The 41685-nt window shown below is 69.2% G+C and carries 35 protein-coding genes; 20 read left to right on the plus strand and 15 right to left on the minus strand.

Annotation, left to right across the window (positions count from 1 at the left end; all coding sequences use genetic code 11):
* Window positions 1–1613, minus strand: a 1613-nt coding sequence (locus R6V09_RS03775) for a glycosyl hydrolase family 95 catalytic domain-containing protein (RefSeq protein ID WP_317879888.1), incomplete at its 3' end; no start/stop codon positions are given.
* Between the two features lie 236 nt (window positions 1614–1849).
* On the opposite strand from R6V09_RS03775, the gene R6V09_RS03780 reads away from it, so the two are divergent.
* The 5 genes from R6V09_RS03780 (at window position 1850) to R6V09_RS03800 (ending at window position 8739) form a co-directional block, all read left to right on the plus strand.
* Window positions 1850–2884, plus strand: a complete 1035-nt coding sequence (locus R6V09_RS03780) for a LacI family DNA-binding transcriptional regulator (protein WP_317879889.1) — start codon at window positions 1850–1852, stop codon at window positions 2882–2884.
* Window positions 2885–3152: 268 nt separating this feature from the next.
* A complete protein-coding gene (locus R6V09_RS03785) occupies window positions 3153–4436 on the plus strand; it encodes an ABC transporter substrate-binding protein (protein ID WP_317879890.1) in 1284 nt (427 codons plus the stop codon).
* Window positions 4437–4450: 14 nt separating this feature from the next.
* Window positions 4451–5383, plus strand: a complete 933-nt coding sequence (locus R6V09_RS03790) for a carbohydrate ABC transporter permease (protein ID WP_442809964.1) — start codon at window positions 4451–4453, stop codon at window positions 5381–5383.
* Window positions 5380–6198, plus strand: a complete 819-nt coding sequence (locus R6V09_RS03795) for a carbohydrate ABC transporter permease (RefSeq protein ID WP_317879891.1) — start codon at window positions 5380–5382, stop codon at window positions 6196–6198. The genes R6V09_RS03790 and R6V09_RS03795 overlap by 4 nt, the downstream gene beginning before the upstream one ends.
* Before the next feature lie 225 nt (window positions 6199–6423).
* Window positions 6424–8739, plus strand: coding sequence for a beta-glucosidase family protein (locus R6V09_RS03800; RefSeq protein ID WP_317879892.1), 2316 nt, complete (start codon window positions 6424–6426; stop codon window positions 8737–8739).
* Window positions 8740–8815: 76 nt separating this feature from the next.
* On the opposite strand, the gene R6V09_RS03805 is transcribed toward R6V09_RS03800, so the two are convergent.
* Window positions 8816–9517: a transposase gene (locus R6V09_RS03805; protein ID WP_317879893.1), complete on the minus strand. Its 702-nt coding sequence runs from the start codon at window positions 9515–9517 to the stop codon at window positions 8816–8818.
* Between the two features lie 258 nt (window positions 9518–9775).
* Here R6V09_RS03805 and R6V09_RS03810 point away from each other — a divergent pair, with 258 nt between their 5' ends.
* A complete protein-coding gene (locus R6V09_RS03810; RefSeq protein WP_317879894.1) occupies window positions 9776–11056 on the plus strand; it encodes an ABC transporter substrate-binding protein in 1281 nt (426 codons plus the stop codon).
* A gap of 362 nt (window positions 11057–11418) precedes the next feature.
* Entirely contained in the window at window positions 11419–12363 is a 945-nt protein-coding gene (locus tag R6V09_RS03815; RefSeq protein WP_317879895.1) for a C45 family peptidase, read from the plus strand.
* Window positions 12364–12936: 573 nt separating this feature from the next.
* On the opposite strand, the gene R6V09_RS03820 is transcribed toward R6V09_RS03815, so the two are convergent.
* The 3 genes from R6V09_RS03820 to R6V09_RS03830 all read right to left on the minus strand — a co-directional run bounded on the left by R6V09_RS03820 (window position 12937) and on the right by R6V09_RS03830 (window position 14929).
* Window positions 12937–13752, minus strand: a complete 816-nt coding sequence (locus R6V09_RS03820) for an SAM-dependent methyltransferase (RefSeq protein WP_262057566.1) — start codon at window positions 13750–13752, stop codon at window positions 12937–12939.
* Between the two features lie 63 nt (window positions 13753–13815).
* The gene (locus R6V09_RS03825; protein WP_317879896.1) at window positions 13816–14052 is read right to left on the minus strand and encodes a DUF397 domain-containing protein; all 237 of its coding nucleotides are present in this window, start codon (window positions 14050–14052) and stop codon (window positions 13816–13818) included.
* Between the two features lies 1 nt (window position 14053).
* Window positions 14054–14929 carry a helix-turn-helix domain-containing protein gene (locus tag R6V09_RS03830; RefSeq protein WP_317879897.1) on the minus strand — a complete coding sequence of 292 codons (876 nt, stop codon included), beginning with the start codon at window positions 14927–14929 and terminating at the stop codon, window positions 14054–14056.
* 506 nt (window positions 14930–15435) lie between these two features.
* Here R6V09_RS03830 and R6V09_RS03835 point away from each other — a divergent pair.
* A complete protein-coding gene (locus R6V09_RS03835) occupies window positions 15436–15783 on the plus strand; it encodes an ATP-binding protein (RefSeq protein WP_442809965.1) in 348 nt (115 codons plus the stop codon).
* Window positions 15784–15852: 69 nt separating this feature from the next.
* Complete coding sequence (locus tag R6V09_RS03840; protein WP_317879899.1) at window positions 15853–16347, plus strand: hypothetical protein; 495 nt, start codon at window positions 15853–15855, stop codon at window positions 16345–16347.
* Window positions 16348–17677: 1330 nt separating this feature from the next.
* Here the strand turns inward: R6V09_RS03840 and R6V09_RS03845 are convergent.
* The gene (locus tag R6V09_RS03845; RefSeq protein ID WP_317879900.1) at window positions 17678–19240 is read right to left on the minus strand and encodes a glycoside hydrolase family 32 protein; all 1563 of its coding nucleotides are present in this window, start codon (window positions 19238–19240) and stop codon (window positions 17678–17680) included.
* Between the two features lie 222 nt (window positions 19241–19462).
* Between R6V09_RS03845 and R6V09_RS03850 the strand changes: the two genes are divergently transcribed.
* Genes R6V09_RS03850 through R6V09_RS03865 form a run of 4 tightly spaced genes read left to right on the plus strand, consistent with a single transcriptional unit; the run spans window position 19463 to window position 24135 of the window.
* A complete protein-coding gene (locus R6V09_RS03850; RefSeq protein ID WP_317879901.1) occupies window positions 19463–20872 on the plus strand; it encodes an extracellular solute-binding protein in 1410 nt (469 codons plus the stop codon).
* Complete coding sequence (locus R6V09_RS03855) at window positions 20869–21852, plus strand: carbohydrate ABC transporter permease (protein ID WP_317879902.1); 984 nt, start codon at window positions 20869–20871, stop codon at window positions 21850–21852. The genes R6V09_RS03850 and R6V09_RS03855 overlap by 4 nt, the downstream gene beginning before the upstream one ends.
* A gap of 22 nt (window positions 21853–21874) precedes the next feature.
* On the plus strand, window positions 21875–22747 hold the full coding sequence (locus tag R6V09_RS03860) for a carbohydrate ABC transporter permease (protein ID WP_317879903.1): 873 nt from the start codon (window positions 21875–21877) through the stop codon (window positions 22745–22747).
* The gene (locus R6V09_RS03865; protein WP_317879904.1) at window positions 22744–24135 is read left to right on the plus strand and encodes a glycoside hydrolase family 32 protein; all 1392 of its coding nucleotides are present in this window, start codon (window positions 22744–22746) and stop codon (window positions 24133–24135) included. Before R6V09_RS03860 ends, R6V09_RS03865 begins: the two co-directional genes overlap by 4 nt.
* 309 nt (window positions 24136–24444) lie before the next feature.
* Here R6V09_RS03865 and R6V09_RS03870 read toward each other — a convergent pair whose 3' ends face one another.
* Window positions 24445–25509 (minus strand): LacI family DNA-binding transcriptional regulator, encoded by a 1065-nt coding sequence (locus R6V09_RS03870; protein ID WP_317879905.1) that lies wholly within the window; start codon window positions 25507–25509, stop codon window positions 24445–24447.
* 119 nt (window positions 25510–25628) lie between these two features.
* On the minus strand, window positions 25629–26639 hold the full coding sequence (locus tag R6V09_RS03875; RefSeq protein ID WP_317879906.1) for a helix-turn-helix domain-containing protein: 1011 nt from the start codon (window positions 26637–26639) through the stop codon (window positions 25629–25631).
* A 203-nt stretch (window positions 26640–26842) separates the two neighbouring features.
* On the opposite strand from R6V09_RS03875, the gene R6V09_RS03880 reads away from it, so the two are divergent.
* The 4 genes from R6V09_RS03880 (at window position 26843) to R6V09_RS03895 (ending at window position 30252) form a co-directional block, all read left to right on the plus strand.
* Window positions 26843–28321, plus strand: a complete 1479-nt coding sequence (locus R6V09_RS03880) for a short-chain fatty acid transporter (RefSeq protein WP_317879907.1) — start codon at window positions 26843–26845, stop codon at window positions 28319–28321.
* Window positions 28322–28448: 127 nt separating this feature from the next.
* On the plus strand, window positions 28449–29096 hold the full coding sequence (locus R6V09_RS03885; RefSeq protein WP_317879908.1) for a hypothetical protein: 648 nt from the start codon (window positions 28449–28451) through the stop codon (window positions 29094–29096).
* Window positions 29097–29152: 56 nt separating this feature from the next.
* The gene (locus R6V09_RS03890) at window positions 29153–29566 is read left to right on the plus strand and encodes a DUF6153 family protein (protein WP_317879909.1); all 414 of its coding nucleotides are present in this window, start codon (window positions 29153–29155) and stop codon (window positions 29564–29566) included.
* Between the two features lie 68 nt (window positions 29567–29634).
* The gene (locus tag R6V09_RS03895; RefSeq protein WP_317879910.1) at window positions 29635–30252 is read left to right on the plus strand and encodes a DUF305 domain-containing protein; all 618 of its coding nucleotides are present in this window, start codon (window positions 29635–29637) and stop codon (window positions 30250–30252) included.
* A 60-nt stretch (window positions 30253–30312) separates the two neighbouring features.
* Here R6V09_RS03895 and R6V09_RS03900 read toward each other — a convergent pair whose 3' ends face one another.
* Window positions 30313–31440 (minus strand): DUF5954 family protein, encoded by a 1128-nt coding sequence (locus tag R6V09_RS03900; protein ID WP_317879911.1) that lies wholly within the window; start codon window positions 31438–31440, stop codon window positions 30313–30315.
* Between the two features lie 165 nt (window positions 31441–31605).
* Between R6V09_RS03900 and R6V09_RS03905 the strand changes: the two genes are divergently transcribed.
* Entirely contained in the window at window positions 31606–32268 is a 663-nt protein-coding gene (locus tag R6V09_RS03905) for an NUDIX domain-containing protein (protein WP_317879912.1), read from the plus strand.
* Window positions 32269–32355: 87 nt separating this feature from the next.
* The gene (locus tag R6V09_RS03910) at window positions 32356–33354 is read left to right on the plus strand and encodes an aldo/keto reductase (protein ID WP_317879913.1); all 999 of its coding nucleotides are present in this window, start codon (window positions 32356–32358) and stop codon (window positions 33352–33354) included.
* Here the strand turns inward: R6V09_RS03910 and R6V09_RS03915 are convergent.
* Genes R6V09_RS03915 through iolC form a run of 6 tightly spaced genes read right to left on the minus strand, consistent with a single transcriptional unit; the run spans window position 33344 to window position 40360 of the window.
* Entirely contained in the window at window positions 33344–34129 is a 786-nt protein-coding gene (locus tag R6V09_RS03915; RefSeq protein ID WP_317879914.1) for a GntR family transcriptional regulator, read from the minus strand. The genes R6V09_RS03910 and R6V09_RS03915 overlap by 11 nt on opposite strands.
* A 33-nt stretch (window positions 34130–34162) precedes the next feature.
* A complete protein-coding gene (locus R6V09_RS03920; RefSeq protein ID WP_317879915.1) occupies window positions 34163–35656 on the minus strand; it encodes a CoA-acylating methylmalonate-semialdehyde dehydrogenase in 1494 nt (497 codons plus the stop codon).
* Window positions 35657–35685: 29 nt separating this feature from the next.
* Window positions 35686–37563: a 3D-(3,5/4)-trihydroxycyclohexane-1,2-dione acylhydrolase (decyclizing) gene (gene iolD / locus R6V09_RS03925; RefSeq protein WP_317879916.1), complete on the minus strand. Its 1878-nt coding sequence runs from the start codon at window positions 37561–37563 to the stop codon at window positions 35686–35688.
* The gene (gene iolB, locus R6V09_RS03930; protein ID WP_317879917.1) at window positions 37563–38459 is read right to left on the minus strand and encodes a 5-deoxy-glucuronate isomerase; all 897 of its coding nucleotides are present in this window, start codon (window positions 38457–38459) and stop codon (window positions 37563–37565) included. The genes iolD and iolB overlap by 1 nt, the downstream gene beginning before the upstream one ends.
* A 14-nt stretch (window positions 38460–38473) precedes the next feature.
* A complete protein-coding gene (locus tag R6V09_RS03935; protein ID WP_317879918.1) occupies window positions 38474–39352 on the minus strand; it encodes a Cgl0159 family (beta/alpha)8-fold protein in 879 nt (292 codons plus the stop codon).
* Between the two features lie 39 nt (window positions 39353–39391).
* On the minus strand, window positions 39392–40360 hold the full coding sequence (gene iolC / locus R6V09_RS03940) for a 5-dehydro-2-deoxygluconokinase (protein WP_317879919.1): 969 nt from the start codon (window positions 40358–40360) through the stop codon (window positions 39392–39394).
* 289 nt (window positions 40361–40649) lie between these two features.
* Here iolC and R6V09_RS03945 point away from each other — a divergent pair, with 289 nt between their 5' ends.
* Window positions 40650–41669, plus strand: coding sequence for a sugar ABC transporter substrate-binding protein (locus tag R6V09_RS03945; RefSeq protein WP_317879920.1), 1020 nt, complete (start codon window positions 40650–40652; stop codon window positions 41667–41669).
* Window positions 41670–41685: the final 16 nt, after the last annotated feature.

Here is a 41685-nt window from a genome sequence, read left to right on the forward strand (position 1 = left end):
CGCTCCGACAGCGCGCGCCAGCGGCCGACCGCGGCCTGCTCGATGCGGAGGCGGGTGCAGACCTCGGCGGCGGTGGCGAGCGCGTGCCGGGCCGAGGCCAGGTCCATGGTGGCGTTCACCCCGGACATGCCCAGACCGTCGCGGGGGCCGACCTCGGGGGAGTATGAGGGGACCAGGACGACGTGTCCGTCCTCGTCCTCGCGGGTGAGGAAGTCCTCGAAGAAGACGGCGGCCTCGACGAGCCACGGGGCGAGGGTGCGGGCGAGGAAGTCGTCGTCGCCGGTGGCCTGCCAGTACTCGTACAGCGGGAACAGCAGCCAGTCCGCGCCCGCCAGCCACATGGTCCAGGGCCAGTCGTCGTTCAGGTGGAAGAGCAGCCCGTGTTCGCCGTCCGTCCGGCTGGGGGCCAGGATCCCGCGGGTGCCGTAGATCGTGCGGGCGTTGGTGCGCCAGTCGTCGATCTGCCCGTCGATCAAGTCGGCGTACGGCGCGATGAGTTCGGGCATGCCGGTGAGGACCGCCCCGGCCATCTGGAGGTTGATGTTGGCGTCGGTGGTGTAGTCGCCGGACCAGGCGGCGCCCCATTCGCCCAGCCACAGGCCGGTCAGCCGGGGCGGCAGTACTCCGCTGGAGCTGAGCAGCAGGTAGCGGCCGGAGTGGAACAGCGCCTCGATCAGCGCGCCGTCCAGCGTCTTGGTGTCGGCACGGGCAGTCAGCTCGCCCACGGGGAGGCCGCGGTCGCTGTCGGACACCCCCAGGTCGAGTTCGGCGCGGCCGTAGAGTTCGCCGTGGACGGGCGCATGCCGGGAGAGCAACTCGTCGTAGTCGGCGGGCAGTTCGGTCAGGACCGCGCGTAGCGCGTCGATGCGGGGGAGAGGCGCCGACCGGTCCATCCGGGTCAGCAGGACGACGCGCGTTGCTCCTTCGGCGCGGACCGTATCCCCTTCCGCCGCGACCCGGCCGCCCGTGACGACGGCCCGGGTCACGCCGGTGAATCCCGCCGCGCCAGGACCGGGCGGATACTCGCCCACGACGGCGAGTGACGCCTCGCCGTCCCCGGTGACCTCGGCGGACGTCGTGAAAGTGACCTCGGCGGGGCGGCCGGCCAGCTCTCCGGACAGCCGTATGGCCAGGTCGAGCCGTGGACCGGTGATCTCGACGACCGCGACGGCGTCGGTGCGCGACACGAACGCACGCCGGACCCACTCCCGTTCCCCGTCGGACCAGGTGACCCGCACCTCGCCCGTGGCGAAGTCGGTCACCCGGCGGTAGTCCTCGACCGGGCCGTCCCCGGCCGTCGTGTCCACATGAAGCAGGTGTCCCGGATGGAAGGACTGCGTCCAGGCCATCCCCCTGCCGTCGGAGAACTCGCGCTGTGCCTGCTCCCGTTCCCCGGCGAGGGCCAGGTCGCGGACCCGTTCGAGACGGTCGGCGACAGCCGGCGGCCGCATCCCGAGGGACTCGTTGGGCAGCACGTAGCGGTGGTGGTTGTGAACGATCCGCTCCCGGTGGGGATGCCCGAACACCATGATTCCGTACTCGCCGTTGCCGGAGAGGAAAGCGTCCTCCCAGCGGTCGGCGGGCTGTGTGTCGTAGATGCTGTGCACCGGCATTCCCGGCCTCCCGGACGTGACGTGCCTGAGCGGCTCGAACAGGCTGCGGGGGAGCCTACAAGAGGCGGCCGATCGGGTTGCGAAAGACTTTCGCAGCCCTTGAGTTCCCGCGTTTCCGCAGGTGTGCGCGGCTTTCGGCACTCCTTCTCGGCCTGCCGTGATCGAACCGGCGTGTACGTTCACTCAGCACGCGCTCAGAACAGGCCAACGGACGCGCAGGGGAGGTCCACACCGCAGTGACGGGCCCAACCAGTTCGCGCCGGAACGCCCAGTACGGGCTTCTCGCCTCGATAGCCGAAGAGGTCGGCGTCTCGCCGGCGACCGTTTCCAAGGTCGTCCACAGGCGGCGTGACGTGTCCGAGGTGACACGCGCCCGCATCGAGGCGCTGCTGACCGAACGGGGCTTTGTCCGTACGTGGGAGACCGAAGCCCGTCGGCGACGGCAGATCCTCGCGGTGTTCCGGGACCTGGCGGGACCGTACACCCTGGAAGTGGTCCGCGGCATCGTGGAGTCGGCGGCCGAGATCGGTGTCCACACGACCGTCGGCACGACGGGTCGGCGCTCCATCGCACAGTGGCTGGAGGAGTGTCAGAAGCTGGACGCCCTCGGGGTCGTCATCGTCATCTCCACTCTCGTCGAGCGGGACGAGCGCCGGATCCTGGAGCAGCGGATTCCGGTGGTGCTCGTCGATCCCCTGAACGCGCCGTCCGGGGACATCCCCAGTGTCGGGGTGGCGAACTGGCACGGCGCGACGACCGCCGTCCAGCACCTGATCGACCTCGGGCACCGCCGCATCGGCATGCTGGCCGGCCGGTCGCACTCCCTGGCCGGGTCCGCGCGCCTGCACGGCTACCGGGCCGCCCTGACGGAGGCCGGGATCCCTTACGACGCCACGCTCGTGCGCTCGACGGACTTCGACTACGGCGAGGCACTGCGCGCCGCCCGCAGTGTGCTGGAGCGGGACGAGAGACCGACCGCTCTCTTCGCCGCCAGTGACGTCCAGGCGCTCGGCGCCCTGGAGGCCGCCCGGCAACTGGGCATCGCCGTACCGCGCCAACTGTCGGTGATGTCGTTCGACGACACCCTCGTGGCCGCCATGGCCTCGCCGCCGCTGAGTGCGGTGAGGCAGCCGTTCAGGGAACTGGGCCAGGAGGCCACGCGTGTCCTGCTGAACCTCGCCGAGGGCCGGCCTCCCGCCACGACGCGCAGGGAACTCGCGACCGAACTGGTCGTGCGCGTGTCCACGGCGCCGCCCGAAACCGGGAAATAGGGACGAAGCCGAGCCGGTTCCGCAAGCCCTCGGACTGCGAAAGTCTTTCGGAAGTGATTTCGCTCCGATATTGCCGCGGCCGAATTCCGCCGCTTAACGTGACCGACGCCAGCTCAACCGCAGGAGCAACGGAACCGCAACACTTGCGCAACAGCGCCTGACGGTCTTGGCCATCGACCCAGATCCCTCAGTGCGGGCAGGCCCGGGACGGCCTGCCGGGTGCAGTGCACCCGCGGAGGGATCCTGCCGACTCGAAAGGTGTTCAACGATGAACAGTGTGTCCCGGAGATGGTTCCTCACCGCTACGGCGGCGACCACGCTCAGCGTCACCGTGGCCGGCTGTGGTTCGTCCGGCAGCTCCACGTCCTCGCCCACGGGCAACGTCGACTTCTGGACGCTGCAGGACCCGACCAACTCGGTCCAGAAGGCCGCGGTGGACACGTTCAACTCCGCCGGCAAGGGCAAGGTCAGCATGACCGTGATCGCCACCGACGGGTACAAGGACAAGCTGCGGACCGCGATGGGCTCCGCCAAGATGCCCGGCGTGTTCTTCAGCTGGGGCGGCGGCAGCCTGAACGACTACGTCACGGCCGGCAAGCTGGTCACGCTGGACACGGCCCTGGAGTCGCACTTCCTGCCCTCCGCGCTGGCCGCGGGCAAGGTCGGCGGCAAGCTGGTCGGCATCCCCTGCCGGGGCACCCAGCCGGTGTTCCTCTTCTACAACAAGAAGGTCTTCTCCGACGCCGGCGTTCAGCCGCCGACGACCTACGCCGAGCTGCAGAACCTGGTCAAGGTCTTCAAGGGCAAGGGCATCACGCCCTTCGCGCTCGCCGGCAACGCCAGCTCCTCGTGGACCGAGCTGATGTGGGTCGAGTACCTCGTCGACCGCCTCGCGGGGCCGAAGCTGTTCGACAAGATTCAGGGCGGCGACTGGTCGCAGTGGAAGGACCCCGCCATCCTCAAGACCGCGCAGATGATCAAGGAGCTGGTGGACGGCGGCGCGTTCGGCAAGAAGTTCGGGTCGGTCAACTACGGCGCCGGCGGCACCTCCACGCTGCTCAACAAGGGCAAGGCGGCGATGGTGCTGATGGGCTCGTGGGAGTACGCGACCCAGTTGGCCGAGGCCCCCGACTTCGCGAAGAACGGCCTGGGATACGTGGCCTTCCCCTCTGTGGAGGGGGGTAAGGGTGATGCCGGCAACGTGGTTGGCAACCCCACGAACTACCTCTCGGTGACCACCTCCGCCGCCAAGCAGACCGCGACGGAGTTCCTGAAGACCACGTACAGCGACAGCTATGTGCAGGGCCTGGTCGAGAAGGGTGAGGTGCCGGTCACCTCCAACGCCGCGCAGTACCTCACCAAGGCGGCCGACCCGGCGTACGCCAAGTTCCAGTACGACCTGGTGCAGAAGGCACCCTCCTTCACCCAGTCCTGGGACCAGGCGCTCGGCCTCACCCTCGGCACGCCGCTGCTGACCGAGATCCAGAAACTGTTCAATGGGCAGAGCTCGCCGGAGCAGTTCGTCAGCGCGGTTCTGGCGATCAAGAAGTAGGAAGGCGCGTCCACGTGGTCTCCGCAACGACTTCACGGACCCTGCGCAAGCAGCGGGTGCGTGACCGGGCCGCTCCGCCCACCCTGGAGCGGCCCGGCGTGGCCTGGGCGCTTCCCGGGCTGCTGTTCTTCCTCGTCTTCGCCGTCGCCCCGATGGTGGGCGTGCTCTACCTCTCCTTCACGCACTGGGACGGCCTGAACCCACCGCAGTTCACCGGCACGGCGAACTGGTCGCGGTTCTTCGGTGACAGCCAGGTCTGGCAGTCCACCACGGTCACGGGGCTCCTGCTGATCGGGAACATCGTGGTACAGGCGCCGGTCAGCATCCTGCTGGGTGTCTGGGCGGCCGGCCACCAGCGCAACCGGGCGATCCTGTCGGCGGTGTTCTTCCTGCCGCTGCTGCTGTCCACGGCGGCCACGGCCATCATGTGGCGCCAGCTCCTGGACCCGAACTTCGGCCTGCCCGCCAAGTTCGAATGGCTGTTCGGAAGTAATCCGATGGGCACCCAACAGGGCGCGATCGCCTGCCTGGTCCTCGTGACCACCTGGCAGTTCGTCCCCTTCCACAGCCTGCTCTACCAGGGCGCCGCCCGGTCCATTCCGCACACGCTCTACCAGGCGGCCTCGATCGACGGCGCGGGGCGGGTCAGGCAGTTCGTCCACATCACACTGCCGCAACTGCGCAACACGATGATCACCTCGACCATCTTCATGGTCGTCGGCGGCCTCACGGCCTTCGATATCGTCCTGCTGCTGACCAACGGCGGCCCCGGCACCGACACGGCGATCCTGCCGTTCTCCATGTACCAGACGGCCTTCCGGACATACGACTACGGCTACGCGAGCGCCATCGCCAGCTTCCTGCTGCTGCTCGCCACCGCCGCCTCCGTCATCCTCACGAAGCTCAGCGGGTACGACAAGATGACGAGCACGATGGAGGGGCTGTGAGGACGCGCCCGAACTACCTCGCCGGCGCCGCCGCCCTCGTCTGGCTGGTGATCATCGGCGTCCCCCTGTACGCGCTGGTGAACACGGCGGTGCAGCCGCAGACGAAGTACACCGACAAGGGTCCCGTCTCGATCCCCGACACCGTGACCCTGGACAACTTCCGCACGGTCGTGGACAGCGGCTTCCTGCAGTACATCTGGAACACCGTCGTCGTCGCGGTAGCCACGGTAGCCATCGTGCTCGCGCTCGCGGTCCCGATCAGCTACGCCGTGGTGCGCGGGCGGGGCTGGCTGACCAAGGGCGTGTTCCGCCTGTTCCTCCTGGGCCTGGCGATCCCCTCCCAGGCGGTGATCATCCCGCTGTTCCTGATCATCAACAACCTCGGCCTCTACGACACCCTGTGGGGCATCATCCTGCCCACCGCCGCGTTCGCGCTGCCGGTGAGCGTGCTGGTCCTCAGCGGCGGGATGCGGGACATCTCCAACGAGCTGTACGAGGCCATGGCACTGGACGGCGCGAGCCCGGCACGGACGCTGCTGACGCTGGTCGTCCCGATGTCGAAGTCGGCCATCGCGACCACGTGCGTCTTCACGGCCCTGCAGGCGTGGAACGGCTTCCTGTTCCCGCTGATCATGACCCAGTCGAACGACAAGAAGCTGGTGACGCTGGGCCTGTACAACTTCGTCTCCCAGTACGCGGCGAACGTGCCGGCCCTGCTGGCCGCGGTGCTGATGTCCGCCGTCCCCATCCTCGTCGTCTACCTCTTCGCCCGCCGCGCCCTCGTCGCGGGTCTGATGGGAGCAGGCGGCAAGTAACGGTGCCGAGTCCCGCTCCGGCGAATCCAGCGGGACGCCACCCCGTTCGGGGCCCGGACGCCGAAAGGCGCCGACTCCCCCGTGTGACGCAGTCCGGCGTGTCTGCCTCCCCATGACCGCCGGACCGGCGTCCGGGCCCACTCCCGTGCCGGTCGGCGGTGCCTCCTCGACCCCTTGGACCACTCGCGCGCTCTCGCGCACCCCCGCAACAGAACGGATGAGACCTTGACGATCAGCGACGAGCGCCCGACGACCGGGCTGTGGAACGATCCCGCCCTGCCGGCGTCCGTTCGCGCGAGGGCCCTCCTCGACACCATGACCAGGGCCGAGAAGGTCGCCCAGCTCGGCAGCACATGGCCCGGCCACGACGAGTCCGGCGACGTGGCCCCGATGCAGGACACCTTCCGCGGCGCCGAGAGCTTCGAAGAAGCGATCGTCGACGGTCTCGGTCAGCTGACCCGGGTGTTCGGTACGGCGCCGGTCGACCCGGAGGCGGGCCGCAAGCGCCTCGCGGAGTTCCAGGAGCGGGTGACGGCGGCGAACCGCTTCGGCATCCCGGCCATCGCCCACGAGGAGTGCCTCACCGGTTTCACCGCCTGGCAGGCCACGGTCTACCCCACACCGCTCGCCTGGGCGGCCACCTTCAACCCCGCCCTCGTCCACCGTATGGCCGCGGCCATCGGCGAGGACATGGCGGCCGTCGGTATCCACCAGGGACTGTCACCCGTCGTGGACGTCGTACGCGACTACCGCTGGGGCCGAGTGGAGGAGACCCTCGGAGAGGACCCCTACCTCGTTTCGGAACTCGGCCTGTCCTACGTGCAGGGGCTGCAGTCGGCCGGCGTCGTCGCCACGCTGAAGCACTTCGCCGGCTACTCCGCATCGAGGGCTGCCCGCAACCACGCCCCCGCCGCCGTCGGCCCCCGCGAACTCGCCGACCTGATCCTCGTGCCGTTCGAGAAGGCCGTGGTGAAGGGCCGGGTCGGCTCGGTCATGAACGCCTACAACGACATAGACGGCGTGCCCTGCGGCGCCAGCGAGGAACTCCTGACCCGGCTGCTGCGCGAGAGCTGGGGATTCGAGGGCACGGTGGTGTCCGACTACTGGGCGATCGCGTTCCTCGCCTCCCTGCACCACGTGGCGGCCGACATCCCGGGCGCGGCACGTGCCGCGCTCCGGGCCGGGATCGACGTCGAACTGCCCCACACCACCGCATACGGCGAGCCGCTCCTGGACGACGGCATATCGGCGGATCTCATCGACCGCGCCGTACTGCGGGTCCTGACCCAGAAGGCCGAACTCGGCCTGCTCGATCCCGACTGGAAGCCCGGGCAGTACACCGCTCCCGCGGACTTCGACTCGGTCCGAAACCGCTCCATCGCCCGGGAGTTGGCCGAGGAGTCCGTCGTCCTGCTCGACAACTCCTCGGACCTCCTGCCGCTCGCCGGAGCACGCTCCGTCGCCGTCATCGGTCCCGCGGCCGACGACGTCCGGTGCCTGTTCGGCTGCTACTCGTTCCCCAACCACGTACTGCCCCACCACCCCGACACCCCCCTGGGCGTCGAGGCGCCCACGGTGCTCGACGCCTTCCGGCGCGAGTTCCCCGACGCCGAGGTCCGCCACGAGACCGGTTGCCAGGTCATCGGGGACGACCGCAGCGGCATCGCCGCCGCGGTGGCTGCCGCCGCCGCGGCCGACGTGACGGTCCTCGTCGTCGGTGACCGCTCCGGGATGTTCGGACACGGTTCCTCCGGCGAGGGCTGCGACGTCGGCGTGCTGACACTCCCCGGAGTCCAGGACGAACTGGTGGAGGCCGTCCTCGACGCGGCGACCCAAGTCGTCCTCGTCGTCCTTTCGGGCCGTCCGTACGCCATCGGCCGGCACGCCCGGCGGGCGGGCGCCACCGTCCAGGCGTTCTTCCCCGGCGAGGAAGGGGCGGGGGCGATCGCCGGTGTCCTCTCGGGCCGGATCAACCCCTCCGGGCGCCTTCCGGTCCAGATCCCGGGCGACGAGGCGGGCCAGCCGGGCACCTACCTGGCACCTCCGCTCGCCCTCAAGAGCGACGGCGTGAGCAACATCGACCCCACACCCGCGTTCCCGTTCGGGCACGGCCTGTCGTACACGACCTTCGAGATCGAGAGCGCGTCCGTCGATGAAGCCGTAGTGTCCGTCGACGCGACGATCACGTTGCGGGCCAGGGTCTCCAACACCGGTGAGCGCGCGGGCACTTGCATCCCCCAGCTCTACCTCACCGACCCGGTCGCCTCGGTCACCCGCCCGGTCCGCCAGCTCATCGCCTTCACCCGCGTCGACCTCGCCGCCGGTGAGACCCGTGTCGTCGAGTTCGAGGTCCACACGGACATGGCCGGCTTCACCGGGAGAGACCTTCGCCGACGCGTCGAACCCGGTGACCTCACGCTCACCGTCGCCCGGTCGGCGGGCGACCGCGGCGTTCCCGTCCAGGTGACCCTGCAAGGAGACGAGCGCATTGTCGACAGCACCCGCACCATGACCACTCCTGTCAGGGTGCTCCCGGGCTGACCTCAGGTACTCCGCCGGCCAGGAGGCTCCCCGTGTCAGGTGCGGGGAGCCTCCTGGAGGGCGTCTGGAAAGCCTGTCAGTGGGCTGATCTTTCGAGGCGACGCACGAGGAGCATGGTCATGGAGAGGTAGACGGCGTTCTCCGAGCAGACACGCAGGTACTCGTAGTCCTTCGACAGGCGGCGGCACCGTCCCAGCCAGGCGAATGTCCGCTCCACCACCCAACGCCGCGGGACCACTGCGAAGAGGGGCACTGCCGGTGGCGGTGCCCCTGCTTTCGCCCAGGTCGAGCGGAATCCTCCGTCGCGGCGCCGCACGACTTCCACGGTGATGCCGGTGGCTTCCCGGGCCCCAGGCGCGGAGGCCGGCGCCGCGGTAGCGCGCTGGTCCGCCCCCACGTGCCGAAGGCGTGGAGAGGCATCAGCGGCCCGGGAGAACTGCACCACGGCACCATCGCGACCGCCGACGCCGATCGGGCTCACGCCGACCACCAAAGCAGTGCCACAGGTGTCGACGAGCAGGTGACGCTTGATGCCGTCGTATCCATGCAGGCCACCGCGTTCGCCGGCCCGGACACTCCGGCTGTCCACGATGGCGGCGCCGGGAGTGGGATCACGGCCGAACGGCGCCCGCTCGCGCTCGCGCAACGCCGTCAACATCCGCTCCCACACGCCTTCCAGCGCGTTGGGGATCTCCCGCCGGGCGTGTATCGCCGGTCGGCCACCGGGCCCGACCGCGGGAATCAGCGGACGGAGGATCTCCCACTCCGGATCAGACACCCTTTGGCCTCAATTCCACAAATCGTCAAATCGCGAAAACCTTTCGCGATCGACGCCCTCCGACTGTTGCCGCAGCTAAATGCCGATGTTTAGCCTGGAGTTGGCTGGCTTGGCCTCGGCTGCGATGACGTGGGCGGTTCGAGAGTCCCCGGCATGTCGAGCCATCGCCTTCCCCCACAGCAATGCTCTGCAGGCTCTGAAGAGCCTGCAGAGTGAAGTGCGTCCCCACGCGGATGCTGTCGACTCGGAAGGTGTTCAATGAACAGAGGCTCCCGAAGGTGGTTCCTCACCGCCGCTGCTGCCGCGACTGGCGTCTCCGTGGCTGGTTGCGGCTCGTTCGCCAGTGATGCGTCCAACGGAATTGGATCTACGGATTTCTGGACGCTACAGGATCCTACGAACTCGGTCCAACAGGAGGCAGTGGATGCGTTCAACTCTACTGGCCATGGAAAGATATCGATGTCCGTGATCGCCGCAAACAAGTACAAGGACAAGTTGCGGAGAGCCATGGGATCTTCCAAGATGCCGGGATTGTTCTTCAGTTGGGGTGGCGGCGACCTTGCCTATTATGACAAGGCCGGAAAGCTGGAAGAGCTTGACAATTTCTTGGAAATCTACTTCCTGTCTTCTGCACTCGAAGCTGGAAAGGTCGGCGACAAGCTCCTTGGACTGCCTTGCCGCGGCACTCAGCCGGTTTTTCTCTTCTACAACAAGAAGGTCTTCGCTGATGCGGCTGTGGAGCCACCGAAGAGCTACACCAACCTGACGGACTTGGTGACGGTATTCAAGGGAAAGGGAATAACGCCTATTGCGCTCGCGGGTAATTCCAGCTCCTTGTGGACCGAGCTGATGTGGGTCGAGTACCTCGTTGAACGCCTAGCGAGGCCCTGGTTCTTCCAAGATATCCAGGACGGCCAGTGGTGGCTGTGGAGCGACCCCGCAGTTCTCAAAGCTGCGCAGATGATTCGGGACCTGGTGGACAGCGGAGCGTTCGGAAAAAATTTCAGCTCGATCAATTACGGCGCCGGCGGCACCTCCACCATGCTGTCGAAGGGTGAGGCGGCGATGGTCCTCATGGGTTCGTGGGAATACGCTGTCCAGCAGGGCCAGGATCCGGACTTCACCAAGAATGATCTCGGTTATGTTCCCTTCCCCACGGTCGAGGGTGGAAAGGGCGACCCGAACAATATCGTCGGCAACCCCACCAATTACATCTCCGTGACCTCCGGTGTACCGGAGGAAACCGCCGCAGCGTTCCTCAAGACTACCTACAGCGACAGCTACGTCGAGGGACTGATAAAGAAAGGCGAAGTGCCAGTCACGACCAACGCTGAGAAGATGTTGGCCAAATCTCCTGACCCGGCATACGCGAAATTCCAGTATGATCTCGTGCAGAATGCGACGACTTTCACGCAGTCCTGGGATCAAGCGCTCGACCTCAGGCTGGGGACCCCGATTCTCGCCGAAGTTCAGAAGTTGTTCAGCGGGCAGAGCGCGCCAAAGCAGTTTGTCCGTGCAATTCTACATCTAAAGAAATAGGCAGGCGTTTCCCCTCGGTATTCCAGTCGACCTTCTGTATTTTTCCTTCAGCAGGCGGGCGGCCAGTTCCGTAAAAGCCGGCAGGTCTGGGCCAGGTGCAGGGTGGCTGCTGTCGCGCATCAGCGGGTGCAGCCGCGCGACGGGCAGCGCGTCCAACCCGGCCGCGGAGTGCCACGTTAATTAACTCCCGGCTCCTCCAACGCGGGAAATTGTCGCCTGCTTGGAATCGGCCACGCTCGCGTTCGGCGGATTCCACCAGATCCAGGGCCTGACCGTCGCCGATGGCGGCCACCTGGTGATTCACCCCGCAATTGGCTAGGTTGCCCTCACCTCGTCCGATTCCCACAGGGGGAGTGGCAGCCGTGCGGCAAGAGCACAAGACCTTCCAGGCGATCGAGGTCGGCGACGGGGGCGACGGGCGGTGGGCCGCCTACGCCCGGGTCCTGTGGCAGGAGATGGAGGGCCTGCTGACCGAGGAGGGCCGGACTCCACAGGGCGCGGACCGTGTTCGGGCGCTGTTCCGTGCGCACATGCCGGAACTGGTCCCGGTTCTGGACCGCCTGGCCGGCCAACTCGACCGGCCCGAGGCGGAAGTCTTCCTCACCCACGCGGCACTGCGGCCGTTCTCCCAGTCCTGCGCCCAGATCGGCCAGAACGGCTCTCTGTTGCGCAACTATGACCTACGGCCCGATCAGTGCGAGGGAACCATCGTCTCCTCCCGCTTGCTGCGCCCCGTGATCGGGATGCAGGACATGCTGTGGGGCCTGCTGGACGGGATGAACGACGCCGGTCTCGCGGTCTCGCTCACCTGGGGCGGACGTTCCGTCTACGGACGCGGCTTCGCCATTCTCATCGTGGTGCGCTACCTGCTGGAGACGTGCGACACCGTCGATGAGGCGGTCGGCAGGCTGCGGTCCCTGCCGGTCGCCGTTCCACAGAACCTCACCCTTGTCGACCCCACGAAGGCGGTGACGGTGTTCGTGGGGCCGGATATGTCGCCGACGTTGGCGCCGGATGCCTGCGCCGCCAATCACCAGCACCTGCCGGTGACCGACGGGCAGGAGCGGGCCTTGCGGACGCTGGAGCGGCTGCGCGCCATTCGCGCCGCCGGTGTGGACGTGGCGGCGATGCTGAAGCCGCCGCTGTACCAATCCGTCGACGAGCAGGGGTCGAGAACGCTCTACACAGCCCACTACCGGCCCGTCGAGGGCCGTGTGACTTACTACTGGCCCGGTGCGTCCTGGCAACAGTCCTTCGGCGACTTCACGCCCGGATCCCGCACCATGACCTTGAGTCGGGCCGGCTGAGAGGCTTTCCGGACCCCCGCTCACCCCTGCACGAAGATCTCGCAAGAACGTGATTTCACCCGCCGCCCACCGGCCCTCCCCCGGCCGGCCCCGCCACGGCCGCGCGATGAACGGCAGCGGCTCGGCACCGCTCCCACGGTCGGACGAGCGCCCGGCCCGATACACCCCGACAAGGCGTCTCTCGCTACGCGGTCACCAATCCACAGGTCTCGACAATTACTCGCCGCGGGATGCTGCCTGCGTCAGCGCGAAGAGGGCCTCCACCTCTGATGCCAGCGCCAAGTCCAGCGCTGACGAGCGCCAGCACGGCGACAGCTCCTCGCAGACGTGAACTTCAAAGGTGTAACAGGCAAGGTCGCCTTCGACGACTACGGCGACGAACTGACCCAGACGGTTACCATCTACCGCCTGCACAACCGCTCTTGGAAGGCTGTAACCGTGGAGTGACCCCTCGCCGCACTTCGGTACCCCATGTAGATCCAGCCGCCAGTCCTGCCGGAGCGATTCATAGTGGTCGAGCGGCTTCCCCGTGTGCCGGGAACGGCTGTGCGGCCGGCCCCGGCACCGAGATGGTCACGGCTTGCGCGCGACCGCCCCGTACATTGCGATGTCCTCATCGCGTATGTTCTGCTCGCCCGTGCCGTCCGGGTGCCACTTGTGGACCTGGACGATGCCGGGTTCGACCAGCTCAAGGCCGTCGAAGAACTCGTGGGCCTCGTCGATGGTGCGCAGCCGCATCGGCATGTCGCGGGCCGCGTACTCGCGGGCGACGCGGCCCACCTCCTGCGGCGCGAACTCGGCAGTGCCGATCGACATCGCGAGGTAACTGCCCGAGGGGAGAGGCTCCAGCAGGCGCCGTACGACGCCCACCGCGTCGTCCGCGTCGAGCATGAAGTGCACGATGGCGATCACTGTCAGCGCCACCGGCCGGGAGAGGTCCAGGGTCTCGCGCAGCTCCGGCGCGTCGAGGATCGTGGACGGCTCACGGAAGTCGGCCTCGATGTACGACGTCCTGCCCTCGGCCGTGCTGGAGAGCAGCCCCTGGGAGAGGGTGAGGACGATGGGGTCGTTGTCGACGTAGACCACCCGTGACTCGGGAGCCACCTGCTGGGCGATCTCGTGCAGGTTCGGCGAGGTGGGGATGCCGGTGCCGACGTCCAGGAACTGGCGCACGCCCGCCTCCTCGGCGAGCCAGCGCACGGCCCGGTTCATCCAGTCCCGGTTGGCGCGCATGTGGATCGGGAGCGCGGGCCACTCCCGGGACATGGCGTCGCCCGCCTCCTTGTCGGCGGGGTAGTAGTCCTTCCCGCCCATGATGTAGTCGTAGATCCGCGCGGAGTGCGCGTGTTCGGTGTCGATGCGGTCGGCCGGCCATCCGTTGTCGGGCAACGCCGTGTCTCCCATGCGAGTTGTGAAGGTTCGTGATGAACGCTCAGTAAAAACAATGGGGGTTCACAGAAGGAAGTCGGCGTCACCCGCCTTCACGCCCGTGACGAAGCTCGTCATTTCGCGGGGTGTGAAAACCAGCGCCGGGCCGTCGGGGTCGGTCGACTGACGTACGGCGACGCGTCCGTCGGCGAGCTTCTTCACTTCGACGCAGGCGCCCCCTGCGTCGTCGCTCCACGGCTTGGTCCAGCCGCGTGTGCCCAGGTTCCGGGACGGTATGCCGTTGCGTATGTGGTGGTGCACGTCAGAGCTCCTTGCGAATCGCACCGAGGAGGGCCTCGGTCTTGCGGGCGGGCGCCGCCTGCGCGCCCAGCCGGTCCAGGGCCTCGCGATACACCACGACGTCGTCGCCCTTGTCCAGATAGACAGCGCCCACCAGGCCGTTGAGATAGACGACGTCGGGCAGTTCGGCTGCCCGGAACCGGAAGAGGTGGAACGCCCCGGCTCGCATCGCCGGGTGCGGGCCGTTGGCGAACGGCATGATCTGCAGGGTCACATGGAGCAGCCGGTTGACCTCGATCAAGTGGTCGACCTGGGCGCGCATCACCGCGGTACCCCCGACCGGCCACCTCAGCACCGTCTCGTCCATCACGACCCACACCCGCGGCGGCGCCTCGCGGGTCAGCAGCTCCTGGCGGCGCATGCGAAGAGCGACCCGGCGCTCCGTGGCCTCGGTGGGGGCGTGCGGGTTGCCCGCGCCGAGCAGGGCCCGCGCGTACTCCTCGGTCTGCAGCAGCCCGTGGACGAACTCGTTCTCGTAGGCGCGGACCTGCAACGCCGCCTGCTCCAGGCTCAGATACGCGGCGAACCAGTCCGGCATGACGTCGCGGTACGTGTGCCACCAGCCGCGCTTGCTGGCCTCGCGGACCGACTTCAGGAAGGTGTCGATCTCCTGACGGTCCGTCACCCCATAGACCTGCAGCAGCTTTTCGGCGTCCGCCAGGCGCAGCCGGGCCACCTTGGCGGCCTCCATCCGGCGGATCGTGGAGTGGCTGACACCGATGGCCTCGCCCGCCTGCTCGTACGTGAGTCCTGCCCGGGTCCGCAGTTCCTCCAGCTGGCGGCCGAGGATCATGCGCAGAACGGAGGGAACGCCGCCCCAGTCGGTCTCTGCGGTCACGGTCTACCTCCCTTGCGGTTCCAGCTCCGGGCGGCAGTCTGGCAGGCTCTCGCTCTTCACAGACTCTTTCGATCACTTCCTGGCGGAAGCAGCATGCACTTCGCTACATGCAATTTTCAACTTGCTGGTTGCGATGGGTTGTTGGCAGGTGCCACAGTAAGCATGTCGTTACAGCTCGTCGAAGAGCGAGACGGCGCAGCCCAGTTGGGGGAAACAGGGCTACGACCTGCGTTGGCCCGGCGCGGGTCGCCGTCCGCGCCTCGTGCGCGGCCGGTCGGCGCGACACCGGCACCGCCCAGGGTGCGAAGGCACACGAAAGGCGTACGGCGATGGCTCCGCCCTCTTTCCCCCAGCCGTTGGACCGACCTCCCGGAGGCGGGCACCCTGGCCGACTCCCTGGGCCCCAAGGCCCCGGCCGGCTCGCCTCCGGGAACCAACACCCCGGCCACAGCCATCTGTTCGGCCTGCCGGCGACCCCGGCGTCAGTCGGTCTGGCCCGCAGAACCGTGGACGAACTGCTCATCGCCTGGGGCGTCCGCGAAGTCGTCCGGGACAACGCTGTCGTCGTGACCTCCGAACTCGTCACCAACGCGCTCACGCACTCCGCGAGCGACTGGATCGTCTGCGAGGTGCGGAACACGGATGACGTCCTCCGGATCGAGGTCGAGGACCAGAACCGCGGTTCCACGCTCCCGGTACCCGGTCGGCCCGGCCCCGACGACCAGGGCGGGCGCGGTCTCCTGCTCGTCGCAGTCCTCAGCAGCGACTGGGGAACGGCGGACATCCCGCACCGGTCCGGGCGGATCGTCTGGGCCGAACTGGCCACGGACGCCGACAAACCCGTCCCGCCCTGACACCTCCCCGGCCGACCCCGCCTCCCCGCCCGGCCCATCCCCCCACCCGGCCGAAGGGTCACCCCCCCCATGTACCGATCGCACAGCCGCCACCCGATCCCGTCCCCCTCCGAGCCGTCGGCTCACAGCTTCGCCCCGCCCCCGAATCCCGCCGAGCCGCCGACGCACGACCGCACCCGCTCCGGACGCCTGGTGATCCCGGCGCCGTTACGCGCGAGCCTCGGCTACGACGCCGTGGGCATGCCCCGGGAACACGGGGAACGCATCCTGGACCGTCTGCAGCGTGTTGGCTGCGTCTTCGCCGACGCCCGGCGCTGGTGGTGGATCGTGCCGGCTGGTTCGCACATCGGCGTCATCTGGCCGCCGTCCATCAGGTATGCGATCGGCGCCCAGGTGGCCGACCCCTCCTGGACGAGCACCCGCCCGAAACCGGGCCTGGAGCATCCCCGTCTGATCCATTCCCCCGAGACCGGGCAGCCCTACACGCCGCCGATACCCCTGTACTTCCTCACCTGCCGCGTCGCCGGCAGCACTCCGCTCTGGTCACTGGACGCGGCAAACTGACCAGCCGCATCCGGCAGGCCGCGGCGATACGGCTGAGGGAGGCTGGAGACTCCCACGGACACCGCCCGTACGGCGTTGACGATCAGTGGAGCGACGAGTTTCCAGCGCTCGGTGAACCGGCGCGTACGGGCGAGGACGACGGGGTGAGAGCAGGAACTTCCCGGCACAGCCGCAGACAGCCCACCGCGACGCCGGGGCCAGGCCGTTTCTGATTGATGGCTCTTGGGACGGTGTCGCGGAGCCGGATGACGATCTCGGTGTCGGTGAGGGTGCCGTCGAAGACGCAGGCGCGTTTGATGCCCCTGTGGATGTCAACGGGCTGGGGTTGGTGGCGGAGATTGCCTCCTGGCAATGGCAGGACACCATCCGCGAGTTCAGGCGCAAAGGCGCATGACCTCATGCCGTGACGGGCCCTGGCGAGTCGGCCTCTTGTCCTGGCGGCGCCCGTTGGACGGGCGTCACGGACGTGCCCCATGGGAACCGCTTGGGGACCAGGGCGCTTGATGGGGACCGTGGCGCACTTTGACCCGGTCAAGGTGCGCCACGGGGCGGACGGTAAGGCGCGGAGCGGGCGGTTCGTGGAGGTGGCTGGTGGCGTCGGTACTTGGTCTGCTGGAGGCCACGGAGAAGAGGGTCCGGGAGGAGACCGCGCGGTTGCAGGAGAAGGCCCAGCGGGTGCAGGCCGCGCTCGGTGAGGCCGAACGCCGGCTTCAGCGGTTGTTGGATGCCCAGGTGACAGTGACCGAGGTGCCGGCCGGGCCGCCTCCGATGGTCACGGAGTCGACGGGCCGGGTGGGCATGCGCTGTCGGCAACTGGCCGTCGCGCTGGGACTGGAGGCCGTCCTGACGAAGGCCGGGGGACTGCGAGCGAAGGCGAAAGGCCTGGTGGAGCGAGGGTGGGCACACTCCGGCGCTCCAGGTGTGGCCGGGAGTGTTCGTCGCGCTCGCGGTGCCGGGTGCCGGCCGTCTGAATCCGGCCGGTCGGCGTCCGGCCGGGCGACCGCTCATGAGCGTGGTCATCGACCACAGCACCACGGTTTGCTCCTGTCCTTGCGGCCTCGACGCGGCCTCAATCAGGCCCCACGGAGCCAGGCAAGCACCGCGCGGGAGGGTCTTGCCGACTCGCGAACGGGGCTCGTACTCGCCCGCGGCGGATCCCCCTTCCCACGCGCAGGGGCTCCGCCGGGGCAAGGTCCGGGGAGAGCCACGTTCGCCCGGTTCGATCGGAATGCGGTGGGAGGTCAGGACAGCCTCGCCGGGATGCCGGCGAAGCCGAACGCCTTCACGCGTACGGTGTGCCCCCCGGCGCCCCTGGCCGACCTGGCCGGCCTCACACCGAGAACTCGCGTATCACCGTGTTGTGGAACACCGCGCTGCCGCCGATCGTGAACAGTGCGAGCCGGGTGTCCAGCAGGTATGGCAACACCTGGCTGGTGTGCACGTAGCGGCCGTCGTCGACGAACATCTCCACCGACGTGCGGTCCACCAGGATGCGCAGCTTCACCGTGCCGGCGGACGGGTCGAACGGGGTGTGGCTCTCCTGCCAGTTGCCGGATGTGTCGGCGTTCACCGTGTTGCGTCGGTTGAGGAAGGCGTAGTCGGCGTAGATGCCGGCGTCGATGTGTCGCCCGCCGTCGGGTGAGCGCCTCAACTGGAGGCCCGCGCCGGTGAGTTGGGACCAGGTGAGCTCGGTCGTCACCTCGTAGGAGACACCGGTGTAGTCGAGCACCTTCGTGCCGTCCACGGTCACGTCGCCCAGGTTCACGGTGCGGGAGACATACGAGTCGAGGCCGGCGCCGGGCTGGGAGGCGAGGTAGTAGGTGTTGTCGGACGCCTTCTCCAGGGTGATCTCGCGGACGATGGAGTCGGTGCCGTTGAAGCCGTCGCAGTCGATGGTGGGGGTGGTGTTGGCGTAGTCCCAGTTGTTCACCCAGCCGATCGCGTACCGGGCAGCCGCGTCCACCGCGCCGCTCGCGTCGCGCTTCTCGAAGGTGACGGCGGCGTACCAGTCCCAGCCGTGGTCGAGCCACTGCGGGTCACTCGCATCGGCGGTGAACGCGCTGCCGTCGAAGGAACCCGTCCAGTAGGCGTACGTGTTGGGCAGCCCCGAGCTCTTCCCGTTGGCGCTCACGCCGAGCACCCATTTCACGGTGCCGTCGCCGGCGGTGATGCGGAACAGGTCGGGGCACTCCAGGACGCCGATGCCGTCGTGGACGAAACCGTCCACGTACGTCCAGGACTTGAGGTCGTCGGAGTGGTAGAAACCGACCTTGTCGTTCTCGGCGAGGGCCATCACCCAGCGGCCCCGGTCCTCGTCGCGGATCACCTTGGGGTCGCGGAAGTCGGCGACGCCGGGGTTGGGCAGGACGGGGTCGGTCCTGTAGTCGGTGAAGGTGAGACCGCCGTCGGTCGAGTAGTACAGGAACTGCGCCTGGGAGTCGGTGCCGTCGCCGGGGGACATGGTGACGATGACGACGACCGCGCCCGCGCCGAATCCGGCCGTGTTGCCGGTGTCGACCACCGCCGAACCCGACCAGACATCGCCGTTGGGCGTGGTGTCCTTGGGCACGGCGACCCCGCGGTCGGTGAAGGAGACCAGGTCCTTGGTGGTGGCCAGGCGCCACGCGGTGCCGACGGCGCCGGTGAAGTAGTCGGCGTTGTAGAGGTAGTAGTAGTGGTACTCGCCGTCGATCCAGACGGGCCGCTGAGGGTCGTTCTTCCACTGGTCGGGGACCGTGAAGTGGTACGCGGCGCGGTAACTCGCCCCACTCGCCGCGGACTTGGTCCTTCTCGCGGCCGTGGCCGTTCCGGTCGGCAGCAGCAGCGCGGCGGCGGTGCCCGCCGCCGATCCCGCGAACAGTGATCTCCTGGATATCCCCGACGTTCCGGGCATGACGCATCGTTCCTCTCGTGACGGCCCATGAGGGCCCGTGGCGGCTCGTCACACACGCGAGTGCGGCTCACAGTGCGGAGGGCGTGAAAAATCGGCTCCTGCGAACGAGGACTGTAGACCTAACTCGTTAAAGGTCAAGCGTTCCCGACTCTTGACAGGCCTGCTGCCCGGTTCCCATCATCTGGGGCATCACCCCTGAACTAACACGAGTTAGGCCCGTTGATGACTGACTCGCACATCCCCCGCCGCACGCTGCTGCGGTACGGCGCGTACGGGGCCGGAGCAGCCGCCCTGGCCGGTACCGCCGCGAGCTGGGACCGGCTCACGGGAGCCGACATCCCCGGCCGTGACGACGGCTCCCTCGTCGTCGCCACCCTCGGCTCCGCCTTCGACCCGGCCACCGTCGACGCCCTCACCAAGGGCTTCCACCGGCTTCACCCGGACATCCCGCTGCGGGTGAACGCGGTGCAGGCCGTCGACTGGTCGGACTTCTTCGCGAAGATCCTCACCCAGATCGCCGCGGGCACCGCCCCCGACCTGGTGTATGTGGCCACCGAGGGCGTGCAGTTGTTCGCCCAACGGCTCGGCGTGTCCCTGGACCGCTGGGTGCGGCGGGACGCGGCGGAGCTGCGTGAGTACTTCGCCGACGTCCACCCCTCGCTGGTGGAGTCGATGATGTACGAGGGCAACCTCTACCAGCTGCCCATGGAGTTCAACGCCGCCGACATGTACCTCAACAAGCAGGTGCTGAAGCGGGCAGGCGCGGGTTTCCCGGCGGCCGACTGGACCCGCGACGACTTCACCACGCTGCTGCGGGAGTTGAAACGAACCGGCGGCTCGCACTTCACGCCGTACTTCTGGACCAACCGGCTGTGGGGCGGCGTGGTGCCCTGGCTCTTCGCGAACGGCACGAACCTGCTGAAGGAGTCGAAGGCACCCGGCGGCTCCTGGCTGTGGGACACCTTCTACCCGGCCGCCGACCGGCAGGGGCGCGGCGGCGGCTTCCGCTGGACGACCCCGCAGGCCACCGCCGACCGCGTCGAGGAGGCGTACGACTATCTCGCCTCCCTCGTCCAGGAGGACCTGTGCACCCGGCCCGAGGGCGGCAACGGCAGCAACCTGGTCGGCGTGTTCTCCACCGGCCACGTCGGCGTCACACCGGCGGGCGGCTTCTGGGCGGGCGGCCTGCAGCTGGCCGGCATGCGGGCCGCCGACTACGACGTGCAGTACTTCCCGCGCTGGCGTACCCAGCGCCACCAGTTCGGCGCGGCGGGCTACGCGCTGCTGCGCACCTCGAAGAAGCAGGAAGCCGCCTGGGAGTTCATCAAGTACGCGGCCCGCAAGGACACCATGACCCGGCTGTTCCGGAGCAACCAGACCACCCCGGCCCGGCGTTCGATGCTGAACACCGCCCGCTACGCCGAAAGCGGCCCGGCCCACTGGCAGGTCTTCTACGACACCCTCGACCGGTTTCCCGACACCGGCCCGATCCCCGCGCCGCCGCAGGTCGCCGAGGTGACCGACGTCCTGCTCAAGTACACCGGCACCGCGCTGGCCTCGCCGCGTGCGGTGGGTCCCGCGCTGCGCCGGATGCAGGGCGATCTGGAGCAGGCCATGGAGCGTGAGATATGACGAACACCCAGGTCCCGAACACTCAGGACCCGAACTCCCAGGTCCCGGCCGTACGTTCGCGGCCCGCCACGCCACCAACCGCCGTCGCCGTACGGCCGTCCGTCCGCGACCGCGGCGCCCGGCTGCTGGCCGCGCTGTTCCTGGCGCCCACGGTCGTCGGCATCGTCGTCTTCACGGTCGTGCCGATCATCGGGTCCGTCGTGCTGAGCCTGTTCCAGTGGAACGTGATCGACCCGCCCCACTTCGCCGGCGGCGCCAACTACCGTACGACCTTCACGGATTCGACCGTCCTGGTCTCTTTCCGCAACACGCTCCTCTTCATGGTTTTCGCGGTCGCGCTGCAACTGCTGATCGCGCTGTCGCTGGCGCTCGCGCTGAACGGGCGGATGCCGGGGTGGCTGCGGGCGCTGTTCCGTTCGGCGTTCTTCTTCCCGCTCGTACTGTCCGCCGCGTCTATCTCGGTGGTGATGAAGTATCTGTTCAACCAGGACTTCGGGGTGGTGAACTGGCTGATCGGCCTGGTCGGCGTCGCGCCCGTGCCCTGGCTGACCTCGGAGCACGCGGCGATGGCCACGGTGATCCTGGTCTACGTCTGGCAGCAGTTCGGTTTCTCGTTCCTGCTGTTCGTCGGCGGTCTGAACAACATCCCCAAGGAGATCCACGAGGCCGCCGCCCTCGACGGCGCGACCGGCCTGCGCAAGCACCTCGGCATCACGCTGCCGCTGCTGTCGCCGACGCTGCTCGTCGCGTCGGTGATGGGCATCATCAACGCCCTGCAGGTCTTCGAACAGCCCTACGTCCTCACCGACGGCGGACCCGGCGACGCCACCCGCACCGTGGTGATGGTGATCTACGAGAGGGCCTTCGAGCAGCTCGACTTCGGCGAGGCATCCGCGGTGGGCGTGCTGCTCTTCGCGCTGATCATGGCGGTCACCGCCCTCCAGTTCCGGCTCAGCCGGCGTTTCGTCCACTACCAGTGAGCCGGTGAGCCGCATGAGCGCTATGAGCCAAGCAACCCCGCCCCTGAAAGCGACCCCGACTCTGAGTCGCGCACGTCACTCACTCGCCCCCTGGGCCCGGATCGCCGCACTGACCGCGTGCGCCCTGCTGACGCTGGGCCCGGTCATCTGGACCGTCGCCACCTCGCTGCGCACTCCGGCCCAGTCCTTCGACCTGCCCCCTCAGATCATCCCGACGCACCCGACGACCGCGGCCTACCACGGGGTCTTCCAGCAGATCGACGTGTGGCTGCTCGCCCTGAACTCGACGCTGGTGACGGCATTGATCGCCGTCGGCCAGATGATCACGGCGGGCCTGGCCGGATACGCCTTCGCGCGCCTGGAGTTCCGTTTCAAGAAGCCGCTCTTCGGGCTGGTCCTGGCGACCATGATGGTGCCGTTGCAGGTCACCATCGTGCCCGTGTTCCTGGTGCTGAAGTCGATGGGCCTCACCGACACGCTCCTCGGCCTGATCATCCCGGCCTTCCCGACGGCCTTCGGCACCTTCCTGATGCGCCAGTACTTCCTCGGCATGCCGAAGGACCTGGGCGAGGCGGCCATGCTGGACGGCGCGGGGACCTGGCGGATCTTCCGCTCGGTGTACGCGCCACTGGCCACACCCGGCCTGGCGATCGTCGGCGTGCTGGCCTTCAACTACCACTGGAACGAGTTCTTCCGCCCGCTGATCCTGGAGACCTCCAGCCAGAACTACACACTTCCGCTGGGCCTGGTCTCCCTCCAGGGCAACCTCGGCACCGGGTCCATCTCCGTTGTCCTGGCCGGGGTCGTGCTCTCGATGCTCCCCGCCCTCGCCGTGTTCGTCGTCGGCCAGCGCCCTCTGCGCGAGGGCATCACCTCGGCAGGAGTCAACCGTTGAGCAATGACCCCAACGCACCGCGTTTCAGGGTCCGTCCGCCCGTCGGCTGGATCAACGACCCCAATGGGCCGTTCCGTTGGCGGGACCGCTACCACCTCTTCTACCAGCACAACCCCGACGCACCGGTGCACGCGAACGTCCACTGGGGTCATGCCTCCAGCACCGACCTCGCGCACTGGGAGCACCACCCGATCGCGCTCACCCCGACGCCGGGCGGCCCCGATGAGGCCGGCTGCTGGTCGGGCTGCGTGACCGACGACGCCGGCACACCGACCGTCGTGTACACGGGAGTTGACCGTGCCCACACCGGACTCGGCACCATCTGCCTGGCGCGGGCGGCGGACCCGGACGACGAGCTGCTGACGGAGTGGAAGCCGCTGCCGACGCCGGTGGTGGCGGGACCGCCGCCGGGACTGGACGTGGTGATGTTCCGCGACCCGTTCGTCTTCCACTGCGAGGACCGGCGCTGGGCCCTCGTCGGGGCCGGGCACGCCGACGGCACACCGTCGGTCCTGCTCTACGACTGCGACGACCTGACCGACTGGCGGTTCGCCGGTGTGCTGTTGGACGGCAACGACCCGGTGGCGGCTGGCGTGTTCGGCGACAAGTCGGTGGGCTGGGAGTGCCCGCACCTGTACCGGACAGTGGGCGGCGAGTACGTACTTCTGGTGTCCCTGTGGGACGGAGATCCCTGCTCCACTGGATATCTGACGGGCCGTCTGGAGGCGGACGGCCAGGGCGGGTTGGGCTTCGTGCCGCGCGCAGGCGGCAGGCTGGACCAGGGGCGGGACTTCTACGCTCCCGCCGTGCTCCAGGAGCCGGACCGCGCACTGCTCTGGGGCTGGTCGTGGGAGGCCCGCCCGCAGGAGGAGGTGCTCCGGGCCGGATGGGCAGGCGTACTCACCGCGCCACGGGTCGTAGACGTCCACCCCGACGGTTCACTGCGGGTGAGTCCGGCCCCGGAACTCGACCAACTCCACCCGGCCGAGCCGTTCGTCACCGCGCCGGGCCGGGTTCCACTGCCACTCGCGTACGACCTGACGGTCACCGCGTGCGAACCGACCACGGTGAGCCTGCTCCGGGACCCGGCGGGCCGGGAGCTGACCGTCCGGGCGGACCCTGCCTCGGGGACCGTCGTCCTCGACCGCGTCGCCTGGCCCCGGACCGGCAGAGAAGGCTCCGCCCCGATCACCGTGCACGTGCCGAAGGCGCCGGAACTCACGCTGCGGCTGCTCGTCGACGGCTCGCTCCTCGAACTCTTCGTCGCGGACCGGGCCATGGTCACTGAGCGCGTCTACCGGCGCCCCGGCGACATCGCCGAGTTGGTCGTCGACGGGCCGGGGGCTCGGGTCACCGGGTGGGCGCTGGACCCAGGGAGGCGCAGCTGACCATGGGCCAGGTCGCGCGCGGGTCGGGTGCCCGGGTCGCCGGGCGGGCGGCCGGATCCACGGAGTCGTGGCTGACCAGAGTGCAGGCCACACGCGGACCGGGCGCCCGGGGCACCGGATAGGCGCCGCCCCCACGAAGGCACGACTGACCATGCGCGGGCCGGGTGCCAGGGTCACTGGGTGGGCGCCGGCCCCACGAAGGCACGACTGACCACGTGCGGGCCGGGCGCCCAGGTCACCGGGTGGGCGCCGGACCCAGGGAGGCGCAGCTGACCACAGGGCAGGTCACGTGCGGGCCGGATGCCCAGGTCACCGAGTGGGCGCCGGACCCACGGAGGCGCGGCTGACCACAGGGCAGGCCAGGCGCCGGACGGTCGCGGGTGGTGCCTGGCCGGCTTCGATGGCGTTCAGGAGCAGTCGGGCCGCCGCCTCGCCCATCGCCCGGTGGGGCAGCGCGACCGAGGTGAGCGGCGGGGTGAGGAACGCGGCCATGTGCTCCTGGTCGTCGTAACCGACCACCGACAGATCGGCGGGCACGTCGATCCCGAGCCGGGTCGCGGCGTGCAGGACACCCGCCGCGACCCGGTCGTTGTAGCACAGGACGCCAGTGGGGCGACGGTCCGGCTCGGCCCCGTCGAGCAGGCGCAGCGCCCCCGCGTATCCCGCGGAGATCTCCCCGCCGCCGCGCACGATCCACTCCTTGGGCACGGTGACGCCCTCGGCGCGCAGCGCGTCCCGGATGCCGCGGGTGCGTTCCGCCGAGGCGATGTCGTCCAGACCGCCGATCACGGCGAGCCGGCGGTGGCCCGCGCCGAGCAGCAGCCGGGCCGCGGTACGGCCACCGGCGCGCTCGGCGGGGACCACAGCGGGCAGGGAGTCGTCCTCGGGCAGGCAGTTGGCCAGCACGGAGTGGGTGCGGTGCAGGCCCTCGGGGACGCGGACCCGGCGCAGTGACATGGCCGCGTAGATGATGCCGTCCACGCGCCGGTCGAGCAGTTCCGCGACGGCCGCGTCCTCCTTGACCGGGTCACCGCCGGAGTCGACGGTGAGGACGAGATGGTCCCTGTCCCAGGCGGTCTCCATGGCCCCGCGCAGCAGCCGACCGGCGAACGGCGAGGACGCGATCTCGTCGGTGACCAGCCCGATCACGGCCGTACGGCGACGGCGCAGCCCGCGGGCCACCGGGTCGGGGCGGTAGCCCAGCTCGGCCGCGGCCTGCCGGATGCGTTCCTGGGTGGCGGCCGAGAGGTTGCCCTCGGCCCGGCCGTTGAACACGAAGGACACCGCGGTGTGCGACACACCGGCGAGCCGGGCGACGTCCCGTGACGTCGGGCGCCCGGTGCCCGTGTTCCCGCTCTCCTCGGCACCGCCCACGCCGTCCGCCGCCCTCGCCCAGCTCGTCCCTGTCGATCACCGTCCACCCTATCGGCGGGGAGCGCCATGGCATACGGGAGATCCTCAGGGCCCACCAGTATGTGCAGGTAGTCCTTCCGTCATTCCCGGGGACCGTCGTGGGACCGGGCGTACTGGGCCGGTGTCTGGCCGTACTGCTTCTTGAAGGCCCGGACGAAGTGGCTGGTGTCCGCGAACTGCCAGAAGCGGGCGACCTCCGACACGCCGGGCCGGGCGGTCGGCCCGGTGAGCGCGAGTCGGGCCTGTTCCAGGCGTTGGTGGCGAATGTGCGCGGTCACGGACTCGTCGGTCGAGGCGAACGCCCGGTGCAGCGTGCGTACCGAGATGTTGAGTTCGCGGGCCAGCATCCGGGGTGACAGCTCGGGATCGGACAGGTGGCCGCGTATGAGGTCCTTGGCCGCCAGGACCAGGGCGGGGGCGAGCTGTGGCTCGGTCCCGTCGACCTTCTGTGTGAGCACGCCCAGGGCCAGTTCGAGCAGCGCGTTGCGCGCGGCCCGGACGCCGGCGGGGGAGAGCTCGTCGAGCCGGTCGTCGACCATGCGCGCGTGCGCCAGGAGCAGCCGCATCTCGGCGGAGTCCGCGGAGCCGAGTACCGGCCGCCGGTGAATGAGCGGTCCCAGGTGGGCGACCGGCAGGACCAGTTTCCTTGTGGTGTTCGTGTGCGCCTTTACCGCGAACCGCCATGAGGGATTGTTGTGCCGCACGATGAACTGACCGGTCGATACCACGACTTGGTCGCGGTCCCGCGAGCGGGCGAATCCCCATGAACCGTTCTCCACGACATCAACGACCAGCATGTCGGTGAAATAGCGGGAATCGATCCATTTTCCGTCGGGCGTGGTCGACGCATAACAAATCTTCGTTATCAGAACGTCATGGATTCTGAGCCCGCGGATGCTCGCCCGGGAATCGCCGGAACTGGTCAGCCCGGCCGCCGGCAGCGGGACGGACCGGCCGGCCTGTATGTCCCACTGGCGGCGGAGAGCGGCCCGTCGCTCGCCCGCGCACGGGCCGACCAGGCCGGCGGAGAACCTCCCGCGCGGGGCGCGCGATATGCCGTGTGCCGGCTCGGTGTCTGTCATGTCGTTCATGCCCTGCGCACCTGCTCTCCGGTCGTTCGTCAGCCAGTCTCCGTGCCCGCGGACCGCCAGCTGTGGAACATCGGCGCCTACTTGATGGAATGCGCGCGCCAAGTGGGAACGCGCCCGGCCCGGGTGTGCGGGGTGCGGTCTACGGTTCCGGTCCCGGTCGAGTTCCTTTCGACGGTTATATCGGCAATGAGGTGAGGAGCACCATGTCCGAAGCCGTGCCCAAGGCTCCCGAATCGACGGCGAAAGGCGGCGAGACCTGGATCGCCCGGCTGGCGCTGCGTTTCACCGACTTCACCGAGAAATGGCTGCCGGATGCGCTGGGTTTCGTCCTGGTCGGCACTTTTCTGATCCTCGCACTCGGACTGGTCTCCGGTGAGAAACTCCTCGGCGCACCGGCCGACCCCACGGCGACGAGCGGCTTCGGTCTTGTCGACGCGTGGGGCCAGGGATTCTGGTCGCTCATCACCTTCACCCTGCAGATGGCGATGATCATCATCGGTGGGTACGCGGTCGCGGTCTCCCCGCCCGTGGGACGCCTCGTCGCGCGACTCGCGGCCCGGCCCCGGACCCCGCGCGGGGCCATCACGTTCACCGCCGCGGTCGCCATGCTCACCGCCTACGCGAACTGGGCCTTCAGCCTCGTCTTCACCGCCATCCTCGCCAAGGAGATCGCCCGCCGGGTTCCCGGTGTGGACTACCGCGCACTCGGCGCGATGGCCTTTCTGGGGCTCGGCACGGTGTGGGCGCAAGGACTGTCGGGGTCGGCCGCGTTGCAGGTGGCGAGCGCGGGGTCGAGCCCCGAGTCCGTGCAGAAGGTCATCGCCGAAGGGCGCGGCAGCGGGCTGATACCGCTCACCGACACCATCTTCCTGTGGCAGGGCGTGGCGGCCACGGCTGTCGTCTTCGTGCTCGCCGTCGGTATGGCCTGGCTCCTCTCGCCCGCACCGGAGAACGCGAGGACCGCGGCACGACTCGGGATCGACCTGGGCCCCGCCCTCGACGGACAGCGGCACGAGAGCCGGCGCGGCCGGCCGGGCGAGTGGATCGAGCACAGCCCGGTCTTCACGATCCTGCTGTTCCTCCTCGGCGCCTGGTACCTCGCCCGGCACTTCGCGAACGCCGCCGGCAATCCGCTCAACGCCCTGGACCTGAACACCATCAACCTGATCCTCATCCTGCTCGCGCTCATCCTGCACTGGCGGCCGGTGAACCTCGCCCGCGCCGTCCGGGACGGGGTGCCCGCGACCTCCGGCGTGCTGCTCCAATTCCCGCTGTACGGCGGGATCTTCGGGATGATCGCGTACACCGGTCTGCACCGGACGATCGCCGACTGGCTGGTGTCGGTGTCGAACGAGTTCCTCTATCCGGCCTTCATCGCGATCTACAGCTGTGTCCTCGGGGTGTTCGTGCCCAGCGGCGGCAGCAAGTGGGTGATCGAGGCGCCCTACGTCCTCGACGCCGCCAACCAGCTCCATGTGAACCAGGGCTGGATGGTCGTCGTCTACGACCTCGGCGAGGCGGGCGCCAACCTGCTGCAACCGTTCTGGATGCTGCCCACGCTGGCGATCCTGGGGCTCAAGGCCCGCGACATCATGGGCTACACGTTCGCGATGTTCCTCGCCCTCTTCCCCGCCACGCTGGTGCTCGTCACCGTGTTCGCCAGGACGCTCCCGTTCCCCTGACGGTCCGCACCGGGGGTGTCGGTAGGACCACCCCCGATCCGGTCCTCAGGCCCAGGGACTGTGTGTGCCGTCGGCGGCAGGATTCAAGGCGTACCGAATCCACCACACGGAAACTCCGGGGGACCCCATGAACGAAATGTCGGCCAGGCGTCTGGCGGGTGGCGCGGGAATCGCCGCCGCGGTCGCGTTCATCGTCGAAGTTCCGCTGTACTTCATCTATTCGGGCCCGCCGCCGGACGCGAACGTTCTCGCCAGGCTGCTGATCGGAATCGTCGCGCTGGCGTTTCTGCTGGTGTTCGTGACGGCCTTCCGCGAACTGGTGAAGCGGGTGAATCCCGCGTACGAGTGGGCCGGTTCCATGGCCTTCACGGCGGGGCTGGTCTACGCGACGGTCACCCTGGTCTCCAGCGGTCTGGAAGCCGGTGCCGTCATCGCCGCCGACCATCCGATCGACCCGACGATCGACGTCAGCGGCACCTACATTCTCTATGGGTCGATCTCCCGGCTCATGCTCGCGTTCTTCCTGACCGCGCTGGGATTCGTCGTCTCCCGTACGGAACTGCTGCCGCGCTGGACCAGCAGGTCGGCCTATGTCCTGGCCGGGATCAATCTGGCCTTCGTACCGTCCCTGTTCTTCGGGAACACCCCCGCGCATTTCTACGCGGCGAACGGCTGGGGCACCACCGCTCTCATGGGCGCGATTCTCAGCTATTGGCTGCTGGCGCTGGGCATCTCCACCTACCGCAGCGCGAAAGCGCCGGCGGTGCGGAACTGACCGCACGCAGGCACCCCTTGTGCGGTCGCCATACCCAGGGAGGGTATGGTGACCGCATGGCCCGACACGAGCATCCCGTAGCGCCGCACCCGAGGGTGCGGCGCTACGGGATGCTCGTGGCCACTCTGCTCCTGGGCCTGCTGGGCATGCACGGACTCGGGCCCGTTCCCCTGGCCCACCCCGTGCCGGGGCACACCGTGACGGCCACGACCGCGGCCATGGGCGAGCAGATGTCGACGCCGGATCCCTGCGATCACGACGCGGGCGACTGCGGCAGCCATATGACCCACGCGGACGCGACCTGCGCCTCCGCCTCCGTCGCCGGTGCTCCGGCCGTGGTTCCGCTGCTGCGGCCCGATGTGGCCGCCTGGGCCCAACTGCCGGACGCGCTCGGGTCCTTGACCGGTGGCGGCCCCGACGGCGGCCGGGCCCCGCCCTCCCTCTCCGAACTCCAACTCCTGCGGATCTAGAGCGGCCCGCGCGCCCACCCGCGCGCTTCGGCATGCCCTGCACAGACGACCGTTCCAGGAGTACCACCATGACCGCACAACGCAGGTTCGTCCGTCGTACCGTCGCTCTCGCCGTCACCGCCTCGGTGGCCGCCCTCACGCTCACCGCCTGCGGCGGCGACAGCGACAGCAAGACAAGCAGCGGGACCGAGACGAGCAGCGGGACCAGGACCGGTGGGCACAACGCCGCCGACGTCTCCTTCTCGAAGGAGATGATCCAGCACCACCGGCAGGCCGTGGAGATGGCCGGACTCGCCGCCGACCGCGCCTCCTCGGCCCAGGTCAAGAGCCTCGCCACGAAGATCAAGGGCGCACAGGACCCCGAGATCAAGACCATGTCCGGCTGGCTCACGTCGTGGGGCGAGAAGGTGCCCCAGGACATGTCCGGCATGGGCCACGACATGTCGTCCTCGGCGCCCGGCATGATGACCGGCGCCGACATGGGCAAGCTGGAGAAGGCCTCCGGCGCCATGTTCGACACCATGTTCCTCAACATGATGGTCGAACACCACGAGGGCGCCGTGGACATGGCCAAGACCGAGAAGGCGGACGGCAAGTACGACCCCGCCACCGAACTCGCGGCCGATGTGATCACGGCGCAGAGTGCAGAGATCGAGCAGATGAACAAGATGCTCGGCAAAGGCTGACGGCCACACCCGCTGAACAGGGGGTCGGCCGCGGACCGCGCGGTCGGCCCCCCGCCGGGCTCAGGAACCCTCCGCGTCCTCTCGCCGTCGGCGCTGCTCCTCGAACAGCCGCAGGAACTCCTTCGCCTGCTCCTCCGCCACCCGCTGCTGCTCGGCCTCCTCCTCGCTCACCACCCGGTCCTCGTCGAACAGCCCCTCCGCACGCAGCTGTTCCTCCTGGACGGCGGTCGGCAGCTCCGGGTCGTGGTCGGAGGGACGCGGGCCCTCGGGACCGTCGGGGCCGATGCGGACGAGCCGTTCGACCCGCACGATCCGTGTCCGGCACCCGTCGATCTCGATGTCGTCGCAGCGCTCGGCGTCGATCCGGTCGGCCGCCCGCGCGTACTCGGCCCGTGTCTCCTCGTCGAGCTGCTCCATGGCCGGCGCCATCACCCGCAGATAGGTGGTGAGCGTGTCCCGCGCCCCCTGCGGACTCGTGTTCGTCATCTGCGTCGGCTGCCAGCCGCCGTCCGCGAACTCCGCCGCGGTGAACTCGGCGGGCAGCAGCACACCCCCGGGATGCGTCTTCAGGGCGCGCACCGAGTCCTTGCGTACGGGGGCGGGAGCCGTGCCCGGGGCGCGGACCAGTGACAGCAGTTCCATCCGCAGGATGCCCTCGGACATGCCCGTCGCGGTGAACGGGTCGATCACGAACCCCGTGGTGCGGTTGGGGAGTTCGTGGCCGTGCCCGACCTTCGCCGGGTCGGGGTCGGACGGCCGGGGCGGCTCCGGTCCCGTCGGTCCCATCCGGATGAACTGGTCGGCCCGCACCACCCGGAACCGGCGGTCGAGCACCGTCAGCTCGTCCACCTTCTCCCAGTCCAGCCGCTCCGCGCCCCGCAGCCACTCCTGCTGAGTCGCCGTGTCGCCCGCGTCGCCGGCCTCCCGCGCGCGTTGGCGGAAGGTCATCGCCAGGGTGTCGCGGGAGCCCTGCGGGGCCATGTTGCCGAACCGGGAAAGGACCTGCCAGCCGCCGGAATCCAGCTCCTCGGCCACTCCGAACACCGGGCCGCCGCCGGCCAGGACGTTCGGGTAGGCCTCGCGGGCCTGCCACGCCTCCACGTCCGCGAGGGCGGCTGCCGGGGCGTCCTGCAGCGCTTCCATCCTGATCACCCGGTACCCGGGAACCTGATCACCGTGCTCAGACATGCACCCAGCATGCCCAGCCGACGGGACGGTAGGCGACGAATCAACGCAACCGGCACATCAGTTGGGCTTGCGGCTCACCGGTTTCGGCCACCCGTTCCCCACCCCGGGGTGATAGACGTCGGGCATGAACAACTCGATCGTCTCCTCCACTCCGGCCGGCCCCCGATGACCGCGGGCGCCGACACCCCCGACAGCCGGGGCCGCACCGGCCTGGACCGCACCGGCCTCGACCTGACCGGCAACCCCCGGGTCAGAGTCCGCGACGTGAAGCTGCTCTCCAGCCACTGGTACGTCGAGCGCACCACGACCTTCGACTTCCGGCACGCCGACGGCACCTGGACCACCCAGGAACGCGAGACCCACGACCGCGGCAACGGCGCGACCCTGCTCCTGTACGACGCCGAGCGCGAAACGGTCCTGCTCACCCGCCAGTTCCGCTTCCCCGTGTACGTCAACGGCCACCCCGACGGCATGCTCGTCGAGACACCGGGCGGCCTCCTCGACGACGAGGACGAGCACCCCGAGGAGGCCGTACGGCGCGAGGTGGTGGAGGAGACCGGGCACACCGTGGGCGAGGTGGAGCACGTCTTCGACGTCTACATGAGCCCCGGCTCGGTCACCGAACGCATCGGCTTCTACGCCGCCTCCTACGGCCCCTCGACCCGCACCCACGAGGGCGGGGGACTCCAGGAGGAGGGCGAGGACATCGAGATCCTCGAACTGCCCTTCCGCAGCGCCCTGGAGATGATCCGGACCGGGGAGATCGCCGACGCCAAGACCATCATGCTGCTCCAATGGGCGGCGCTGGACGGCCCGTTCGCCAAGTAGGCGCCCAGAAGCTTGACTTGAAGTGCGCTTCAAGCGCGAGACTCCCGTTCGTGCCCGGAGGACCGGGTGCGAACGGGAGGGATCATCATGAAGTACCGCACCATCGGCACCGATCCGGCCCACCGCCGCGAGGTGAGCGTGCTCGCGCTCGGCGCCATGCTGTTCGGTTCCCGCACCGACGAGGCGACCTCCTTCGCCGTGCTCGACCGCTATGTCGAGGCCGGCGGGAACTTCATCGACACGTCCGACAACTACGCCTTCTGGGACGACGGCAGCCAGGGCGGCCAGAGCGAGGAGCTGCTCGGACGCTGGCGGCGCAGCCGCGGCATCGGCGACGAGATCGTCATCGCGACCAAGCTCGGCGCCCGCCCGCTGGCACCCGGCACGAGTTACGTCGACAACCCGGAGGGCCTGTCCGCGAAGGTCATCCGCGAGTCCGCCGAACGCAGCCGCGAACGCCTCGGCGTGAACAAACTCGACCTGCTGTACGCCCACATTGAGGACCAGAGCGTTCCGCTGCAGGAGACCGTCGAGGGATTCGCCGAACTGGTCGCCGAGGGCACCGTCGGCCTCCTCGGCGTCAGCAACCACGCCGCCTGGCGCGTGGAACGGGCCCGTGCCCTCGCCGCCGCGGCCGGCCTGCCCGGCTACGAGGTCCTCCAGTACCAGCACAGCTATCTGCGCCCCCGGACTGACATACCGTCCGACCTCTTCCCCGACGGCAGCCTCGGCAGCGCAGGACCGGACCTGCTCGGCTATCTGCGCGCCGAACCCGCTCTCACCCTGGTCGCCTACTCACCCCTGCTGGCCGGCGCCTACACACGCCAGGACAAACCCCTGGGTGCCGACTACGACCACCCGGGCACCCCCGCCCGCCTCGCCGCGCTGCGGGAGGTGGCGAAGGACACCGGGGCGAGCGTCAACCAGGTAGTACTCGCTTGGCAGTTGGGCGGTCCGCTGCCGATCGTCCCGCTCGCGGGGGCCTCGTCGGTGGCCCAGCTGGAGGAGAACCTCGCGGCCGTGGACCTGGAACTGACGGCGGAGCAGCGGGGCCGCCTGGACTCCGCCGCCCCGGTCAGGGCCTGACCAGCAACTGGAAGTCGAACGCGTACCGGGACGCCCGGTAGATGTGCGTCCCGTACTCGACCGGCCGCCCCGTGTCGTCGTACGCCGTGCGCTGCATGGTGAGCAGTGCCGCACTCTCCTTCTCGTCGAGCCGGGCGGCCTCCTCGGGGGTGGCCGAGCGGGCGCCTATCGTCTGGCGGGCGCTGTGCAGGGTGATGCCGGCGGTGCGCAGCATCCGGTACAGGCCCGTCGACTCCAGCCGGGCGGTGTCGAGTTCGAGCAGATCGGCCGGAAGGTAGTTGCACAGGAACGCCACCGGCTGACCGTGCGTGGAGCGCAGCCGTTCCAGGAGCGTGACCTCGCTGCCCTCCGCGATCCCGAGGGCGGCCGCGACGTCCGCGGTCGCGGGCACGCCCTCGTTGCGCAGTACCTCCGTGGTCGGTCCCTGTCCGGCCGACTCCAGGTCGTCGTAGAGGCTGCTGAGTTCCAGCGGTCTCTTGACCTGGCTGTGGACCACCTGCGTGCCGACCCCCCGCCGCCGGACCAACAGCCCCTTGTCCACAAGGGATTGGATGGCCTGGCGGACGGTGGGGCGGGACAGGCCGAGGCGGACCGACAGGTCGATCTCGTTGCCCAGGAGGTTGCCCGGCGCGAGGGTCCCGTGCTCGATCGCCGCCTCCAGCTGCTGTGCGAGCTGGTAGTACAGCGGCACCGGACTGTTGCGGTCCAGGGCGAAATGCAGGCCGTCGAGCGGGGAGCCGGTCACGGCACGCGAGTAGCCACCGGTCTTCGCCACAGAGGGCACCTCCTCACGGATCGTGACGGGTTGTCAGGAGTTGCTGGGGAAACCGAGGTTGATGCCGCCGTCGGCCGGGTCCGGCCAGCGGGTGGTGATCACCTTGCCCTGGGTGTAGAAGGCGACGCCGTCGTTGCCGTAGACGTGGAGGTCCCCGAAGAGGGAGTCCTTCCAGCCGCCGAAGGAGTGGTAGCCGACGGGCACCGGGATCGGCACGTTCACGCCGACCATGCCCGCCTTGACCTCCATCTGGAAGCGGCGGGCGGCGCCGCCGTCCCGGGTGAAGATCGCGGTGCCGTTGCCCCAACGGGAGCTGTTGATCAGCGTGATGGCCTCGTCGTAGGACTCCGCGCGGACGACGACCAGGACCGGGCCGAAGATCTCGTCCTTGTACGCGTCCGCCGTCAGCGGCACCTTGTCGAGGAGGGAGACGCCGAGGAAGAAGCCGTCCTCGTGGCCCTCGACCGAGAAGCCGGTGCCGTCGACGACGACCTCCGCGCCCTGGGCCGCGGCCGAGGCGACGTAGGACGCCACCTTGTCGCGGTGCTCGCGGGTGATGAGCGGGCCCATCTCGCTCGCCGGGTCGTTGCCGGGGCCGATGCGCAGGTTGCCCGCGCGCTCGGCGATCTTGGCGACCAGTTCGTCGCCGGTGTCGCCGACCGCGACCACGACGGAGACGGCCATGCAGCGCTCACCGGCCGAGCCGTAGGCCGCGTTGATCGCCTGGTCGGCCGCGAAGTCCAGGTCCGCGTCCGGGAGCACGAGCATGTGGTTCTTGGCGCCGCCGAGGGCCTGTACGCGCTTGCCGTGCTCAACTGCCTTGAGCTGGATGTACTTCGCGATCGGCGTCGAGCCGACGAAGGACACGGCCTCGATGTCCGGGTGCTCCAGGATGCGGTCGACAGCCACCTTGTCGCCCTGCACGACGTTCAGCACACCCTGCGGCAGGCCTGCCTCGGAGGCGAGTTCGGCCAGCCGGTAGGACGCCGACGGGTCCTTCTCGCTGGGCTTGAGGATGAAGGTGTTGCCGGTCGCGATGGCGAGGGGGAACATCCACATCGGCACCATGGCCGGGAAGTTGAAGGGCGTGATGCCCGCAACAACGCCCAGGGGCTGGCGAATTGAGGCCACGTCCACGCGCGTCGAGACCTGCGTCGACAGCTCGCCCTTCAGCTGCACGCTGATCCCGCAGGCCAGTTCGACGATCTCCATGCCGCGCGCGACCTCGCCGAGCGCGTCCGAGTGCACCTTGCCGTGCTCGGCGGTGATCAGCTCGGCGATCTCGTCGCGGTGCGCGTCCAGCAGCTCGCGGTACTTGAACAGGATCGCGGTGCGCTTGGCGAGCGAGGAGGTGCCCCAGCTCTCGAACGCGGCCTTCGCGGAGGCGACGGCGGCGTCCACCTCGTCGACGGTCGCGAAGCCGACCTGCTTCTCCTGCGCGCCGGTCGCCGGGTTGTACACGGGACCGAAACGGCCCGAGGTGCTCTCGACGGGCTTGCCGTCGATCCAGTGGGTGATCGTCTTCATGGTGCAAGTGCCTTTCGGAGGAGGGGAGTTCAGAGGTGGCGGCGACGGTCGGCGACCTGGCGGTCGTACACCTCGCGGGCCTGTACGGCCGATTCGCGCGAGGCGGTCTCGGCGACCGGTACGTCCCACCAGGCCTCGGCCGGGGGAGCGGTCGGGGTGGCGATGTCGGTCTCGACGTAGACACAGGTCGGCCGGTCGGAGGCGCGGGCCGCGGCCAGTGCCTCCCGCAGTTCGCGGACCGTCTTGGGGCGCAGGACGTCCATGCCGAGGCTGGCCGCGTTGGCGGCGAGGTCGACCGGGAGCGGGGCGCCGGAGAAGGTGCCGTCGGCCGCCCGGTAGCGGTACGCGGTGCCGAAGCGCTCGCCGCCGACCGACTCGGAGAGGCCGCCGATGGAGGCGTAGCCGTGGTTCTGGATCAGGACCAGGTTGACCGGCAGGCCCTCCTGGACGGCGGTCACGATCTCGGTCGGCATCATCAGGTACGTGCCGTCGCCGACCAGCGACCACACGGGGGTGTCGGGGGCCGCCTGCTGGACGCCGATGCCGGCCGGGATCTCGTAGCCCATGCAGGAGTAGCCGTATTCGAGGTGGTACTGGCGAGGGCTGCGCGCCCGCCACAGCTTGTGCAGATCGCCGGGGAGCGAACCGGCCGCGTTGATCACCACGTCGTCGTCGCCCACAACCGCGTCGAGGGCGCCGAGGAGTTGGGTCTGCGTAGGCACGGCGTTCTCGTCGGGGGCGGTGAACGCGGTGTCGACCACCCGCTCCCAACTCTCCTTGCCGGTGCGGTACTCGGCCTCGTAGGCGGGATCCACGCGGTGGCCTTCGAGGCCCGAAGTGAGCGCCTCCAGACCGGACTTCGCGTCGGCCACCAACGTGCGCGCGGCCAGCTTGTGGGCGTCGAACGCGGTGATGTTGAGGTTGACGAAGCGGACGGCCGGGTTCTGGAAGAGCGTGTTGGAGGCCGTCGTGAAGTCGGTGTAGCGGGTGCCGACGCCGATGATCAGGTCGGCGGCGCGCGCGATGTCGTCGCTGACCGCGGTGCCGGTGTGGCCGATGCCGCCCAGGTCCGCCGGGTGGTCGTAGCGGAGCGAGCCCTTGCCCGCCTGGGTGGAGGCGACCGGGATGCCGGTGGCGTCCACCAGGGCCTTGAGCGCCTCCTCGGCGCGGCTGTGGTGGATGCCGCCGCCCGCGACGATCAGCGGGCGCTCGGCGGACCGGATGGCCTCGACGGCCTCCGCCAGCTCGAAGGGATCGGCAGCCGGACGCCGTACGTGCCACACGCGGTCGGCGAAGAACTCCTCCGGCCAGTCGTGGGCCTCGGCCTGAACGTCCTGCGGCAGCGCGAGAGTTACCGCGCCTGTCTCGACCGGGTCGGCGAGCACGCGCATCGCGTTGAGGGCGGCCGGGATCAGAGCCTCGGGGCGCATGACGCGGTCGAAGTAGCGGGAGACCGGACGCAGCGTGTCGTTGACCGAGAGGTCGGCCTCGACCGGGTGCTCCAGCTGCTGGAGCAGCGGGTCGGCGGCGCGGGTCGCGAAGAAGTCGCCGGGGAGGAGCAGGACCGGCAGGCGGTTGATCGTGGCCAGCGCGGCGCCCGTGACCAGGTTGGTGGCGCCCGGTCCGATGGACGTCGTGACGGCCTGCGCGGAGAGCCGGTCGAGCTGGCGGGCGTAGCCAACTGCCGCATGAACCATGGCCTGTTCGTTGCGGCCCTGGTGGAACGGCATCGTGTCCTCGCCCGCCTCCAGGAGCGCCTGGCCGAGTCCGGCAACGTTGCCATGGCCGAAGATGCCCCAGGTGCCGGCGATCAACCGGTGCCGTACGCCGTCGCGCTCGGTGTACTGGACCGACAGGAACTGCACCAGGGCCTGGGCGACGGTCAGGCGGCGGGTGGGGGTGCTCATCAGGACTTCTCCGGTGCCGTGTAGAGGGGGAGGCGGGGGTCGACGGGCTGCTCGGGCCAGGTGCCGCGGACCCAGGCGTGATCGGGGTGGTCGCAGATCAGCCAGGAGCGGTCGTCCTCGGGACCCGCCATGACGTTGAGGTAGTACATGTGGTGGCCGGGCACCGCCATGGAGGGCCCGTGCCAGCCGTCCGGGATCAACACGACGTCTCCGCCCCGGACTTCGGCCAGGACGTCGGTGTTACGGCCCTGCCCGGACGGGGAGACGCGCTGGTAGCCGAGACCGGGTGTGCCCTCGTGGTCGGCGAACTCGAAGTAGTAGATCTCTTCGAGGACGGACTCCTCGCCGGGCCGGTGCTCGTCGTGCTTGTGCGGCGGGAAGGAGGACCAGTTCCCGCCGGGCGTGATCACCTCTACGGCGATGAGCTTGTCGCACTCGAAGACGCCGGCCGCGCCGAAGTTGTTGACCTGGCGGCTGCTGTTGCCGGTGCCGCGCAGTTCCACCGGTACCGACGAGGCCGGGCCGTAGCGGGCGGGCAGGCGGCGGGTGCAGCGGGCGCCGGTCAGCGCGAAGCGGCCACCGCCGGCCGACGAGATCGTCGTACGGGAGTCCCGGGGGACGTACGCGAAGTCGCTCACGGCGGTGAACACGCTCTCGCGGCCGTGGAGTTCGAAGGTGTCGTGGCCGAAGTCGTCGGCGGCGGAGACCGTGCAGCCGCCGCTGAGCGGGACGACGATCCACTCGCTGTCGTCGGTGTCGAAGGTGTGGGCGCCGCCCGGCGGCAGCTCCAGGACCCGCAGGCTGGAGTAGCCCCAGGCCGCCGACTCGGGGGTGACGTCCACGACGTAGGGGCCGCCCAGGGCCTTTCCGGCGGGAAGGTGGTACGCGCTCGTCATCGTGTGCCTCCGGTTCACAACAGACCCACGGCGGTGTCCACCGCCGCCTCCACCCCGCCGTCGGCGGGGTACAACAGGGAACGGCCCACGACCAGGCCCTGGACGGTCGGCAGCCGCAGCGCCTTGCGCCACTTCTCGTACGCGCCCTCCTGGTCGTCGCCGACCTCACCGCCGAGCAGCACGGCGGGCAGCGTCGAGGTCTCCATGACCTCGGCCATGTCGTCCGGGTCAGCGGTGACGGGCAGCTTCAGCCAGGTGTAGGCCGAAGTGCCGCCCAGGCCCGAGGAGATGGCGATCGAGCGGGTCACGGCCTCGGCGGACAGGTCGTTGCGGACCTTGCCGTCGACCCGACGGGAGATGAACGGCTCGACGAACAGGGGGAGTTGGCGTGCCGCCATGTCGTCTATCGCGCGTGCGGTCGACTCCAGGGTGGTCAGCGAGCCCGGGTCGTCGTAGTCGATACGGAGCAGCAGCTTGCCCGCGTCGAAGCGGAGCCGGGCGATGTCCTCGGCGCGGTGGCCGGTGAACCGGTCGTCCATCTCGAACGCGGCGCCGGACAGGCCGCCGCGGTTCATCGAGCCCATCACGACCTTGCCGTCCAGGACCCCGAGCAGCAGCAGGTCCTCCAGTATGTCGGCGGTGGCCAGCACCCCGTCGACACCCGGCCGGGACAGTGCGACACACAGGCGTTCCAGCAGGTCGGCGCGGTTCGCCATGGCCGTACGGCGGTCGCCGACACCGAGCGCGCCACGCGCCGGGTGGTCGGCGGCCACGATCATCAGACGGCCGCTGTCGCCGAGCAGCGGCCGGCGCACCCGGCGGGCCGCCGCCTCGGCGATCGCCTCCGGATGCCGGGCTCTGACCGTGACCAGGTCGGGGATGCTGATGCTCAAGAGAAACTCCGTTCAGGGATGGCTCGGGCGGTCACGGGGTCAGCCGCCCACGCGTGCGCCGGCGAGGAGTTCCTCGACCTCGGACTCGGTGGGCATCGCGGTGGAGCAGGCGAGACGGGAGGCGACGAGGGCGCCGGCCGCGTTGGCGTACCGCATGGTTCTCGCCAACTCCCAGCCGGACAGCAGTCCGTGGCACAGCGAGCCGCCGAACGCGTCGCCCGCGCCGAGACCGTTGAGCACCTCGACCGGGACCGGCGGCACCTCGGCGGTCGTGCCGTCGCGGTGCACGGCCAGGACGCCCTTGGGGCCCTGCTTGACGACGGCCAGCTCCACGCCCGCGTCCAGCAGTGCCTGGGCGCAGGCATGCGGCTCGCGGACACCGGTGGCGACCTCGCACTCGTCGAGGTTGCCGACCGCGACCGTCGCGTGCCGCAGCGCCTCCGCGTAGTACGGGCGGGCCTCTTCGGGGTCCTTCCAGAACATCGGGCGCCAGTCGAGGTCGAAGACCGTGGTGCCCGCCTTGTCGCGTGCCTTGAGGGCGGCCAGCGTGGCGGAGCGGCTCGGCTCCTCGCTCAGTCCGGTGCCGGTGATCCAGAAGACCCGGGCCTGGCGGATCGCGAAGTAGTCCAGCTCGTCGGTGCGGATCTCCAGGTCGGGCGCCTTGGGCTGCCGGTAGAAGTACAGCGGGAAGTCGTCCGGCGGGAAGATCTCGCAGAACGTGACCGGAGTGGGGTAGTCCGCGACCGGCGTGACCCAGCGGTCGTCCACCCCGAAGTCCTTCAGCGCCTCGTGCAGGTAGGTCCCGAAGGGGTCGTCGCCGGTGCGGGTGATCACCGCGGTGCTCCGGCCGAGCCGGGCGGCGGCCACGGCCACGTTGCTGGCCGAACCTCCCAGGAACTTCCCGAAGGTCTCCACCTGGGCCAGCGGTACGCCGGCCTGCAACGGGTAGAGATCGACCCCGATACGGCCCATGGTGATGAGATCGAAGGGCTGGGCTGACTCGGCCATGCGCGGCACTCCTCTGAGCTACTGGGGGGTGGGCGGGTCCCGAGGGCCTGCCGACTCCCAGGTGTAGGACTCCGAGGGGCGCTCTGTCAATAGTTTGTACTTACATTCGGACCTGCTTGTGAAATGATGTCTTAACAAAGTATTGACAGCGGGCGCGACCGGGGATTGGATTCCGTCCCAGCGCAACAGCCGTGTTTCACGGCTACGACCCGGGGCCGCACGGGCCCCGAGCCCTGATCTCTGAGATCATTGCTCCCTTTCCCCTGAAGCACAGTGAGGTGCAGGAAAGATGGACCGTTCTTCCCACTCCCGTACGCGCAGAATGGCCCCCTTCGTGGCGGTCGCCGCGGCAGCGGCACTGACCCTCGCCGGCTGCTCCAGCAGCTCGGGCGGCAAGAAGTCCACGGATGACACCTCCGGCGCCTCCGCGGGCAAGGCCAGCACTCCCCGGATGACGGTCGCCCTGGTCACGCACCAGGCGCCGGGCGACACGTTCTGGGACATCGTCCGCAAGGGCGCCCAGGCCGCCGCCGACAAGGACAACATCAAGCTCGTCTACTCGGCCGACCCGAACGCGGGCAACCAGTCGAACCTGGTGCAGAACGCGATCGACCAGAAGGTCGACGGCATCGCGGTCACCCTCGCCAAGCCCGACGCCCTCAAGGACGTCATCAGCAAGGCGAAGTCCGCGAACATACCGGTCGTGGGCCTCAACTCCGGTCTCAGCGACTGGAAGAAGCTCGGACTGCTGGAGTTCTTCGGCCAGGACGAGACCGTGGCCGGCGAGGCGCTCGGCAAGAGGCTGAACACAGAAGGCGCCAAGAAGGTCGTCTGTGTCATCCAGGAGCAGGGCAACATCGGTCTGACCCAGCGCTGCGACGGCGTGAAGAAGACCTTCAGCGGCACCACCGAGGTCCTCAACGTCAACGGCACGGACATGCCGTCGGTGAAGTCGACGATCACCGCCAAGCTCACGCAGGACAAGGCCATCGACTACGTCGTCACGCTGGGCGCCCCGTTCGCCATGACGGCGGTGCAGTCGCTGACCGACGCGGGCAGCAAGGCGAAGGTCGCCACCTTCGACCTGAACAGCACTCTGACGGGCGCCATCCAGAAGGGCACCGTCCAGTTCGCGGTCGACCAGCAGCCGTACCTCCAGGGCTACTTGGCGGTCGACTCGCTGTGGCTGTACAAGAACAACGGCAACTACAGCGGTGGCGGTGAGCAGCCCGTACTGACCGGCCCGGCCTTCGTCGACAAGACCAACGTCGCAGCCGTCGCCAAGTACGCCGCCAACGGAACCCGGTGATGAGCATGACCCAGCA

The organism is Streptomyces sp. W16 (genome assembly GCF_033194735.1).
Classification (GTDB): Bacteria; Actinomycetota; Actinomycetes; order Streptomycetales; family Streptomycetaceae; genus Streptomyces.

What these genes read in the sequence shown, in the direction of transcription:
- R6V09_RS03785 (WP_317879890.1), top strand. Translation starts at nt 3,153, where the DNA reads ATGAACAGTGTGTCCCGGAGATGGTTCCTCACCGCTACGGCGGCGACC.
- R6V09_RS03810 (WP_317879894.1), top strand. Translation starts at nt 9,776, where the DNA reads ATGAACAGAGGCTCCCGAAGGTGGTTCCTCACCGCCGCTGCTGCCGCG.
- R6V09_RS03840 (WP_317879899.1), top strand. Translation starts at nt 15,853, where the DNA reads ATGTACCGATCGCACAGCCGCCACCCGATCCCGTCCCCCTCCGAGCCG.
- R6V09_RS03845 (WP_317879900.1), bottom strand. Translation starts at nt 19,240, where the DNA reads ATGCCCGGAACGTCGGGGATATCCAGGAGATCACTGTTCGCGGGATCG.
- R6V09_RS03850 (WP_317879901.1), top strand. Translation starts at nt 19,463, where the DNA reads ATGACTGACTCGCACATCCCCCGCCGCACGCTGCTGCGGTACGGCGCG.
- R6V09_RS03855 (WP_317879902.1), top strand. Translation starts at nt 20,869, where the DNA reads ATGACGAACACCCAGGTCCCGAACACTCAGGACCCGAACTCCCAGGTC.
- R6V09_RS03860 (WP_317879903.1), top strand. Translation starts at nt 21,875, where the DNA reads ATGAGCCAAGCAACCCCGCCCCTGAAAGCGACCCCGACTCTGAGTCGC.
- R6V09_RS03875 (WP_317879906.1), bottom strand. Translation starts at nt 26,639, where the DNA reads ATGAACGACATGACAGACACCGAGCCGGCACACGGCATATCGCGCGCC.
- R6V09_RS03880 (WP_317879907.1), top strand. Translation starts at nt 26,843, where the DNA reads ATGTCCGAAGCCGTGCCCAAGGCTCCCGAATCGACGGCGAAAGGCGGC.
- R6V09_RS03885 (WP_317879908.1), top strand. Translation starts at nt 28,449, where the DNA reads ATGAACGAAATGTCGGCCAGGCGTCTGGCGGGTGGCGCGGGAATCGCC.
- R6V09_RS03890 (WP_317879909.1), top strand. Translation starts at nt 29,153, where the DNA reads ATGGCCCGACACGAGCATCCCGTAGCGCCGCACCCGAGGGTGCGGCGC.
- R6V09_RS03895 (WP_317879910.1), top strand. Translation starts at nt 29,635, where the DNA reads ATGACCGCACAACGCAGGTTCGTCCGTCGTACCGTCGCTCTCGCCGTC.
- R6V09_RS03900 (WP_317879911.1), bottom strand. Translation starts at nt 31,440, where the DNA reads ATGTCTGAGCACGGTGATCAGGTTCCCGGGTACCGGGTGATCAGGATG.
- R6V09_RS03905 (WP_317879912.1), top strand. Translation starts at nt 31,606, where the DNA reads ATGACCGCGGGCGCCGACACCCCCGACAGCCGGGGCCGCACCGGCCTG.
- R6V09_RS03910 (WP_317879913.1), top strand. Translation starts at nt 32,356, where the DNA reads ATGAAGTACCGCACCATCGGCACCGATCCGGCCCACCGCCGCGAGGTG.
- R6V09_RS03920 (WP_317879915.1), bottom strand. Translation starts at nt 35,656, where the DNA reads ATGAAGACGATCACCCACTGGATCGACGGCAAGCCCGTCGAGAGCACC.
- iolD (WP_317879916.1), bottom strand. Translation starts at nt 37,563, where the DNA reads ATGAGCACCCCCACCCGCCGCCTGACCGTCGCCCAGGCCCTGGTGCAG.
- iolB (WP_317879917.1), bottom strand. Translation starts at nt 38,459, where the DNA reads ATGACGAGCGCGTACCACCTTCCCGCCGGAAAGGCCCTGGGCGGCCCC.
- iolC (WP_317879919.1), bottom strand. Translation starts at nt 40,360, where the DNA reads ATGGCCGAGTCAGCCCAGCCCTTCGATCTCATCACCATGGGCCGTATC.
- R6V09_RS03945 (WP_317879920.1), top strand. Translation starts at nt 40,650, where the DNA reads ATGGACCGTTCTTCCCACTCCCGTACGCGCAGAATGGCCCCCTTCGTG.